This window comes from uncultured Brachyspira sp. (genome assembly GCF_949287625.1).
GTDB lineage: Bacteria > Spirochaetota > Brachyspiria > Brachyspirales > Brachyspiraceae > Brachyspira.
Map to the genome: position 1 here is coordinate 1 of NZ_CASEGO010000021.1, position 45,802 is coordinate 45,802.

The following is a 45,802-nucleotide window of genomic DNA, read 5'->3' on the forward strand; positions in this document are numbered from 1 at the left end:
CACTTCGTTCGGTCGCGTTGACATTTGATAAGAATAAACAATACCGTGCGTCCCGAACGAAGATGAGGGAGAGCTCGCGGTTGACAAACTTAAAAATTTCCAGTATATACTGGAACGATTTCATTTTGTCAACTGATGTACATTATATAGAATTATTAACTTTTTTGCCGCACAAAAAAGTTGTAAAAAACGCAATTACTAGAACTTTATATTTTAAAGATATATATTAAATGTATGGTAATATCCGAAATTTGGACTAAAAATGCAGTCTTTTCGCCACAGGCGTACAGCGTATGGTTCTTTGTGCCAACAAAAGAACTGGGGTGTGGGGCAAAGCCCCGCAAATATCAAAATTTAAAAAAATTATTTTTTGACAAACTGTATTTGTTTAGGTATATACTAAAAATTCTTAAGTTTGTCAATTTTTTTATTCAACTTTTTCCCGCCGCACGCTATACTTAACAGTACTTCCTTCGGTTGCAGGCGGACAGGCGTCACAAAAGAACTGGGGCTGCCGACGCAAAATGCGGACTTCGTCGGCACGCAGAGCGAGGGGACTTCGTCAAATGCAGTCTTTTTGGTCCTTTGTGCCAACAAAAGAACTGGGGTGCGGGGCAAAGCCCTGCAATATTTTAAATTAAAAAAAATTATTTTTTGACAAATTATAGTCGTTTAGGTATATATAAAAAGTTAAAAATTTTAGTTGTAATATTTGACATTACAACTAAAACATGTTATTATTATTGTAATAATAGCTATTACAACCATTTAATTAAAGAAAAATATTTCATACAAAAAGGAGAATTAAAATGAAAATTGCAATAATAGCAGCAAACGGAAAAGCTGGAAAATTAATTATCAATGAGGCATTAGAAAGGGGATTAAATGTTACAGCAATAGTAAGAGATAAAACAAAAATAAATAATTCAAAAATAAAAGTTATAGAAAAAGATTTATTTGATTTGACAAAAGATGACTTGAAAGAATTTGATACCGTTGTAAGTGCATTCGGAGTATGGGAAGAAAAAGAACTTGACAAGCATTCGTCTGCAATGGAGCATTTATGTAATATACTTGCAAATACAAACATAAGACTTATGGTAGTTGGAGGAGCTGGAAGTTTATATATAGATAGAGACAAAAAATTAATGGATAGTAAAACTTTTCCTGATATATTCAAACCTCTTGCAAAAAGTATGTCAAAATCATTTGATATATTAAAAAATAAAAAAGATGTTTTATGGACTTATGTATCTCCTTCTGCTGATTTTCAATCTGATGGAGTAAAAACAGGAGAATATAATATAGGTAATAATGAATTACTTTTCAATTCTAAAGGTGAAAGTTCTATCAGTTATGCTGATTATGCTATAGCTTTTGCTGATGAGATACAAAATAAAAAATATTTAAATCAGCAAATAACATTCTGTTCTAAATAATAATTATTAAAAATATAGAAGTTAATAGAATATTATTTTTATCTATTAACTTCTATTAATAATAGATATTTTTATATTATTTAATATTTTTTACTTCGGCATTATTAATAACTTTTTTATAAGGCATTAAAATATACTCATTCATTTTATTTTTCATTTTCTTTTGAATTGAAGGAATTGATATTAAAGCACCTACCAATTTTATTTGAAGCATTTTTATTTTTTGTTTTTGGGGGAAATCATAAATATGATGTTTTTTATAGTATTTATGATCTTCTTTCATAAGTCCCTGCATTATGTATATCAAGTCCCTAAATATCTTCATTCCTCCTACACCATAAAAGTTTTTAGGACGAGTACATTTATTATCCATAGCATATTTCATTATAGATGATAACTTTGAAAGTTCATTGAAGGCATCATCATTATAATCATATGCAATATGAGTGAGAAAGTTACCTCCCACTTCAGAGCGTGATTCTATAAGTGTATGCAAATTATATTCTCTTTCATAATCTCCGCTTATTATATATCCTATAGGCATGCCCTCTGTAACAGTTCTATGCCCATTACAGAATTGTCTGTCATCGTAAATTTTAAAACTTGAATGTGTATAATGATTTTCTATTGTAAAAGCATATATAATTGAATCAGCTTTTTGTATTTCATTTCTTAAAAAATCATCAAATCCGTCTTTATAAACACATTTTCCAGTAATAGCACAGCCGAAACAGCCGAGACAGCCTCCATGAAAATTATATTCTCTTATATTAATTTCTCTTGTTTTATAATGAAATACCGATTTAAAGTCTTCAATCATATTTCTTAAACTCTCATCATTGTTGGCACAGTTAGTGAGTATTAAAACATCTTTTGAAGTATCTTTTTCATTTGAATCGTTAGTGTATTTTCTTTTATATATAATATTTTCTTTTGTATATGTTTTGATTGATGTATTTATATAGTTTAGATTATTATTTATACAAAAAGTTAGATAATTAAAAAAGTTTACTGCATCTTCCTGACCTTCTTTTTTCATAAGGTCTTCCATATCGGCAGAGAGCCCTCTTATATATTTTAATCCTAAGTCTAAACAATTCTCTTCTATGAACTTATGTGCTGTAATATCATAAAAATGCTTTGAAGTAGAAAACTGCGTTGCAAATTTATCTTTTATATTAATATTATTTTCTTTTAATAATTCTATAAATCTATGCAGCTGATAGGGTACTAAAAAAGTATATACAGGATAAGAAAAAATAATTACATCCGTTTTTTCAAGTTCTTCTTTTATTTCATTAAAGTTTTTTTCATAATATTTTATTTTTTGTCCAACGTTTAAAAATGAAAATTTATGTTCTGTAAATACTTTTTCCAAAAATAATAAAGTTTGTAAAGTTATGCTGTTATTGCCTTTAGGGCTTCCGTTTATAACTAAAATATTCATTTGTGCAGTCCTTTAATTAATAATACTATTATATTTAATAATAATAAAAGCTCAATATAAATATTTGAAACATTAGATTATGTGATGAAGTTATTGAAAATATTTTTAGGTAATTTTTAATTCAAGCTGTATGGTTATATATAAAACTGTATTTAAATATATTATAATATTGTATATATATACATTATTATAAAAATATTCTATAAAAAACTATATTAATTTTAATAGATTACTTCCCGATAATAATTTGTATCTTAATAAGGTTATAGTTTATGTATTTTAATGTAAGAATAAGTTCTAAAATATTTTATTGTATCATATTAGCAGGAATTGCTTTTACGGTATATGTATTTGTTTTTAGTTCTAAAGGTTTTCTTACATTAGACAATCAAAAAACTCTTATAGAGAATAAGAAAGAGAAAGTGGAAGAACTCAATAGAAAAAAAAGTCAAATTTCTAATAATATAGTTAGATTAAAAACGGATAGAGAATATATTTTATCATATGCCAAAACTTTTGGTTATTTAGACGGCACAAAAAATGAAAAAATTATTAAAATAATAAAAGATGAAGAGGATACATCAGTTTCCGCTGTTTCAGACAATAAAAAATCATATGATAATGATAATTATATTAATATAAAAGGTGCTTTAATACTTGCATTAATGATCGTATTATGTTTTATATTTTATTTAATACTTCTAAATAAAAATATACTTCCAAAACTAAAAAGAAAAAAAACTGCTTTTTATAAAGGGTGACTTAAAGAAAATACAAATCCCGCATCTTTATAAAAAGGTTCATAATAAGGCATAAAATTAAAACTAAATCCCTCATTTTTCTTTTTACCGTAAACTCTTTGATAACTGTCATAAGCAACCGCAGCACCGCAAAATACCGCAGCTGTTATTTCAAATATTGTAGCTGATATCCATAGACTTTTGTATCTGTTTCTTCCAGTTGTAGAAGGGGCAACATTGGCAGTTTCTAAAGAATCTAATCCAAATACCAAATATGTTGCATATGTATACGAGAAAAATGCTGTAAGTAAAAATGTAACTTCTGTATATCTGAAAGGATTACTTTTATAAGGTTCTTCAAGCATAACAGGAGAACTGCTTACTCCTTTTTGATTTATAATTTTATCTCCTTCCATTGTGAATATAGAATTAACACTGTTAGTATCAATATTATATTCAGACTTTAATTGTTCATTAGTTTCTATTATTTCTTTTCTTGCTGTATTATCATTGGTATTATATTCCTTTGAAAGATCAGAAAAATAAAAAGCTCCGAAGAATGTGTTTGAAATGATAAGCAGTATAGTGATAATTTTTATTTTCATTATAGTAACAAATGTGCTCCTAGTGTAAATTCTAATCCAGTAAGATTAACTGTTTTTATTTTTTCAGGCAAAGTAACTTCTGTCTTATCGCTGAATACTCCTAAGTTTATAGGATTGGTATAAAATCTGTATCCAATGCCTAAATTAACACCTATAGTATCGGTAATATTATACTGAATTGAAGCTATAGCTCCTATACCAAACATAATATCTCTTGAATCTATTTTAGCACCATTTTTAAGATAAGTATAGTTGTCTATAAAATAATTTCCGCCGTATACTTCTCCTATAGTTGTAAAAGATATACCCATGCCAACATACGGTGTAATAACCAATCTTAAAACTTCCTGATATAAATTTATATTAATATCAAAATTAAATCTAGCATCTACGGCATAACTAGACTTAAAAAAATCACCGAATAATAATCCGATACTAATATTCGGAGAAAATCTAATACCATTATATCCTATTTTTAAATGAAGTCCCAAGGCATATTTATTTTCATTTAATGATATTTTTAATTTTCCGTCATTCGGTCTTATTGTACTTTGATATGCAGCATTAAAAGATTTAATATTATATGAAGCATAATTTAATGATATTCCAGCTATAAAGTCTCCTATAATAGTTTCTCTTGCAATATCGCCTGCCTGTATATTTCTTCCTCTCGATATTTTTAATACTGAATAATCACTTCCTAATTCTTTTACTCTTAAAGTTCCTTTATAATCATATCCGCCGTTTATAGTATTTCCAGAAGGCAAAGTTATATTCTCTTTTTTAGAATATACTTTAAATCTTGTTTTTGAATCAATACCCTGATTTTTTCCAGCAAGTATGATAACATCATTTCCAATAATATCTGATATTGTTAATGTTATCTTAAATATCTCTCTCATTTTATCTTCTACTTTAGCCGCCAAATCATTGCAGGCATCATTAATAGCTGTTTGTCTTAAAGAATATGAAGGATACGAAGTAGTAGAATAGTAGCTTACCCCCTGCAGTTTGGAAGAATACATAATCTTAGTAGTTTCTACATCCGCTATCTGAAGCACCATTTCTACTTGTCCGTAAATACTTCCGCTTCCAGTATCGCTGTCATAATTATAACTTACATCAGCAGATACTATACTTCCTTTTATAGCTTTTGAATATCCGTATATCTTTCCCACTTCAATAACCTGACTTTCTGTTATACCTGTTAATTGAAGCTCCATTTCTTTTAGGTATTTATCCAAATTTTTCCTGTCTACAATATTAAATCTGTTCATTTTGGTTAATGAATCTTCTATCAATGCTGTCAGCTGTTTGCCTAAGCCTTGAGAATATCCGCTTGAACTATCTTCTATTTCGAAGACAGCGATATTTTCTTTAGTATAAGTTTTACCTATTTCTCTATTCATTTGCTGGGAGAATAATGTAAATGAACATACAAGAAAAGTTATTGCAAATATAATCTTTTTCATTAATATGTACTACCTTTAATACAATTTTTTTTAAAACCTCTTTTAAGATAATATATTATAAACTAAAAAAGTCAAATTTATGTAATGAACTTGTTTTAAAAGTATTTGACAATATTAGCTGTAAAATTATTTAATTTTAATATTATAAAATATAATGTTTTATATATTAGACTTGTTTCAAAACTATTTTTATTTATAATTGCGGGGACTAGCCCTCTGAAGTACACAGTCGTGCCCGTACCACCCCGCTTCTTTTGAACGTTGTCCACTCGCTCTGCGTGCCACAAATAACCAAAAACTCTATATTTACGGCTAAATTTAACAATTTATCTTACATATAAAACATGTTTAGTACAATTTAGGATTATTTTTATACCTTGCACTTTTTGCAACTTTGACGAAGTCCACCCGTGGTGTGCGGCGGGAAAAAGTTGAATAAAAAAATGACAAACTCAAAAATTTTTAGTATAAAATCAAAATAGCAATAACTGTTTTAATATAAATACCAATTGATATGAAATGAATATTAAATTTGCTGCATTTTTCATTATGTATAAAAATACAATATATGTAATAATTGATTAATGATAATTCTTATATTTAATTTTTATTGATAAATTATTAAAAAGAATATATATTATAGTAATGATTTTATTTTTATGGAGTATAAATTATGAATGAAAATACTATAAAATACAGCTCAGCTGGAAATTTGGTTTCTTTTAATATGGACAAATCATACAAGATATCTAATTTTAATATAGATGAGAGCCTTCTTTCAAAAGATCAAAAAGAATTATTGGAAGAGATGATAGTTTCAAGTATTAATGAGGCTTCTCATAAAGTAAAAGAATTAAATAAAAAATTAGATGATGAAGAAGATAATAGTAATATAGAAGAAAAACCTAAACATGCTAATCCTTTTAATATGAATTGGGGAGATATGAGCCAAATGTTTAATGATATCAGTAAAATGACATCTGTAGAATATAAAGACGGTAAATTAAATATATCTTTGGATTCAATAACACCTGATATGATTTCAAAAATGAATGACATGATGAATAAGATGAATGATAAAGATGATGAGAATAATAATAAGGAATAATTAATTTGAATAATATACAGTCATTGGATAAACTTACTCAGATTATATCAAGGCTTCCTGGAATAGGAGGCAGAACTGCTATGCGTCTTGCTTTATATTTATTTGACTGTGATGAAGAGTATTTAAAAGAGTTTGCAGATACATTATATACTCTTCATGACAATATAAAATTATGCGGTAAATGCTATAGTTTGAGTGATAATGATATTTGTTATATATGTTCTAATGATAAAAGAGAGCATAATAAAATATGTGTTGTAGAAACTTATCCTGATATGCTTGCAATAGAAAAAACAGAAGAGTATAACGGAGTGTATCATGTATTAGGCGGTCTTATAGCACCTCTTAAAGGTATAGGTATATGCGATATAAGGATAAAAGAACTTATTGATAGGGTTAATACTGAAAATATTGATGAAATAATGATAGCTTTCAGTGCATCATTAGAAGCAGATACTACTGCTGGATATATATTCAAATTATTAAAAGATAATAATTATACAGGCAGAGTAACAAGAATTACTTATGGAATATCTTTATCAAGCGATATAGAAAATGCTGATTCTAGGTCTCTTGCAAGAAGTATTTTAGACAGAGTGGAAATGAGTTAATAATAATAAAATATATTAATATAAGGGCATTAAATGGAAGATTATATATTGTCTATAGGCGGGTCAAATATTGATATACAGGGCTTTTCCAAAGGAAGAATACTTTTAAAAGAATCGAATCCTGGTAAAATAAATGTATGTGCAGGCGGTGTTGAAAGAAATATTGTTAATAATTTATCAAATATTGGGCTTAAAAATATAAAATTTGTTACTTCTATTGGCGATGATATTTTCGGAGATATTCTTTTTGATAATATAAAGTCATTAGGAATAGATACTTCATATATTGTAAGAAAAGGAAGCTCCACTTCATATATAGCTATTATGAATAATGATAAGGATATGGAGATAGCTGTATCAGATATGGACTCTCTTGATAAAAATATTGATATTAAATATTTAGAAAGTATTTATGAAATAATAGATAATGCCAAACTAATCACTATAGATGCCGTTATGGGAAGAGATATATTTGAGTATTTAATAAATAATTTCCCTAATAAAAAATTGATAAGCGATGCAGTATCAATAAAAAAGGCCGAGCATATAAAGGGGCTTGAAAATCATATTTATGCCTTAAAAATTAATTCAAATGAAGCATCATTTCTGCTTGACAAAGATATAAATACAATAGATGATGGAAAAGAAGCTGTAAAAATATTCTTGTACAAGGGCGTTAATGAGATATATATAACATTCGGGGCTTTAGGAATATGCTATGGTGTTATTAATGATGGAAAAGCCTATCATTTGGAAGCACCTAAAGCAGATATTATCAATGCTTCTGGTGCTGGAGATGCTTTTATGGCTGGTATTGCTTATTCTATATTTTATAATTATAGTTTAGATTACAAGGTAAAATTTGCTGCTGTTATGTCAATGCTTGCATTAGAGAGTGAATACACTGTTAATGATAATATAAGTTTAGATATAGTAGAAAAAAGAATAAAAGATATATTTGGTACAAGTCTTAAAAATTAATTATTAAAATAAAGAGGTATTTAATGAATAATTTAAATGAATTTTTAGATATTAGCGAAGAGGTAAAAGAGGCATTATATGAAAAGAGGGCAGTTGTTGCACTAGAAAGCACTATAATATCACATGGTATGCCTTATCCGGAAAATGTTGAAAGTGCTTTAAACTCTGAAAAAAATATACGTGATAATAATGCAGTTCCTGCTACAATAGCAATCATAAAAGGTAAAATAAAAGTAGGATTAAATAAAGAAGAGCTTGAGTATATGGGTTCTAACAGCAATATAGCAAAATCAAGCAGAAGAGATTTAGCAGCCATGTTAGCATTAAAAAAAGATGGTGCTACTACTGTAACAACTACTATGATAGGAGCTTCTCTTGCAGGCATAAAGGTTTTTGCTACTGGCGGTATAGGCGGTGTTCATAGATATGCTCAGGAGACTTTTGATATATCAGCAGATTTACAGGAATTAAGCAAGACAAATGTTGCTGTTGTATGTGCTGGTGCAAAATCTATATTGGATTTGGCTCTTACTATAGAATATCTTGAAACTTTCGGTGTTCCAGTGCTTGGATATAAAACAGATAAATTTCCTGCATTTTATACTAGAGACAGCGGCTATAATGTTGATTATAAAGTAGATACTGCTAAAGATATAGCTAATATTCTTAATACAAAATGGTCTTTGGGTTTGGAAGGCGGAGTGTTGGTATGCAATCCTATACCTGAAGAATATGAAATGGATAAAGATTATATAAATAAAATAATAGATGATACTGTAAAAGAGGCTAAAGATAAAAAAATATCAGGAAAAGATGTAACTCCTTTTATACTTGCCAAACTTCATAGTGTAACTGAAAATAAAAGTTTGAAAGCTAATAAAGAGTTGGTTTATAATAACTGCAGAACAGCTGCTAATATTGCATATGAGTATTCTAATTTGATTAAATAATTTTGTTTCAAAATGCAGTTCTTTTGCATTATAGTTTTATAAGGCTTTTAAGTATAACAAAAGAGCTGCATATTAAATCTCAGTTATAAATTAGCATATTTCAAATTATTATAAATCATTACAAAAATAGTTTTTAAACAAGTATATTATAAATTTTCTATTTCTTCTATACTTAAACCTGTATTCTCGCTTATAATTTTTATATCTATGCCTGCATTTTTAAAACTTTTAGCTATAGATATTTGCTGCTGTTTTTTACCTTGTTCTATACCTTGTTCTATACCTTCTTTAAGAGCTTCTTCTTTAGCTTTTTTTATATCTAATTCTATACTCTTATTAAAAAAATAAGTATCTACTTCACGCTTTTTATACTTATCCATTACTGGGTTGTCATTAACAAATGTACGGCATTTTTTTTCTACTTCTTCAAATATTGTGTTTTCTTTCATTAATATAGACATATCTTCCCCCTTAAAGAATTTTATCCAAGAAATAAACTCTTTATGAAAGTCTTCTATTTCATCAACATCTTTTAAATTAAATTTAGGAAGTTCAAGAAAGTGAAGCTGACAATGATCTGTTAAAATTTTATTATTATTTAACTCTTTTAATATGTAACAGCTATGAACTTTATCTTCATCGGTTAATATGAAATTTGTAATATTTATACTTACAGTAGGTTTTAATTCATCATAAAAAGAACCTCTATTTAAGCTAGAACTATAATTATAAGCCCAATAGTATAAAGCCCTTTTTATAAAATCTTCATTTCCTCTGGACTGTATTTCTATTAAAACAGTTATACCTGTTTCTGTTGTTGCTTTTATATCTACAATACTTTCTTTTTCATCATAATTTTCTGCTATGTTAAATGGATTAAGTATTTCTATTTTCTTAAAAGTTTCAAAGTTTAAATCTTTAAATACAGCATTAATAAAATTTAAGGCTATATGTTCATTACCTGCATGCGAAAATAAGTAACGTATAAAATAATCGTTAATTCTATTTAAATTATTAACAGTTATGGGTTCATTTAATATCTGTTTTAATTTTTCTAAATCTTTCATAATATCTATTATACAAAAATAATTATAAAAGTAAAGTTTCATCAATTTATTACTATATAATTAATAAAATAAAAGGCTGTCATTATTTAATGGCAGCCTTAATTATCAATTAAAAATTATTAAAATCTTTTTTTTCTGTCATGTTTATCATGCTTTCTTTCTTTTCTTGCATGATCTTCTTCTACATAATCGGCAGGTTTTTCGAGTAATGCCTTTCTGCTTAAAGAATATTTTCCGCCTTTTATATCTATGATTTTTACTTTTACTTCATCGCCTATTTTTAATACTTCTTCAACATTCATAACATGTTTATATGCTAATTCAGATATATGACAAAGTCCTTCGATTCCCGGAAGTATTTCTATAAAGGCTCCGAAATCTTTGATATCTTTTACAACTCCGTCATATACTTCTCCAACTTCTGGATCTTTAACATAAGAATTAATAAGTTTTATAGTTTTATCAAGAGTAGGTGTATCAGGGGCAAATATATTAACTATTCCGCTGTCCTGTATATCTACATCGCTTCCAGTTTCTTCTATTATTGCCTTGATATTTTTTCCGCCAGGGCCTATTAATATTCTTATTTTATCAGGATTAACTTCCATAGTTTTATATTTAGGAGCAAAATCTGATACTTCGCCTGCATTTGATATTGTAGAATCAATTATATCAAGTATAAAATATCTAGCTTTTTTTGCCTGCTCTAATGCTTCTTTTAATATCTGAGTGGAGATTCCAGTAAGTTTAATATCTAATTGGAAAGCTGTGATACCTTTACGTGTTCCAGCTACTTTAAAGTCCATATCTCCCAAATGGTCTTCTACACCTTGTATATCGGTAAGTATTTTGTATCCGTCTTTGTATGTAGCAAGTCCCATAGCAATACCTGCAACGCTTGCATTAAGAGGTACTCCTGATGATAGTAAAGACATAGTAGAAGCACATATTGTAGCCATTGAAGAAGAACCGTTACTTTCTAAAATTTCAGCAACAACTCTTATTGTATAAGGAAATTTGTCTTTTGGAGGAAGTACGGCATTAAATGAACGTTCAGCTAAATTACCATGACCAATTTCTCTTCTTCCTGGAGCTCCATAGCGTCCTACTTCTCCTACAGAGAAAGGCGGGAAATTATAATGGAGCATAAAAGTCTTATTTTCTTTTCCGTATATATCGTCCATTAATTGAGCATCTTTTTCACTTCCCAATGTAACTATAGATAAACATTGAGTTTGACCGCGTGTGAAAAGAGCAGAACCATGTACTCTAGGAATTAAGTTTATCATAGTGCTTATAGGTCTTATTTCATCTAAAGCCCTTCCGTCTGGACGCATAGATTTTTCTACTATAGCCTCTCTAACTATTTCTTCTTCTATAGAATGACATATACCTTTAACCTGAGATATTAATTTTTCATCTTCAGTTGTAGTTTTTATATATTCTTCTATTTCATTAAAAGCATTATCCATGCTTTCATTTCTTTTAGTTTTATCAGGGTTATAGTTGGCAGCTTCTATTTTTGCTCTTCCATATTCAGTAACAGTTTTTACCAAATCAGCATCATATTCAAACAATTCCTGTTCTATTTTCTGAGTGCCGCAAAGAGAAGCCATTTCATTTTGCATATCTATATATTTCTGCATTTCTTTATGAGCTAGTTCTATGGCACCAATAAATACTTCTTCAGAAACTTCTTTTGCTTCTCCTTCTATCATCAAAATAGCATCTTTACTTCCAGCTACAATGATATCTAATTCACTTGAAGGAAGTTCGCTGTTTTTAGGATTTATTATATATTCTCCGTTTTTGTATCCTATTCTAACAGCAGCTACTGGTCCTCCGAAAGGTATCCAAGAAATAGTAAGTGCTGCAGATGAAGCTATTAAAGCCAAAGCATCAGTAGGCATATCAGTATCTACAGACAAAACAGTAGGTATTATTTGTACTTCATTTCTAAAACCTTCAGGGAAAAGAGGTCTTAAAGGTCTGTCTATAATACGTGATATAAGTATTTCTTTATCTCTAGGTTTAGCTTCTCTTTTGAAGAAACCGCCTGGTATTTTACCGCCTGCATAATATTTTTCATTATAATTAACTGTTAGAGGGAAGAAATCAGATTCCAAATTAGGCTCTTTAGCTGCTACAACAGTTGCTAGTATAGTAGTATTTCCTAATCGCAAAGTTACAGATCCATGAGCCTGTTTGGCCAGAAGCCCTGTTTCTAATATTAATTCCTCCCCGCAAAAAACACTCTTAACTGTGACCATATTCTACTCCTTTATAGCCGAAACACACACCGAGAGGGGGCATTTAAATTTTAACTTCAAATTATTTTCTTAATTTTAATCTTTGTATAAGACTTTTATAGGCTTCTATATCAGTTTTTTTTAGATAGTTAAGAAGTTTTCTTCTTTTAGCAACCATTTTCAAAAGCCCCATTCTGGAATGATTATCTTTTGTATGAGTCTGAAAATGACCTTTTAAATAAGTTATACGATTAGTTAAAAGTGCTACTTGTACTTCTGTAGAACCTGTATCATGTTCATTTTTACCAAACTCTTTAATTATTTTTGCTTTTTCGTCTGCAGTGATAGACATTGTTTTGTTCTCCTTTTGAAATATTTTCTTATCTTTTTTTCATCATTTTCTAATAATTTTTTTACTTCATCTATAGAATTAACTTTTATGTTATCTCTTATATATTTTAAAAGTACTACAGTAATCTTTTTGCCATATATCATTTTAGAAAAATCTAATAAATGGCTTTCTACTCTAAGTTCTTTATTAATATTACTAACACCTATAAATGTTAGGGCATGATATATAGTATCGCTGTTTCCTATTTTTACAGTAGAACTATATACACCCATTTTAGGTATAAAAATACTTTTTGGTATTTCCAAATTGGCAGTGGGATAACCTATTTTTCTTCCCAAAGCATTACCATGAACTACTAATCCGCTCATAGAATACTCTCTTCCAAGCATTCTATTAACACTTGTCATCTCTCCATTAGAAAGGGCTTCACGTATATTTGAGCTTGATATTTTATCGCCTTTATAATTAAGGAATTTTATAAAACTTACTCCTATACCGCATTCTTTGGAATATTTTTTTAAAAATTCACTGTCTCCCATTCTGTCTTTACCGAATGCAAAATCTGCTCCTACGGCAATATGTTTCATGCGGTAATATTCTATAAGTTTGTTAAAGAACTCTTTAGCCTCCATTGTATAAAATTCTGGTAAAAAGTCAATAACAATTATATAATTAATACCTAATGCCTTTATAAAACTATTATTTTCTTCTGTATTATATATAGATAAGTTTTTCTTTTTAATAACTATTGCTATAGATATGAGGTTATGTTTTTTAGCGTATTCTACAGTGTATTTAATAAGTTTCTGATGACCTTTATGTACGCTGTCAAATTTACCTATCGTTACAATACTATCTTTTTTTAGGGCTAATTTTGAGAAATCATAGATAATGCGATTCATTTTAGTATTCTTTTTTTATCCTTAGTTTGTATCGGTTTTTTTATCATTATTGAGTATTCTTTTTAAGATTAATGATATTAGTATAATAAGTACTGATATAACAAATAAATATATATTCATAGTCCAGTAATTCATATTACGTACTACAAATTCCAATAGATTATAATGTTCTATAGAGATAGCAAATATTATTTTTATTACAGCATATATTACAAAAGCATTTAGTATATTATGATATATATATTGTCTTGAATTTAATGATAATCCAAGCATATAGAAAGAAAAAAACATAACAGCAAAATTAATAAATAAAATAATAATGGCATAAGGCGGTATATCGCTTAAGGTTACTATTTTGAGCATTGCTGTTATAATAGGAAATACTTCAAAGCCAAATATTACATCTGCTGTAAAATTTGATACATAATTGTCTAAAGAATTTCTAGGAAATACTGTAGAAGTTTTTGTTGTTTTGGTTGTTCCTGATATCTCAGTAACTTCATGCAAGGATATTTCTTTTTCTGTAAAATAAATATAATCGCTTAAATATAGTTTGCCTTGCGATGTATTATCTATAAATATAGCATTTTTATATGTATTATCCAGTAATTTATATCCTACTCTTATTAAATAGTTATCAACTTTTGTTAAAAATCTGCCGTTTTCATCTACAAATAAAGAGCTTTTATCATTAAGTTCATTTCTTAAATAGTCTATATTTTTATTAAATATAACTGTATAAGCTGGGTATATAGAGGCTACAGCTGCTATAACTATCATCGTTATTACTACAGAAATATTTCCTACAAACTTATTTAAAGAACCTATTACTATCATAGCGGAAGTCGCTGCAACTATAGTGATGGCAAAGAAATAATGCTCCATCAAATTTTTTATTAAATCGGCATTTATATTTTGGTATATATTATTTGTATCTAAAACTTTAAAAAAGTATATTACAAAATACAGTACAAAAAATATTATGAAAAATACTGCTAATGTTATCAAATTTTTTACAATCTTCATGTTTAATATATTATACTACAATAAGAAAAATTCAAGTACAAAAATAAAATTAAGCTGATTTAATATCGGTTAATATACCAAAATTATAAAAAGCATCGTTTATATTATTAAAAGATTCTATATAATGCGATAATTCCATTAAATTATAATCATTTTTTACCATTCCGCATATTCCTGATATAACTAAATCGCCTTTTTGATGAATTAAATCTTTTTTTAAATTGATAAAATATTCCCATATATCTTTTTCTATAAAAAGACATTTTGAAAGGTCTAATATTATATTATTAATATTTTTTATTAAAAACTCTGAAAATAGTTCTTTTAATTGAGGCAAATGTTCATTATAGATATTATTATATAGTGAAATAATAATAACTGAATTATCTTTAAAAGAATAGCTAGTTTCTAATGAAATACTCATCATGGCTATACTTTAACAAATTTATCATTTTTAGTCAATGAATTTTTTTGAATTTTCTTTTATAAATATTTATATAGAAGAATTATTTTCCTTTTTTAGTTTATCTCTTGTGCTTCTATACATTATTATAGGTTTATCACCCTGTATTAATTTTTCTTCTTTCATACCCAAATATGATTCTTTTTTAGACTGAGTTTTTACTACATTTTTATCTTGTTTTAATACAATATCTGAATATTTTTTGCCTATAAAGTTTATTATATTTTTTATAAAAGGAATATTCACTATTTTTTGATAGAATCTCATATATACTACTGTATTTTCATCGTCTACAGGGGCAAATACTCCGAATATACGCATTTTTTCAAATATATAATTCTGCCAAGTATTTGGGAAATAAAAGTACAGAAAATATTTAAAATCCTCTTTTTTCATTTCTGATGCACTTAAAGCCTTCTGACCATTATCGATAACATTATTTACATAAAATTTTAATGTATTATTATTTTCATCTAGTTCAGCCAAAGGACCATTGACAACTGTTTTGTTTCCTCTTCCTATAGTGTTATGATGTACAAAAGATATATGCACTACATCAAGCTGATTTTCTATGCATCTTGTATAATGATTATTCCATTCATCTCTAATTGTAGAATATGAGAATTTCTTATCCTTCAAATCATCTGGAAACATTATTTTATCATTAATTTTATCTTTATCTCCATACCAAAACCAAATAAATCCGTACAATTCTTTAGCTTCATATCCCTCAACAAAAAAGTTTTTATTAACTTCAGTATTTTTTCCGTTAGCTGGAATCATTACTGTTTTTCCGCTTTTATCAAACTGAAATCCATGAAAAGGGCATGTTATATTATTGCCGCATACTTTCCCATGTGATAATGAAGCTCCTCTATGACAGCATTTATCATCTATACAGCATATATTATTATTAGAATCTCTCCAAAATACCAGATTTTTATTTAATCTCTTAGCAAAAAGAGGTTTACTTCTTTTGAATCTAATACTGCATACCACATATTATATATCATAGCTGTATCCTCAAACTTTTTAATATATTACTAATTATATATTGTTTTATTAATAAATAAACACTTTATAAGATGATTTGCAAAAATTATAACAAAAAAATTTAATTATTTATAAATATTAGAAGTGCTGCAATTTTGTACATGTATATAAGGCTTGTTTCAAAACTAATTTTATTTATTAATTTGGCTACTAGTCCTGCGAAGCACACAGTTATGCTGTAGGCAAGCGAAAGACCGCATATTTGCATACCAAAATATAAATTATATAACATATAAAATATTATCAAGTACTTTTGAAATAAGTCTAATAAATTATAAATTAATAAAAAATTTTTTATTATACTTTTTAATGTACTTGTTATTAATATTTTTTAATATATAATATTACTACAAAAAATAATTTTATAATATGTTATTATAGAAACAATTTTTTAAACTTAAGTATCTTTATAAGGAAATAATTATGGCTTTATCTATAGGAATAGTAGGACTTCCGAATGTAGGAAAATCAACACTTTTTAATGCTTTAACTAATGCTCATGCTGAAGCGGCTAATTACCCGTTTTGTACTATAGATAAAAATGAAGCTACAGCTATAATAAAAGATGAAAGAGTTGATAAATTAGCAGCACTTTTCAAATCAAAAAAGAAAGTTTATAACACAACAACATTTGTAGATATTGCTGGACTTGTAAAAGGTGCTTCAAAAGGAGAGGGATTGGGCAACAAATTTCTTTCTCATATTAGAGAAGTTAATGCTGTTCTTCATGTTGTTCGTGTATTTGAAGATGGGAATATTACACATATCGGAGATGTTGATCCTTTAAGAGATTTAGATATTATATTAACAGAGCTTATGCTTGCAGATATTGAAACTGTTAATGCCAGAATGGAGAAACAAAAAAAGATAGCAAAAGGTGCTAAAGTAAAAGCGGCTGAAGAGGAAGTTGCTTTACTTGAAAAGATACTTCCAGAATTAAATAATTTTAAGCCGGTATTTAGTCTCGATTTGACAGATACAGAAAAAGAAATATTAAAGCCATTATTCCTGCTTACAGCTAAAAGTATGATGATAGGGGCTAATTTATCAGAAAATGAACTTGCAAATCCAGAGAAAAATCCTAATTATGTAACATTACAAAAATATGCAGATGAAAGAAATATTGAGTTGATACCTTTCAGTGCCAAAATAGAAGCAGATTTACAAGATTTAGATGAAGAAGAAAGATTAAGCTATTTAGAAGATTTGGGAGTAAAAGAATCAGGTGTTGCAAGGCTTACAAAGGCAGGGCACAGATTATTAAAACTTTTAACATTCCTAACTTCCGGAGAAGATGAAACAAGGGCTTGGACTGTAAGAGAAGGTGCTTATGCTCCTGAGGCTGCTGGTGTTATACATAGTGACTTTGAAAGAGGTTTTATCAGTGCTGAAGTTATAAATTGTGATAAACTTTTAGAGCTTGGAAGTTTTGTTAAAGCCAAAGAGGCTGGTGCTATAAGACTTGAAGGAAAGCAGTATCTTATGCAGGAAGGCGATGTTGTAACATTTAGATTTAATGTTTAATTGTCAAAATTAATAATAAATAAAAAAACATATAAAAATAAAAACACCGATTAGAATAATGAAACTGAATTTTGAAATTAAATATATAAAACTTTTTGTATTGTCGGCATGTATAGGTGCCGTTGTGGGCTTTATAGTTTCTATTTATAGATTAATATTGTATAGACTAAGTGTTAATGTATTTTATGTTTCGAATTTTATATTAGACAAATGGTATTATCCTATACTTCTTTTTATATTTCTCATAGGTATGGGCTGTCTTATAGGTTATATATTAACGCAGTACCCTCAGATAAGAGGTGCGGGAGTTCCTCAGATAAAATATTATATATCTTTGCATGAACCCAAAAATATCTTTTTTGAAATTTTATTCAAACTTTTTGGAAGTATGATATCTTTTGCAAGCGGTATTTCATTAGGAAGAGCTGGTCCTTCTATGCATGTAGGTATGCTTGTAGGACTTTTCTTTCATAAATATTTTTCTAAATTATCAAAATATAGAAGGTATTTACTTGTTTCTGGAGCATGTGCGGGAATGACAGCTACTTTCAGTGCTCCTTTTACTGGAATTGCTTTTTCTTTTGAAGAGCTTGGAGAACAGAAAAACCATATAGTGTTTGTATGCATAGTTTTTTCTTCAATAGCTTCAATATTAGTTGTGGAGCATATAGTGGGTCAGGGATTTATACTTAATTTTGACTTGCCTAAAATACTTGAAGTAAGACATTATATATCTATTCTCCCTTTTGGTATAATATGCGGAATACTTGCATCACTTTTAAACTTTCTTATGAATTTCTTTTCTAAGATGTATCAGAAAATTCATAATGATATAATACGGCCAGTGCCTGCATTTCTGCTTGCTGGTTTTATGATAATGTTTTTTCCTTATGTTTTAGGAAGCGGTGATTTGCTTATAGGAAGTATTGTTAAGGATAAATTTTCTGTTTCTATGCTTTTTATACTTATATTTGTTAAACTTTTTTATACTTCTGTATGTGCCACATCTGGTGCTGTAGGAGGAGTATTTTTTCCTACATTTATACTAGGAGCTTCTATAGGCTCTGTATATGATACCTTTCTTATTAAATATTTTCCAGATTATGCTGTATATGGTGATTTATTTATACTTCTTGGCATAACTTCTCTTATGTCTGGAATTACTAGAACACCTATAATGGTATGTATATTAATACTAGAGATATCAAATTCTATTTCAAACTTTTCCGCTCTGGTAATGACTGCCATTATATCATACATGGTTGCTAAAGTTCTTGGTGTAACTTCAATATACGACCAAGATTAATCTATTATTTGGAAAGATTATGGAACTTTATCAGGAATTATTTAATGATTATTTAAAAGAATATTATAATGTTTTTGAAGAATTATTAAATTATTTAGAAAATGATGATAAAGAATAACTTGAAATTAATATTGCTCCATTTGTATATAAAGAAGATAATGGGGCGGAATATACAAAAGATAAAAATTATATTGAAAGATTAAAATTAGTTTTATCTATGCTTTATCATAAAAATAGAAATGATTTAATGAATAAAAAATCATTTGAAGATTTGCTTGTTTTTTTGTTTGAAGAAGAAATAAAAGATAGACAAACTAATTCTTATCAAGGTATAGGTACTTCTTTGGAAATTATAAGTTTTTTATTTGTCAAACTTTATAATGGTGATATAAATAAATTACTCTCTAAATATAAAGATTTATTTGATAAAGCAAAAAATGCAAACTTTGATTGTAATTGCGGTTATGGTATTGATGATTATAATTATTATAATGAAAGATTAGATGAATTAAGTATAGATGCCGTAATATCATATTCTATAGATATTTATGAATTAGAATTATTTTCAAAACTTCTTGATATATGGAAAGGTAGTGTAAAAGAATGGGACAAAAAGAATTTAGATAAATTAAAATATTATGTGTCATTTATAGAAAATAAAGAATCTTTACTGGAAACTGCTAAAAAACTTTTTGAAATGACTCTTAAAGAAAATGAAAGTAATTGGGAAATAGTTTCTGCTTTAAATAGTTATCTTAAATCTTTAATTGATAATAATAAATATGATTATGCTTGGCAATTAATATCAAAATATATGAACAATATAAAAAATATTCAAGATTATAATTTTTATGACATTAATTTAGGCAGATATATAATAGAAAGAGCAGCGGATATAATGCTTAATATAAAAGATAATGAAACAGAAAAAGAAATATGGGCTTTCATAAGTGAGCCTTTTACAAATAAACATTCTTCTTTTTATATAAAATTATACGAAAAAGTATTATTATGCTGTGATATTGTAAAAGATAAAAAATTACAAAATAAGATATCAAAAGAGTATCAGAAAGAATTAAAAAAAATCAAAGATATATTTAAATAATTATTAAAATATACCTAAACAGATATAGTTTGTCAAAAAATAAATTTTTAAATTTTAGTATTTGTGGTGACTAGCCCTGCGAAGCACACAGTCGTGCCGCTCCCCCCCAGTTCTTTTGTTGGCACATACGAAGTACGCCTGCGGCGAGAACCAAAAAGACTGCATTTTTAGCTACAATTTCGGGCATTACCATACATTTAATACATATCTTTAAAATATAAAGTTCTAGCAATTGCATTTTTCGTGAAACGTATCCTAAGGATAAAAACTTTGGCGAAGCCCACAGAGCGTGTGCTGCAAAAAAAAAAGTTGATAATTTTGTATAATGTGTATCAATTGACAAATCGTAATTGTTCCAGTATATAATATTATCAAGTACTTTTGAAACAAGTATTATATATTTATTTGTATTTTGAAGCTTTAATAAATCAAAAAAGTTGATAATAAATTTGAAAAATTATGAACTTTATTGTTTTATAAATTTATTTACTAATTTATAAACTTGTTTTATTTCTTTTATTTCTAAATTCCAGTTATTTAATTCTTCTTTAATTAATTTTGGATATTTTTTGCTTATATCTCTTAAAGCATTACCTACAGATTTTCTAACATATTCGCTATTATCATGTTTTAGATTTGATAATCTTTTAATTGCTTCACTAGGATTTTCTTTGAAGTATGGTTTGTTTGTCCATATTCTTAAACCTTCAGTTACAGCACGTCTTGTATTAGGATTAGTATCATTCAGCCATTCATCAATAATTGATGCAGATTTTTCATATCCTAATATTTTACAGTGTTCATCAAAAGACTTTGCCAATATTTCCTGAACTCTCCAATTATTGTCTTTAGAAACTACATCTTTCATAAAATTAAGAATTTCTTTGTTTTCAGATAAATAACCAAATAAAAACACTGAGTACATTCTTACTTGATAGGAATCTGATTTATAGGCTGAGTATGCTAATTCTTTAATATAAGAATTATTATTAGATTTGAAATCAGATAAGGCTTTTTTTTCTATTTCTTTAAATCCGTTGGTTATTTCTGAAAATTCTTTTTCTAAGTTCTTAATGTAGTCTTTCAACTATATTCTCCTGTAATATGCCAATTATGATTTGAAGTTTAGATTGAAAAATAGATATATTTAATTAAACATATTTATATTGTTTTATTTGTATAATTTTTGTATTATCCAGCTATATCTCCGTATTCTATCTTTCTTTCACCGTCAATATAAACTATTAATGAGTGATGTTTGAAATAATCCGGCTCAAATAGTATATGTAATGTGGTATCAGGTCTTGTTTCATCTTCATCAAAATCTATTAATATAGTATCTATATACATAGCATTAAAGAAATCTTCATCTTTAATAGGTATATTTATGATTTCTCCAGACTGATTTTTATATGTATTTTCATCTATTTGTTCACCAGTTATAACCCATTCTTCTGCTAATGCCAGACATTGCTTATCTATAAGAAAATCTGAAACATCTTTTTTATGCTCATCAATCCATTTTAATATTTCATTAATTTTATATAAATGTTTCATAAGCATTTTTGATTTATCAGCTCCTTCTCCAAAATCTATTAATAATGATATTTTTTCATCATTCCATAAATCACAATCCGATTCGTACGAGAAGTAGTCGTTTTCATAAAAATCTTTAATATCTTTATTCTTCATAAATAAATCCTTTTTTCCCTAAATATCATATTATATAATTTTATATGGCTATTAATTAAATATAGTAATATATTATTAATTTTCAAGTTTTTATATATTTTTTTTTATAGCATTTATTATTATAGAGCATATATCTTCATCATTAAAGTATCCGCTGTCTATGGTGAGGTTATAATTGGTCATATCGTCCCAATCGCCTCCTGTATAGTATTTATAATAATTTGCTCTATATTTATCAGTATTTTTAAGCTGAGTTTCTGCATTTTCCATTTTTACTCCGTATTCATTGGTTATTCTCTGTATTCTTCGGTCATTTGGGGCATGAACAAATATATTGAAACATTTATGACAGTCTTTTAATATAAAGCTTGCACATCTTCCGATAATAACACAGTTTCCCTTGTTTGCTATATTTATTATAACTTCTCTTTGTATCTCAAATATTTTGTCAAGGGTTGAATCTCTAGTTTTTGAAGCAAATGGACTTGAAAAAAACTCTTTATGAAATGCACTGAAAAATAGATTATCATTGGTAAATTTTTCTTCTTTTGATTCGAGATACTGCCTGTTAATACCTGTTCTTTTAGCTACTACCTCTATTAATTCTTTATCATAAAAATCAAAATTAAGTTTTTTTGAAAGCATTTCCCCTATATTCCTTCCTCCGCTTCCGTACTGCCTGCTTATAGTTATTATTATATTCTTCATATTCACCTTTTAGCGTATTTTATCCGAAATATTATATTATAAAATAAAATTTATTCATTATATATTATTGTAATTTTTAATATATTTTTTAAAAAAAAGTTTGATTTTTTTTTACTAATTGATATTATATAGTGAAGTTAATCTTAATAAATAAGAATTATTTTTTATAAATAAATATATACATACAAAATGGAGGAAAAATAAACATGGCTGCTAAAACATTAGAAGAAGTTTTATATTCAATATTTCAAGGTGAATCTAATGCTGCAAATAGATATAGTTCATTTGGAAAAGCATCAAGCAATAAAGCTGTTCAGAAAGTGTTTTCAACAACATCTTTGGCAGAAAAAATACATGCTGAAAAAATGAGAAAATTAGCTTTAAGAAGCGGATTAGATATGACTAAATTTGTTCCAGAACTTAACCCAGTAGCTCCTGCAAGCGATAGAGAAAATTTAGAAGCAGGCATAAAAGGGGAAGTATATGAATCTACTATACTTTATCCTCAGTTAGCTCAGGTAGCTGTAGAACAAAAAAATAAATTAGTAAGTGAAACAGTAAACTCTTTGGGAAAAGTAGAAACTGAACATGCTAAATTATTCCAAGATATTATAGATAATTTTCTAAATAAGGATGCAGATGTAACTTTTTATCTCTGTCCTAGCTGCGGCAATATATACAGAGATAAAGCCCCTGAAACCTGCGAAACTTGCGGCGGTTCCGGCAAAATGTTCCAAAAATATTAATGCATTAATTTATTTATAAAATCGTTTATATACTTTTACAATCAAATAATATTATTGACTTTATATAAAAATCATGTTAAATAATATTGTTGTAAAAAATGTATTAAATATCAAAAATAATAACGAGGTGAAATATGAACATACCTTTAATAATCACCTTCGTTGTAGTTGCGTTTGTTTTTGGATATATAACCCGTTTTGTCATAGCGAAAATAAAGCTTAACTCTACGGAAATAACAACACATAAACTGCTTCAAAGTGCAAGAGAACAAGCAGAAAATGAAAGAAAGACTATACTTTCTGAAGCTAATTCTGAAATACAAAAAGAGCGTAGCAGATTAGAAAATGAGAATAGAGATAGAAAAGCAGAGATTCAGAAATTAGAAAATAGAGTACTACAACGAGAGGTCAATCTTGATAAAAAATCTCAATATTTGGAAAATAAAGAACATAATATTGAGAATAAAATGAAAAAGATTAAAGAACAGGAAGAAAAGTTATCTTCTGTAATAGAAGAAGCAGAAAAAGAATTGGAGAGAATAGCTGGTCTTACAAGAGAAGAGGCCAAAACCAATTTGATAAAAGAAATAGAAGAAGATGCCAAAAAATCTGCTACTAAAATAGTGGATAATATAGAAAAAAATGCTATAGAAACAGGTGAAAGAAAGGCTAGAGAAATAATAGTTCAGACTATACAGCGTCTTTCAAGCGAAGTAGCACAAGAGTCTTCTGTAACTTCTGTATCTTTGCCTAGTGAGGAAATGAAAGGAAGAATTATAGGGAGAGAGGGCAGAAATATAAGAATGCTTGAAACGCTTACTGGTGTTGATATTATTATAGATGATACTCCAGAGGCTGTTGTTATATCATGTTTTGATCCTGTAAGAAAGCATATTGCCAAAGTTTCATTAGAAAAACTTATATTAGATGGAAGAATACACCCTGCAAGAATAGAAGAGGTTGTTGAAAGAACTAGAAGAGAAGTTGAAGATTCTATAATGGAAGCTGGAGAAAATGCCATTACAGATTTGAATCTTACAACTATGCATCATGAATTGATAAGGCATATGGGAAGGCTTCAGTACAGAACTAGTTACGGACAGAATATGCTTCTTCACAGTAAAGAGGTTGCAAATATTGCAGCTATGATAGCAGCTGAAATAGGGGCAAATGTTGACTTGGCTAAAAGAAGTGCATTTCTTCATGATATAGGTAAAGCCATAGAAACAGAAGGCGAAGGTTCTCATGCTATGAGCGGTGCTGATTTGGCTAAAAGATGCGGAGAGAAAGAGGAGGTTGTCAATGCTATAAGGGCACATCATAATGATGTTGATACTCAAACTGTCGAAGCGGTTATAGTAAAAGCAGCTGATGCTATCAGTGCGGCAAGACCTGGTGCTAGAAGAGAATCTTTTGAAAGCTATATAAAACGTTTGGATAATCTTGAAAAAATAGCTGACAGTATAGATGGTGTTGAAAAATCATTTGCTATACAGGCTGGCAGAGAGCTTAGAGTAATGGCTAAAAGCGATATGGTAGATGATGTTCAGGCTAAACAAATTGCCAGAGATATTGCTAAACGTATTGAAGATGAATTAAAATATCCTGGTATAATAAGGGTTACAGTTATTAGAGAGACTAGGGCTGTTGAGGTTGCCAGATAATTTTTAAATTTTTAATTAAAGGTAAATTAAAAATGTCTATAAAAAATATATTATGTCTTGGCGATGTAATTGGTGTTACAGGACGTTATGCTGTAAGAAGGCATTTAGAAGAGATAAAATTAGAAAATAATATAGATTTTGTAATAGCTAATGGTGAAAATGCTGCCAACGGTATAGGTATTACTAGAGATACAGCAGCTGAACTTTTTGACTCTGGTGTGGATGTGCTTACTTCGGGTAATCATATATGGAACAATAGAGATGTATTTGCTCTTATAGGCAATGAACATCGTCTGCTTCGTCCGTATAATTACCCAAATGATGCACCAGGTCTTGGCTATTATATATATGAGATGTTGGATTGTAAGATTGGCGTACTTAATCTTATGGGAAGAACATTTATGGATCCTTTAGATTGTCCTTTTAAAAAAGCTAATCTTGCAATTAAGCATATGAAAGAAAGAACTAATCTTATATTTATAGATTTCCATGCTGAAGCTACGGCAGAAAAAATAGCTTTTTCATACTATCTTGAAGGTCAGGTTTCATGTGTTTTCGGCACACATACTCATGTACAGACAGCAGATGAAAAGATATTATCTTCTCATACTGCTTATATATCCGATATTGGTATGTGCGGAAGCTACTATTCTGTTATAGGTATGAAAAAAGATGCAGCAATTGCAAGATTTGTTACAAAAATGCCTCATAGATTTGAAGTTGAAACTTCAAGCCCTATGATTAATGGTATTATAGTTCAGGCTGACACTGATACTGGTAAAGCAATATCTATTAAAAGAGTAAATTTTGTGTATCATAATGATATAGTAGAAAGGCAGGAAAAATAATAAAAATAATTTTTTAAAGACTGATATTATGGAAAATGATAATTCACCAAAAATATTTCTTAGACATTTTTTTATCTTTTATATAAAAGTTGCTGTTATACATACCCTTACATATATAGTTTTTGGTTTATTATTTTCTAATTTATTTAATTATGAATCTGTTTATAATGATCCTATAATAATAAATTTTATGAGAGGTTTTGAATCGCCTCTAACTGTTATAGGACCTTTTTTACAGCCTATAAGAGCCGTATTTATAGCTATAGCTTTATTTCCTATCAGAAGAATTATAGCCTCTAAATTGGGTTGGCTTATTGTATGGCTTATATTTATTTGTATAGGTGTTATATCTGCTCCCATCTCTGCTCCAAGCTCTATAGAGGGTATAATATACACTCAGATACCTATCAAATTTCATATAATTTCTTTTCCAGAGGTATTTATACAAACTTTAGCCTTTTCTCTTATATTATGGGTGGCTGAAATTATACCGCATAGTGAAAAAGAATTTTCTAATAGAGAATTTTTAGTTAAAATATTTCTTTCCGTTATCTATACTATGTTTGGTATATTTTTAACTTCTGTATGCGGAATAATTATTATGAATTTTTTAGAGTTAAATTATCAGGACGCCAAATTAGATAGAGGTACTATTTCATATCTAAGCACTATATCTATACTAACTATAATCATATCATATTCATTTGCTAATAAAGTATCTAAAAATAAATGGTGGCTTTTGCTTACTATACCTCTTATTTTAATAATTTATATAGCTTTCCCTTATGGTTATAATTATATATTTAATACAGTTTATAATAATAATATGGCTTTAATACCTTATATTTCATCTGCTGTCTTGATGGTTATTATTTACTGTCTTATATTTGTATTATTCTACGGCAAATTAAAAAATAGACATAAAAAAACTGAGGAAGTTTATAGAGAAGATAACAGTAATAAAGACTATAATGAAGTAAAAGTTATAGAAATTAATCCTGATGATGACAAAACAGAAGATGAAGATATTAAAGTTATAGAACTTACTCCTGAAAATGATGATTCTGATAAAAAGTAAAACTCCATTAATAAGACAAAAAGTTTAAAATGTCCATTAATTTATAAACAATAATAATGAAATGTAGTGCAAAATGTATTAAATGTATTATAAATATGTAAAAAATATAGTTTTTTGTTTATTTATGATAAATTTAGTTTACATTTCAAAACCTGTTATATTTACTTATATATTATTTAGTGTATTATTAACCATATAAAAATAATTTAATTTGAAGATACCATTATGAGAAGAATATTTTTTTATATAGCAATTATATTTATAAATAGTTTATTATTATTTTCAAAAGAAACAGTTGAAAGACCAGTTTCAGATAATCCTAATTTTAGCTCTTCGAAATTTAAAGATTGGCTTTTAGTAGCTACATTCGATAAAAATAATGTACCTAGTTTTCAATTCATCGATAAAACAGAGGATAAATATTGGGAGCTTAATAATGAAGATACTAAAGAGTATATGTACAGCGGTAAAAATTCAAAAGCAGGTATATTCTTTATATCGAGCATGAAATATTATCAATACCGAGGCTATAATCCTTTATATACAGCCAAAAGAAACAGAGATAATGCCGATGCTATGAAACGTTTTTATTTTTACAGGTTTACTGGAAAAGGCGGCGGAATAATATCATTAGATAATACATTAGTTGCTGTTGATATATACACAAAATATGTTTATATATATGGTATTCCAGTAGAAGAGGATACCGTATTTGGAGTGGAAGTTCCGTTAAGATGGGGACCTTCTGATAATGTTATTTACAAAGGCTCTCTTCTTCCTTTCTATGAGTATGATCCTGTAGGACATGTAAATGAAGATGGTACGGTTGTCTTATATCCTTCTTATCAGAACTCTTTTTTGGATAAAGTTAATCGTTATCAGCCTTTTTATAACAAAAAATATATCTATAGATAATTTTCTAATCTGATAAAGTTTTATTAACATAAAAAATGCTATTGCTTTATTAATAAGGTGATAGCTATTTTTTATATGTTTTTTATTTTTATCAGAGTTTTTTGAAAGTATTTGATAAAAATTATTTAATTAAAAAATTATAAATATAATGTTTACAGCTGTATTACTTATTATTTTAGTATATACCTAAACGACTATAATTTGTCAAAAATGAAGTTATATTTTGTTTTTAATATTGGGGATTTGCCCACCACACTGTGTGCTACGCAACACCCCAGTTCTTTTATTGGTATAAAAGAACCAAAAGAACTGTATTTTTAGCCTAAATTTATGGATATACACTACATTTAATACGTATATATAAAATAGTATATATAAAATATAAAGTTCTAGTAATTGCGTTTTTTGCAACTTTTTTGTGCGGCAAAAAAGTTGATAATTCTATATAATGTACATGAATTGGCAAAATGAAATCGTTCCAGTATATACATAAACAAATATAGTCATCAAAAATTAATTTTTTTAATTTTAAATTATTCTTCTATTGTTTCTGTTTCTTCTTCTGGTGGTATTTCAGGTATGGATTTTAAATAAATCGATGATATCTGCCAATTATCACTATTCATATATTTAAGTGTGGATTTTAATTTCATAGTAAACTCGGCTGTTTTATTTTTATTGCATATTTTAAATCCGTCTCCTGAAAAATATGTTCCAGTAATCCATTTTTGTTCTTTTTTTGTATAGAGGCAGTAAAATGAATCCTCGCCTAGAGGAGGTCGGCTTACTATTTTAAATATTGAGTTTTCGGGAGGCACTATATAATTTTTTCTTGCTTCTATTTTATTATGGTATTGATTATCTATGTAATTATTAAAATCATTAGGGTGCATTAGTATTACAGTTCCGTCATTTTGAAAGGCAAATATATATATATATCCTTCTGTATTGGATCTGAAATTTAATGAAAATGATTCTCCTTCTATTATTTCTCCAGAATTATATATTGAATTAGTTTTATTTTCTAATGATATTCTGTCTATTCTTAAAGTTAAATTAATACCGTTTATAGGCGATTCAAATAATTTAAATATTTGGTTTGAAAAGTAAAACTCCAAATACGTGCATATTTCCTGTATTACTGATATAGTTTCTGATGATGTTTTAAGCTCATATTCTTTTAATGTTTCTATAGTTTCTGTATCAATAACTTTAAAATTATATTTTATATCATAAAGTTCTTCATCACTTTTTTCATCAGCAGCTTTATCTGTACCTTCAGTTTTTTTTCCTATGCCGTATTCTATTAAATCTCCCAAATCTTTAATTTCATTTGTAAGAGTTACCCCATTTGTAATAACTATATCATTACTTATTATATTATTTGTAATATTATAATTACTAAGAACTGTATTTATATTATTAGAATCAATTACTATATTATTATTTGAAACTGCATTATTTGTATTTTTTAATACTTTTTCACTGTCCATTATAATAGCTACTTTTATATTAAGATTAGAAGCTATAGTTAATCCTTGTTCAAGTGTTAATTCATTGGTAGAAAATAATTTTTTTTTGGCTCTGTCTACTGATATAGAAGTTTTTTGTTTTAAATATGCAAATCTATTTATAGTTCTTACAATTTCTTTTCTTAAAGGCTCATTAGCCCTTAAACTATGATCCAAATCTATAGTTGCTATAGGCATTCTCTCTCTTGAATAAAGGCTTGATGCTATTAATAATGATGTAAGAAGTATGTATAATAAAAAAAACTTTGACTTCAAATTGTCTCCTAATATTCAAGAGTAGGTATCGTGCTGTTTTCTCTTTCATGTATTTTATCAAGCATATCCATAATTCTTGATAAATCATCGCTGCTGTAATATTCTATAACTATTTTTCCTTCTTTGCCGTTCTTATCTATAACATTAACTTTTGTAGAAAATATCTTTTCCAAATCATTTTCTAACTGTCTTATATTAGGGTCTTTTTTTATTTCTTTTTTAACATCTTTTGTATTATTTTCATTATTTTCCTGTAAGTTGTTATCATTTTTTCTTTCTTTTACTATTTTCTCGCATTCTCTAACTGAATATCCGTTTTCTATTATTTCTTTTGCAAATGCTTCTCTTTCATTTTCATCGGCTAATGATAATATAGCTCTAGCATGACCTTCTGTAATTTTTGATTCTAATATTAAGTTTTGTATATTTTCGCTTAAATCTAATATACGCATTGAATTTGATATAGTACTTCTGCTTTTTCCAACACGATTGGCCAATTCTTCTTGTTTGATATTTAAATCATATATTAATTTTTTGTAGCTTCTTGCTATTTCTATAGGGTTTAAATCGGCTCTTTGTATATTTTCTACAAGCGTAAGTTCAAGCATTTTTGAATCATCTATGTTTTCCAAAACTAATGCAGGTACTTTATCTCTATTTAAAAATTTAAATGCTCTAAATCTTCTCTCACCTGATATAATTTGATACTGACCGTCTTTTTCTCTTAAAGTGATAGGGTTTATAAGTCCGTTTTCTCTTATAGATTCTGCAAGTCCCTGTATTTCTTCTTCATTAAAAATTTTTCTAGGCTGGTCTGGGTTTACATCTATAAGAGAAATATCTACTTCTAATACTCCTCTTTTTTCTGCCTCTTCAGCTGCTTTTCTAATTTCACTGTCAGCAGATTTTATTAGTGCATTCATACCCTGACCGCCAAGTCCGCCTTTTCTGCTCATAAAACCCTCTTAATCTTTTTAATCTTTATTTAATTAACATATTATATTATTTATTGATAACTTTTTCAAATTTAAAAAACTCTTCAGGACCGCTGTCTATTCCTTCAAGTTTATTATATTGATTATAAAAAGCAACTATATGAAAACCGCATTTATTTAGATAAAAGTTTATATTACGCTTTTCAAAATACGGAGTATAACATGTCCAAATTTTTGTTTGAGGATATTTATTTTCTATAGCTTTCCAAGATAAATATCCTATTTTTTTATTTTGATGTTCTGGATATATAAAAAAGAAATGAAGTTCATTATGATTTGTTTTATCATTTATTTCTACTATAGTTCCGCCTACTTTTTCATTATCAAGTATTAAATGATAAGAATATGTACTATTTGTATTTAAAGATTCATCAATATCTTTTTCTTCTGGGATTTTATCAGTAATATCATCTCCAAAATAACTTTTGGCACCAAATATGAATGATTCTTGTAATTTATTTTTAAATATAGAAATATCTTCTTTTCTTACATCTTGTAAAATAATATTATTCATACTATCAATATCCTTATATTAAAAAATGATAATTATTTAGATTTTTCAATAAACTCTTTAGCAAATTCTTTGTAGCTTCTAGCCCCCACGCAGTCCTTGTCATAATCACTTATAGCCTTACCGTATGAAGGAGCTTCGCTTAAACGCACATTTCTAGGTATCATAGTTTTATATGTTTTTTCTTTAAAGAAATTTACAACCTCTTTTACTACATCAGAAGATAATTTTGTTCTGGCATCATACATAGTAAGAAGTACTCCCTCTATTTTCAATTCTTTATTAAGATTTTCTTTAACAAGTGCTATAGTGTTATTAAGTTCAGCTACTCCGTCTAAAGCATAGAACTCGCATTGTATAGGTATAAGAACAGAGTCGGCAGCAGTTAGAGCATTAAGTGTTAGTATACCCAAAGTAGGAGGGCAGTCTATAATAATATATTCATAGTCATTTTTTACAGTTTCTATAGCTTTTTTTAATTTGTATTCTCTGGCTATTTCATTAACAAGTTCTATCTGAGCACCCACCAAATCTGAGTCGGCTGGTATTAAAAATAGATTCTCCTGATATGTAGGCATTATTACTTCTTTAGTTTCAGCTTCTCCTATTAATAAATCGTATACGCTTTTTTCCATCTTATCTCTTGTAATGCCGATACCCAAACAAGCATTTGCCTGAGGGTCTATATCTATAAGAAGAGTTTTATGACCCATTTTTGCTATGCTGGCACTTAGATTAACTGCCGTAGTTGTTTTTCCAACTCCGCCTTTTTGATTGACTATAGCTATAACTTTAGACATAAATATATCCTTAAACTAAAAACTATCATGAAATTACATTATTATATCAAAATCAGGCATTTTATCAAGTTTTTTATTATCTAATTTTATACTTAAAAATATATAAAATACGCATAAAGTATTGACAAATCAATATTATTATATATACTATTTTAATGATATATTAGTTTAATTTTTGTTTAATTTAAGTATTTTTGCTTAAAAATCATAACAGGAGTTTTTTATGAGTGATTATAATAACGAGTATAATGATAATTCAAACAAACCAGCACAGTCTGGAATAGTTCCTTGGATACCATTGATATTGGCTGTTATATATACGGTTTCACCTGTAGATTTAGTTCCCGATGTTTTGCCTGTTGTAGGCTGGTTTGAGGATGCATTATTTCTTTTAGTAGGAGGGCTTAACGGAATACAGAATGGTGTTGTAGAAGCTAACAGTTCTATAAGAAAAATAATTAAGTTCATAAAATGGGGGCTTTTAATAGTTGGAGTTATAGGGATTTTAATAGTTGTTCTTTTGGTAGTTTTGGTATTCAAAGCAGCTGCGAACTAAAAAATAATATTATAATATTAACACATACTAATTATTATTGGTATGTGTTTTTTATTATTTATTATTGTATAAAATATTTGACAAACAAGTATTATCATATATACTAATATAATGAAACATTAATTTAAGGTTTATTTTATGTTAAAAATAAAATCAGAATTTTAATAAACTTTATTAATCATTCTTTTGATTCAAGATTAAAGTTTTAATATTTAAAAACACTTAAATATATTAGTGTCTTTCTTTTTATATTTTTAATCCATTATAATTAAAGGAGTGAAATTATGAATTTTACACAGAAGGAACAAAACTATTATGAACTTATATTAGATATGTTAGATGATGGGATTATAGATGACAGTGAAAGGAGTCTATTAAATAAGAAAAAAGATAGATACGGATTATCCGATACAAGAGCAAAGGAGATAGAAGATTTTGTATTGCAGGAAATACAAAGTAAAAATAAACCTAAATTTAATACGGAAGGTGAAGAAGAATATTATGAGCTTTTGGAAGATATGCTTGATGACGGTACTATAGATGAAAGTGAAAGAAGTCTATTAAACAAAAGAAAATCTAAATATGATATATCAGATGAAAGGGCAGAAGAATTTGAGGATTATATAAAAAGTATTAAAGGAATTTATAATTCTAATGATGATTTATTAGAACAAGGGAAATCATATATTAATGATGAAAATTATGAAGAAGCTATAATATGTTTTAAGAAATTAATAGAATTAGAACCTCATAATACATATAATTGGGGTTGGTTAGGTGCTTCTTATATACATAATTGGAATTGTAAAGAAGCTATAGAGTGTTTGGATAAGGCGGTAGAATTAAATCAAAATATTGCTGATCATTGGAATTGGTTAGGAAGATGTTATTATACTATTAACGAATATGAAAGAGCTATAAGATGCTTAAAAAAGGCTGTAAAATTGGCACCTCATTATGCAAATAATTGGTATTGGTTAGGTCGTTCTTATGAAGGTAATGATAATAGTGAAGATGCTATAAAATGTTTGAATAAGGCAGGAGCTTTAATAAAAATCTCTTGCCTTTTTATACTTTTTATAGTTCTTCTATTTCTTTTATACTCAAACCTGTTAATTCACTAATAAGATTAAAATCCATATTCCTATTTTTCATGTTTTTTGCCATAGATATTTTTGTTTCTTTAATACCTTCTTCTCTGCCTTCTTCTCTGCCTTCTTCTCTGCCTTCTTCTCTGCCCTCTTCTCTACCTTCTTCTTTAGATCTTTTTAAATCTAATTCTATACTTTTATTAAAAAAATAAGTATCTACTTCTCTTTTTTTATACTTATCCATTACAGGAGTTTCATTTACAAAAGTTAGACATTTTTTTTCTACTTCTTCAAATATTGTATTTTCTTTCATTAAGACAGACATATCTTCTCCTTTAAAGAATTTTATCCAAGAAATGAATTCATTATGTATATTATTTAAATCATCTGATTTTGGAATATTTTTTAAATTAAATTTAGGAAGCTCTATAAAATGTAATTGACAATGGTCTGTAAGTATTTTATTATTATTTAATTCTTTTAAAACATAACAGTTGTGTACTTTATCTTCATCTGTAAGAATAAAGTTTGTAATATTGATACTTACAGTAGGATTTAATTCATTGTAAATTCCGCCTCTGTTTATGCTGCTGCTATAATTATAAGCCCAATAATACAAAGCTCTTTTAATAAAATCTTCATTTCCTCTAGCTTGTATTTCTATTAATACCGTTATGCCTGTTTCAGTTGTTGCCTTTATATCTACTATTGATTCTTTTTCATCGTAGTTTTCAGCTATATTAAATGGGTTTAGTATTTCTATTTTTTCAAAAGTAGCAAAATTTAGATCTTTAAATACTGAATTAATAAAATGTAAAGCTATATTTTCATTTCCGCTATGAGAAAACAGATAACGTATAAAGTAATCATTAATTCTATTTAAATTATTAACAGTTATAGGTTCATTTAATATCTGCTTTAATTTTTCTAAATCTTTCATAATTTTTATTATACTAGATTAATTATAAATGTAAATATAATATTAATAAAAAAGTATTTAGGAGTTTGGATTTTTATGTATAAAATATTTACATTATATATATTTGCTTTTATGTTAAATAATATAATTCTGTTATATTATATATTTTTTTTACTGTATTGACAAAATTTTCATAATATATATTATATGGGGTATATTGTATTATAACAATATTTAGGAGGTTTATATGATTAATAAGAAAAGGATTCTAAAATTTATATTGTTGATGGGATTGCTTTCATTAACATCTTTATTTTTGACATCATGCTCATCACTATTTGACTCAGCATCAAAATTCAGACCTTATGATTTAAGAGGTACTTGGAGAAATAAGGATAATTACAGACAAAGATTTACGATTTCTTCTTATGGTATATTAACTTTTTATAATGATGATGGTTCATATAGCACTCATTATATTGAGAATTGGGATAATGAGAAGTATAATGAAAAAAGTTATTATGATTTAGTTATACCAAATCTTCCAATTTTAGGAAATATTACATTTTATTTTACAAGTGATAGAGAATGTGAAATAAGTTATGGAAGTGTATCTCTAGCATAACTTATTATTTTGAAAAAGTAAGCTAAATAAAATATTAAAAAATAAAAACAAGCTGATAATTTTGAAGTTATCAGCTTGTTTTTTTATATTCTGTCTTATTATTTTATTCTTTTATGTTTAAAACTAGCTCTATGGCTCACATAATCTTTTATTATTGCTAATAAAAATTGTTAGTTAAATATATCATGCCATTCTAACGAATAGCAGGTACTAACAATTTTTATATTGTTTATATTTTATTTTATTCTCTTATGCTTGAAGCTGGATTTATGAGTAACGTAATCATTAACTATCTGATAGTTTCCAAAAATTTTGTACTTGTATATTGTTAAGCCTTCCAAACCTACAGGACCTCTTGCATGCGTTTTGTTTGTAGATATTCCCACTTCCGCACCGAAACCATATCTGAACCCGTCAGAAAATCTTGTAGAAGCATTAGAGTATACATTGGCAGAATCAACAAATGTCATAAACTTTTCTATATTGTCTTTATTTTCTGATATGATTGAGTCTGTATGATGAGAGCCGTATCTGTTTATATGATTGTATGCTTCTTCTGTATCTTTTACTATTTTTAATGATACTTCCTTATCTCCATATTCGAAATGCCACTCTTTTACTTCGCCTATGTCTTGAGTATTTAATATTTTTTTTACTTCTTCATCACCGTTCATCTTTATTTCATTTTCTTTAAACAGCTTATAAAGTTTTGGCAAATATTCTGAGGCTATATTTTTGTTTATGAGTATAGTTTCAACAGCATTGCAGGCACTTGGATACTGAGCCTTTGAATCCAAACATATTTTTAATGCCTTATCCTGATTGGCACTTTCATCTATATATAAATGACATATACCGTCAGCATGTCCTAATACAGGTATGTTGGTATTTGATTTTATATACTGTACTAAGTTGTTTCCTCCTCTTGGTATTATAAGATCAATATATTTGTCCATTGATAATAATTCTTTTATATCTTCTCTTGTGAATACTAAATTAACAGAGTGCTTTGGAAATTCTTTTATATTGTTTAGAGTTTCTTCTATTATATTAAATATAGCTTTATTGGTATTTTCTCCCTCGCTTCCTCCTTTAAGTATAACAGCATTAGAAGACTTGATACATAAAGAAGATATTTGTGATATAACGTCTGGACGGGCTTCAAATATTACAGCAATTAAACCAATAGGGCAGGATATTTTTTTTAATATTAAATTGTCATCAAGCTCGGTTTCTAATAATACCTTATTAATAGGGTCTTCAAGTTTAACAACATCTCTTATACCAGATACAACATCTATTAATTTATTTTCATCTAGTTTTAATCTGTTAAACATTGATTTAGAAATTTTGTTTTCGTCAAGAAGTTTTTGAGCGTATTCTAAATCCTTTTTATTGGCTTCAAATATTTTATCTTTATTTTTTTCTATTTTTTTTGCTATTTCAAGTAAGGCTTTGTTTTTTATATCAGTATCAAGAGATTGTAATATATATGCGGCTTCTTTTGCATTTTTTACTAAATCTATTAATTCCATAATATTCTCCGTAATATTCTCCGTAAATTTTTATTGTTTAATGCTTATTGTTTAAGCATTAAAGATACCCAATCATTTTTTGATTTTCTTAAAATAATATTGAGTTTATTTTCTCTTACAGCATTTTTCATAAATGATTCTTTTTCTAATAATATACCTGATAATATTAAAACAGAATCCGTTTTTAATAAAGATTTTAAGTCTGGAAGTATTTCTATTAATATATCAGTTTCTATATTGGCAATAACCAAATCAAATTTAAAATTCATGTTAATTAAATCTTTAGCACTTCCAAGTATAACATTATCTATTTTTATATCGTTATATGAAGCATTATCAAGAGTACAATTAACGGCGTCATTGTCTATATCGATTGAAGTAATATTTCCAGCACCAAGTTTGTATGCAAATAATGATAATATACCGCTTCCGCATCCAATATCAGCAATACTCTTTGATGCTATATCGTTGTTATCAGCATATTCATTAATCATCTCAAGGGCAAGAGAAGTAGTTTCATGAGTACCTGTTCCGAATGCATACTGCTTTGCTATATAAAGAGGATTAGAACTTTCTTCATTATGAAAATCTTTTAAGTTTGGTACTATAGTTATATTTCCAATATCAAAAGGTTTTAAAAACTCTATGTAGGAAGTTAAATATTCCTCTGATTTTAACTGTTTTGTAGTTAAAGTATAATTGGCAATATCTTTTATATTTTCTTCTATTATAGAGAGATTATTTTTTAATATATCTTCTGTTTCATTATATATATTTACTATAGACGAATTGCTGTCATCTATTGGAAACTCTATATTAAAACCCAATATATTTAATTGACCGCTTTCTATAACAGCCTCTATTATATCCTCAAATCCTCTTTCTAATTTTATAGATAATGAATATATCAGCATAACAACTCCAAATATTTTTTATATATTATAATATATTAATTAAATTATTAATATCATTTATTTTATTTTCCATGTCTTTTTTATATTTTACAACGAAAGTATTATCATTAACAGTGCCTCTCACAGCCTCAAAATCTTTTTCCATCATAGTTTTATCATCTATTCCAGCACTAACCATTTTTGCTGTATCATACTCTTTTTCAACATCTTTATAAAATATATCATACGCTTTTTCTAATAATATTTTATGCTTGTCTAATAATTTTTTTATATTATCTTTATTAATACTTTCTATATTATATCTTAATTTAATACAGTTCATAACCCAAGATTTTTCATCTTCAGAGTATATATTGTATAATTTTTCAAACTCTTCAATTAATGCTTTTATATCATTTATTTTATCATTTTCTAAGTCTTTTATTATATTATCAACTCTATCTTTAGCACATATAAGCCCTCCAATATCAGACCAATTATCAAATACATTATTTTTATCATATTCTAAATTTGATATTATCTCATCTATGTTTTTAGAGCTTTTTATATATGAAAGTATTTTGTTATGTAAGTATAAATCTATTGCTGTAGAGTATCTTTTTGAGTATTTATCTAAAGAAGATTTTTTTATTATCATATTTTTGTATGTTAAAAAGTTTTTATCATCATTATATTTTTCTTCTTTAATATTTTTTAATATCTTTTCGGATTTAATCATTCTTGAAACAGTATATGGACTAAACACATCAAATATTATCAAATCTTTTTTATCGCCTTTTCTTCTGTCTCTGTCTTTCCATTTATTTTCATCTCTTGAAAGCCCGACACCGAATAAATTTAATGCAGGTATTAGTCTTGTTTGATGGTATCCATGTTCAGTTATATATGAGAAAGGAAAATCTGAAGCATCAACATTATCATAATGAGCACCTATAACTGTTGAAAAAGCCCCTATATAAGAAGGCCATAAAATATATGAGTTACTTCCAGTTTTGCATCCTCTCTCCATAAAACCATGATGATAAGGTCCTAATTTATACATATGATTGCTTTGATTAGTACCGCTTCCTGCATTAAAAAATGAAAAATGACTTGCTATTAAAAGTGTTGCTTTATGATGCGTAACAGTATAAGGACCTGCAAATATAGAAAACATCTCACCATGCTCGCCTTCGCAGTTTGCAAAAAGAAGAGAATCCTCACAGGAAAACTGCCTTGCAAGTCTTACGCCTTCTCCTATAAAAGCCTTTTTTATTACAGTACTGTCTGTTATGTCTGCACCTTTAAGTACAATAGAATCTTTTAATATAACAGAAGTTCCTATATATGAAGGGCATTCTTTTGTACTGATTATTGTAGTATTATTGATTTCATCGGTATTTTCTATAGTGGTGTATGGATCTATTAATGAGTTTTTTATAAGTCTTGCATTTATAATTTTTGCATATTTTTTAATTTTTCCGAATTTTCTTGTTTTTTGATTAGTATAATTATCTATAATTGAATTAATTTTTTCACGCATTAATTTTTTATGTCTGTATATTGCAACTAAGTATGCTATATGAGAATTAAGCCTATTAAATATTTTAACACTTCTTCCGTCTCCCTCCATAATAGGCGAAGTCTCTACACCGTTACCGAAACTGCTTTTTCCTTCCATATATATAGATCCTGCATTCTCTATTATCACGCCTTTTTCTATTTTGTAATTAGCTATAAATCTTCCTATATTATTTATATACACATTTCCGTTTATAAATACATCTATTAAAGTTGCTCTGTTAATAGAGGCTGGTACTTTAAGTTTTTTATGATATCTGACATTTCCGTTAAGAGAGTTAATTTTTACTCTGCCATGAAACTGAACATCTTTTATTCTGCTTAAATCTACGTTTTTGATTAGTATTTTATCCCAAGACTGAGAAGAACAGCCCTGAGATTTTAGAAAGTTAATCTCTTCGTTGGTAAGATTTCTAAAATCCTTATCCTGTTTTTTAAAAATGTACATAACTAAAAAATTTCCCTTAATATATTATTTATTAATCATTATGTTAACTACATAAAATTGTGTAAATTTTTTGTAAAATCAGAAAATCGTTAAAAAATGAAAAATATTAAAGATTATATATTAAAAGTAAATAATTTGCTATTCTTTATTTAAATAAATTTGATATTAGATATTGACTTTTTTTATTATAGCTTATATTATGAAAATAATTCAATTTTTTGTATGACAGTTATATCTTTGAATAACTAAGATTATATATTATTCAAAAGTAACAGCAGCACCTATACCGTCAGTAACATCTAATTCTATTATGATTTTTCCATCTTTAGCTGAAGAATCAAATTCATATTTTGAATTATCATCTAATAATAAAGTAGCTTCTATAACAGCTTTCTTATTATCATTATTTTCTTTAGCAGGTTCTACTTTATCTATTTTTAATCCAAGTGTTTTTAGTTCTTCAGTTTTAAAAGCAGCTTTTATAGCTGAAGCAGCAGTAGTTCTTTCAAATTTATCTGTTCCTGAAGGATCTTTTTTGTTAGAAGAACCTTTAACTGTTATTTTTAATTCACTACCTGAAAATTTGGCAGATGTAAAAGAAAATTTTCCTTCTTTTGCATTTTCTTTTGTTGTTAATATAACATCTCCTAATGTTTGAACAGCTTTTTCTAAACTATCTTTTGTAACAGATGTTTTTTTTGCTTCTTCTTTACCGTCTGTAGGTGTAGTAGCTGGTTCTTGACCTGAAGGTGTAGTAGTAGTTGTTGTACTTCCTCCTGTGTTTTTTACTGGGTCTGTTGTCTTGTTGTTACAGCTTACTGCTAGTATTGCTGATGCTGCAACTACCAAAAATAATGTTAAAATCTTTTTGTTCATATAGTGAACTCCTTTATAAAATTTTTTTATTATAAACATTATTGCTAATGTTTACTGCTTTAAAAATATTAGAAACTTTTGATATGTGTTAATGGATTATTATGATTTGATTGTTTTTATTTGTAAAGTTTTTTCTTTACTATTTCTGTAATTCAACTTTACAAAGTTTTTTACTAACTTTTTTATCAATGTTTCTAATTTAATCATACTTAAATGCTAGATGGCTTTATGTTTTATGTCAATAGCAGGCAATTATTTTTGTCTAAAAAAAATTATTTTTTTTATTTTTTTTCGATGTGTTTTTTTAGATATTAAAGAAAAAATTGATTTTTCTCTTATCTCTCATAAAAATATATTTTTATTTTTTTCTGATTTTTTAAAAATAATAATCAAAATATATTTTTTTAGCTTGTAAATAAAATATTAAAAAAAAATTCTTGTGTAATTTTTATTTGTTAAACCTGTGAATATACTTAATATTGTTAAATAATGTTTACTTTACTTTTTACACAATTTTTTTGAAAAATAATAAAAAATATAAAAAAAATTTATTTTCTGATATTGACTTAATAGTTATATAAGTATATTATTATATTATAATATACTTATATAAAGGTTAGTCTAATGAAAAAAGAAGATATTATTAATGATGATGACTGCGAAGTTACTTCAGAAGATGAGAATATATCATCACTTATTCCAAAACTTCCCAATGATGAAGAGTTTTCGCTTTTGGCTGGATTTTTCTCTGTGTTTTCAGATCCTACCAGACTTAAAATAATATCAGCATTAAGCGAAAAAGAATTATGTGTGCATGAATTATCATCTTTGCTTGATATGAAGCAGCCTTCTGTTTCTCAGCATTTAAAAATGCTTTGGCAGGCTAGGGTAGTAAAAAAAAGAAAGGTAGGGCTTCATGTATTTTACAGGCTTGATGATGAACATATAGAAAAAATTTATACTTGGGGGTATGAGCATGTTAAAGAATAAAGAAAGGCTTTTATTTTTAATTGAGATTTTTTTAGGACTTGTAGTTTTAGTATTATTATATGCCTTGCATGACAAAATACATGGTATAACAGAATATATTATTTTCTTTATACCATATCTTATTTTGGGAAGAGATGTTTTTAAGAATGCAGCTTTAGATTTTATAAAGGGAAAGTTCATGCGTGAGAGCTTTCTTATGAGTATTGCTACAGTAGGTGCTATTATACTTCATCAGCTTCCAGAGGCTTTGGCTGTACTTATGTTTTATAGGGTAGGTGAGTATTTTGAGGATATGGCTGTTGACAAATCAAAACGCACAATAGCGGCATTAATGGCAATAAGACCAGACTGTGCAAACATTATAAGAGAAAACGGAAATGTTGAAAAAGCTGATATATCAGAGGTTCATATTGGCGATAATATAATAATTAACCCTTTTGAAAAAGTTCCTCTTGACTCTGTTATATACGAGGGTGAAAGCTGGATTGATACTAAGGCATTAACAGGAGAGAGCATGCCTAGAAGTGTTAAGGTTAATGATGAAATTTTAGCGGGTACTATAAACGGAGATAATACTATCAAAGCAAAAGTTGTAAGAGCCTATGGTGAATCATCTATTGCTAAAATACTTAAATTGGTTCAAGATTCTCAAAACAGAAAGGCTAATATTGAGCAGTTTATAAGCAAGTTTGCAGGTATTTACACTCCTATAGTTGTATTTGGGGCAATTTTTCTTACAGTTATACCTGCATTAATATACGGTAAAGAAGTTTTTGCTAATTGGTTTCAGCGTTCTTTAACTTTGCTTGTAGTGTCTTGTCCTTGTGCTTTTATGGTAGGTATTCCTCTAACATATTTTGCTTCTATAGGCAGGGCTTCAAAATTTGGCATAATGGTTAAAGGAGGGGTGTTTTTAGATTTGCTTGCTAAAGCTGATAAAGTGATTTTTGATAAAACTGGTACTCTTACAAAAGGAGAGTTTAGTATAAAAGAAATATACAATACTGGTGTATACGATGATGAAGCTATGATTAAATATGCTGCTTATGCTGAGACAGGTTCTTCTCACCCTATTGCAGTATCTATAGTAGAGCATTATAAAAATCATCATAATGGTACTATAAATGATAGTCTGATTTCATATCATAAGGATATTAGCGGTAAAGGAGCTTCTGCTGTAATAGAAGATAAAGATATACTTATTGGAGGTATTAATTTATTAAAACAAAATAATATCGATACTTCTAATTATAAAGAAAATATTAATGTTCATATAGCTATAGATTCAAAATATGCAGGAGGTTTTTTGATTGATGACAGTGTCAAAGATGATACTAAAGAGGCTATATCATTGTTAAACTCTATGAATATAAAAACTGCATTAATAAGCGGGGATAATATTAATAGAGTTGAAGCATTTGCTAAAGAGATGAACATAAACTCATTTAAGGGCGGTTGTCTTCCCGAAGATAAAGTGAGTGTATTAGAAAGCATGATGAAAGATTCTAAAGCTTCAATATTTGTAGGCGATGGTATCAATGATGCTCCGTCTTTGGCACGTGCTGATATAGGTATAGCTATGGGAGGGCTTGGTTCCGATGCGGCTATTGAGAATGCTGATGTTGTTATTATGGACGATAAGCCTTCAAAAGTTGCTCTTGCTATAAAGCTTGCTAAGAAAAATCATATCGTAGTTTTGCAGAATATTCTTTTAGCATTGATAATAAAATTTGGGGCTATTATATTGGGTGCTTTGGGGCTTGCTAGTATGTGGCTTGCTATATTTGCAGATACTGGTGTTACTGTGATAGTGGTATTAAATGCTTTAAGGCTTCTTTATCCTTTGGGTGAAAAAACTGAAAATATTAATGTTGACACTAAAGTATGTAATATAAAAGTAACTGACTGTGATTGCGGTCATTAATTTATAAATTAAAAAAAATTGTTTAGAGATGTGTATTTTACATATGCATCTCTATTTTTTATTTGACATTAAGTAGAAATTATTATATTATATATTTAATTTCAAGTTAGGAGAATCAAATATGGTGGTAACCGCACCGCACCGCACCGCACCGCACACTATATATAGTATTATTAGTATTGTTTGCAATTTTTTCAATTATATTGAGATATCCAAAAGAAGATAAAAATTATACTAATTTAGATGCAACATACCATACGTTATTGACAGTTAACGCATATAATGAAATTCCTATTAGAGAACATAAATTTTTACCTATAGTAACATTGGATGGGTATAAAAATGTAAGATGGGGATCTACTATACCTGATAAAAATGGAAATTTTTATTATACTTCATTCTCATTTATTGGATATATATTCCCATATTTATTTTTTAAATTATTTAATCTACCAATAACAATATATAGTTTATATTTATTTAATTCTATATTAATGATTATAAGTTGTTTATTATTTTATTATATTATAAATTATTATTTTTCTAGATATATAGATAAAATATTATTATTTATTATGGTTTTTATGTTATATGTTGGTTCTACAGAAGTTATGCATACTCAGGGAGTTCGATCCTGGCATCATTCATTATTTCAAATATTTCTTTTATTGCATATAATATCTTTTATAAATATTAATAATAAATATTTTAAAATACTTTTTTTTATTTTGTTTTTTATTAACCCTTATATAGAGTGGACAGGATACATTTCTAATTTTTCATTTTTTATTTTATATATAGTCAAATTTATAACTTCAAAAGAAAAAAATAATCGTTTATTATATATCAAATATATATTGGTAATATCAATTTTAACAGGTATGTCATTTTTGGTATTTTCATTTCATTATTTACTTAATGTAAATTTTACAGATTATATAAATGCTTTAATATCAAGATTTAAAGCTAGAAACTTTTCTAATAAAACACAACTAAAATGGTTATTTATTGGATATTATAATTCTTATAAAACCATTTTTGGTATTATAATTTTATCATTTATTATCAGCATTATTTTTATTCCTAATACTTTCAAATACTACTTTATAAAATTCAAAAAATACTCTGTATTATTATTTTTATTATTTGCTACTATACTAGAGAATTTTATTATGAAACAACATGCTATATCATATACGTTTGATAGACTTAAAGTAAGTTTATTTTTAATAACTATATTATTGATTATAGTTATACATATTTATAATAATAGTAAAAAATTATTTTTTGTTGTTTTTAATTTTATCTTTATTATTCAATTTTTTAATCTTTTATTATATCAAAATGATAATAAATATAGTTATAATATTGATTATAACTATAATAATGTAATTATATCACAATATATAAAAAATAATTTTAAAGATTCTATTCTATATAATAATATAAATGTTAGAGGATATTTAAATATATTGTTCAATAAAAATATATACGAATTTGGTAATTTCTATGAAATATACTATAGTTTTTTTCAAAATAATAAACCTAATACTTTAATATATATTAAATCACAAAATGCTCCTTGGAATATTTATAAAATAGAAAAATGTGTTGTATTAAAAGATAAATTTGTAAGTATTTTATATATTGATAATTACAAATTAATAGAAAAAAAATATAATATTAATGATATCGTTTGGTTATATAATTTTTCTGATAAAAATTGGATAAAAGGAATTTCAAAATATGATAATAAAACATTATTATTTTTGAATAATTCTAATAATCAAATATTACTAAATAAAAATATTTATTTAGTAATAAATCAAAATAGATATTTAATAGATGATGCTAGTATACATGGTTTATATATACATGTTAAACTCAAAGAAAATATAGATGTAACTTCTATACAAGAATTTGATCCAATTGTTATTGGTAACTTTTAACAATTGGATCATAATTATTAAAAGTTTTTGTATAATATTATGCATATAAATAATAGTATGTATTATAAATGTTATAATCTGAAAATAATAAAGAAATAATATTTTTAATTTTAATATATATCATAAAAAATTATTTTTGAAATATATATTATAAATAACTAAATGAACAAATATTTTGCACGGGTTCCATACATATTGCATTTAAGTATTCCTTAATTTCTTAAAGTATAGCATAGGAGTATCATAATTTAAAGTAGAATGTATTCTTTTA

The 45,802-nt window shown here is 27.0% G+C and carries 41 protein-coding genes and 1 pseudogene; 20 read left to right on the top strand and 22 right to left on the bottom strand.

Annotated features, from left to right (window positions below):
* The first annotated feature begins 809 nt into the window (after positions 1-809).
* Positions 810-1,439 carry an NAD(P)-dependent oxidoreductase gene (locus tag Q1X91_RS05280; RefSeq protein ID WP_300754074.1) on the top strand — a complete coding sequence of 210 codons (630 nt, stop codon included), beginning with the start codon at positions 810-812 and terminating at the stop codon, positions 1,437-1,439.
* 76 nt (positions 1,440-1,515) lie between these two features.
* Here the strand turns inward: Q1X91_RS05280 and Q1X91_RS05285 are convergent, their stop codons facing one another.
* Positions 1,516-2,886, bottom strand: a complete 1,371-nt coding sequence (locus tag Q1X91_RS05285) for an NAD(P)H-dependent oxidoreductase (protein ID WP_300754077.1) — start codon at positions 2,884-2,886, stop codon at positions 1,516-1,518.
* A gap of 272 nt (positions 2,887-3,158) precedes the next feature.
* Here Q1X91_RS05285 and Q1X91_RS05290 point away from each other — a divergent pair, with 272 nt between their 5' ends.
* On the top strand, positions 3,159-3,647 hold the full coding sequence (locus Q1X91_RS05290; protein WP_300754081.1) for a septum formation initiator family protein: 489 nt from the start codon (positions 3,159-3,161) through the stop codon (positions 3,645-3,647).
* On the opposite strand, the gene Q1X91_RS05295 is transcribed toward Q1X91_RS05290, so the two are convergent.
* Together Q1X91_RS05295 and Q1X91_RS05300 are read right to left on the bottom strand one after the other, a co-directional pair.
* A complete protein-coding gene (locus Q1X91_RS05295; RefSeq protein WP_300754084.1) occupies positions 3,635-4,231 on the bottom strand; it encodes a hypothetical protein in 597 nt (198 codons plus the stop codon). The genes Q1X91_RS05290 and Q1X91_RS05295 overlap by 13 nt on opposite strands.
* A complete protein-coding gene (locus Q1X91_RS05300; RefSeq protein WP_300754087.1) occupies positions 4,231-5,703 on the bottom strand; it encodes a CsgG/HfaB family protein in 1,473 nt (490 codons plus the stop codon). Before Q1X91_RS05300 ends, Q1X91_RS05295 begins: the two co-directional genes overlap by 1 nt.
* Positions 5,704-6,376: 673 nt before the next feature.
* On the opposite strand from Q1X91_RS05300, the gene Q1X91_RS05305 reads away from it, so the two are divergent.
* Genes Q1X91_RS05305 through Q1X91_RS05320 form a run of 4 tightly spaced genes read left to right on the top strand, consistent with a single transcriptional unit; the run spans position 6,377 to position 9,353 of the window.
* Positions 6,377-6,811, top strand: coding sequence for a YbaB/EbfC family nucleoid-associated protein (locus Q1X91_RS05305; protein WP_300754089.1), 435 nt, complete (start codon positions 6,377-6,379; stop codon positions 6,809-6,811).
* A 5-nt stretch (positions 6,812-6,816) separates the two neighbouring features.
* Positions 6,817-7,422, top strand: a complete 606-nt coding sequence (recR, locus tag Q1X91_RS05310) for a recombination mediator RecR (protein ID WP_300754091.1) — start codon at positions 6,817-6,819, stop codon at positions 7,420-7,422.
* Between the two features lie 33 nt (positions 7,423-7,455).
* A complete protein-coding gene (locus Q1X91_RS05315; protein ID WP_300754094.1) occupies positions 7,456-8,403 on the top strand; it encodes a carbohydrate kinase family protein in 948 nt (315 codons plus the stop codon).
* Between the two features lie 23 nt (positions 8,404-8,426).
* Positions 8,427-9,353, top strand: a complete 927-nt coding sequence (locus Q1X91_RS05320) for a pseudouridine-5'-phosphate glycosidase (protein ID WP_300754097.1) — start codon at positions 8,427-8,429, stop codon at positions 9,351-9,353.
* A gap of 146 nt (positions 9,354-9,499) precedes the next feature.
* On the opposite strand, the gene Q1X91_RS05325 is transcribed toward Q1X91_RS05320, so the two are convergent.
* The 7 genes and pseudogenes from Q1X91_RS05325 to Q1X91_RS05355 all read right to left on the bottom strand — a co-directional run bounded on the left by Q1X91_RS05325 (position 9,500) and on the right by Q1X91_RS05355 (position 16,425).
* Positions 9,500-10,420: an Rpn family recombination-promoting nuclease/putative transposase gene (locus Q1X91_RS05325; protein ID WP_300754099.1), complete on the bottom strand. Its 921-nt coding sequence runs from the start codon at positions 10,418-10,420 to the stop codon at positions 9,500-9,502.
* Between the two features lie 119 nt (positions 10,421-10,539).
* Positions 10,540-12,690, bottom strand: a complete 2,151-nt coding sequence (pnp, locus tag Q1X91_RS05330; RefSeq protein WP_300754102.1) for a polyribonucleotide nucleotidyltransferase — start codon at positions 12,688-12,690, stop codon at positions 10,540-10,542.
* 61 nt (positions 12,691-12,751) lie between these two features.
* On the bottom strand, positions 12,752-13,021 hold the full coding sequence (rpsO, locus tag Q1X91_RS05335; protein WP_300754105.1) for a 30S ribosomal protein S15: 270 nt from the start codon (positions 13,019-13,021) through the stop codon (positions 12,752-12,754).
* The gene (locus Q1X91_RS05340; protein ID WP_300754108.1) at positions 12,988-13,923 is read right to left on the bottom strand and encodes a bifunctional riboflavin kinase/FAD synthetase; all 936 of its coding nucleotides are present in this window, start codon (positions 13,921-13,923) and stop codon (positions 12,988-12,990) included. Before Q1X91_RS05340 ends, rpsO begins: the two co-directional genes overlap by 34 nt.
* Before the next feature lie 21 nt (positions 13,924-13,944).
* Positions 13,945-14,949: a hypothetical protein gene (locus Q1X91_RS05345; RefSeq protein ID WP_300754111.1), complete on the bottom strand. Its 1,005-nt coding sequence runs from the start codon at positions 14,947-14,949 to the stop codon at positions 13,945-13,947.
* Positions 14,950-14,998: 49 nt separating this feature from the next.
* Entirely contained in the window at positions 14,999-15,376 is a 378-nt protein-coding gene (locus tag Q1X91_RS05350; RefSeq protein WP_300754113.1) for an STAS domain-containing protein, read from the bottom strand.
* Between the two features lie 66 nt (positions 15,377-15,442).
* Positions 15,443-16,425 (bottom strand): annotated as a pseudogene (locus Q1X91_RS05355) (aromatic ring-hydroxylating dioxygenase subunit alpha).
* A 463-nt stretch (positions 16,426-16,888) separates the two neighbouring features.
* Here Q1X91_RS05355 and ychF point away from each other — a divergent pair.
* The 3 genes from ychF to Q1X91_RS05370 all read left to right on the top strand — a co-directional run bounded on the left by ychF (position 16,889) and on the right by Q1X91_RS05370 (position 20,400).
* Complete coding sequence (ychF, locus tag Q1X91_RS05360) at positions 16,889-17,989, top strand: redox-regulated ATPase YchF (RefSeq protein WP_096736808.1); 1,101 nt, start codon at positions 16,889-16,891, stop codon at positions 17,987-17,989.
* A 58-nt stretch (positions 17,990-18,047) separates the two neighbouring features.
* Positions 18,048-19,295 (top strand): chloride channel protein, encoded by a 1,248-nt coding sequence (locus Q1X91_RS05365; RefSeq protein WP_300754118.1) that lies wholly within the window; start codon positions 18,048-18,050, stop codon positions 19,293-19,295.
* Positions 19,296-19,512: 217 nt separating this feature from the next.
* Entirely contained in the window at positions 19,513-20,400 is an 888-nt protein-coding gene (locus tag Q1X91_RS05370) for a hypothetical protein (RefSeq protein ID WP_300754121.1), read from the top strand.
* Between the two features lie 466 nt (positions 20,401-20,866).
* On the opposite strand, the gene Q1X91_RS05375 is transcribed toward Q1X91_RS05370, so the two are convergent.
* The 3 genes from Q1X91_RS05375 to Q1X91_RS05385 form a co-directional block, all read right to left on the bottom strand.
* Positions 20,867-21,487, bottom strand: a complete 621-nt coding sequence (locus Q1X91_RS05375; RefSeq protein ID WP_300754124.1) for a DNA alkylation repair protein — start codon at positions 21,485-21,487, stop codon at positions 20,867-20,869.
* A gap of 104 nt (positions 21,488-21,591) precedes the next feature.
* Complete coding sequence (locus Q1X91_RS05380) at positions 21,592-22,092, bottom strand: DUF2262 domain-containing protein (RefSeq protein ID WP_300754127.1); 501 nt, start codon at positions 22,090-22,092, stop codon at positions 21,592-21,594.
* Between the two features lie 90 nt (positions 22,093-22,182).
* Entirely contained in the window at positions 22,183-22,800 is a 618-nt protein-coding gene (locus tag Q1X91_RS05385; protein ID WP_300754130.1) for an AAA family ATPase, read from the bottom strand.
* A 206-nt stretch (positions 22,801-23,006) separates the two neighbouring features.
* On the opposite strand from Q1X91_RS05385, the gene Q1X91_RS05390 reads away from it, so the two are divergent.
* From Q1X91_RS05390 to Q1X91_RS05410, 5 genes are all read left to right on the top strand, one after another.
* Positions 23,007-23,546: a ferritin family protein gene (locus Q1X91_RS05390; protein ID WP_300754133.1), complete on the top strand. Its 540-nt coding sequence runs from the start codon at positions 23,007-23,009 to the stop codon at positions 23,544-23,546.
* 134 nt (positions 23,547-23,680) lie between these two features.
* The gene (gene rny / locus Q1X91_RS05395) at positions 23,681-25,210 is read left to right on the top strand and encodes a ribonuclease Y (protein WP_300754136.1); all 1,530 of its coding nucleotides are present in this window, start codon (positions 23,681-23,683) and stop codon (positions 25,208-25,210) included.
* Between the two features lie 32 nt (positions 25,211-25,242).
* Positions 25,243-26,058 (top strand): TIGR00282 family metallophosphoesterase, encoded by an 816-nt coding sequence (locus tag Q1X91_RS05400; protein ID WP_300754139.1) that lies wholly within the window; start codon positions 25,243-25,245, stop codon positions 26,056-26,058.
* A 28-nt stretch (positions 26,059-26,086) separates the two neighbouring features.
* The gene (locus tag Q1X91_RS05405) at positions 26,087-27,136 is read left to right on the top strand and encodes a hypothetical protein (RefSeq protein ID WP_300754142.1); all 1,050 of its coding nucleotides are present in this window, start codon (positions 26,087-26,089) and stop codon (positions 27,134-27,136) included.
* A gap of 225 nt (positions 27,137-27,361) precedes the next feature.
* Positions 27,362-28,051 (top strand): hypothetical protein, encoded by a 690-nt coding sequence (locus tag Q1X91_RS05410; RefSeq protein WP_300754144.1) that lies wholly within the window; start codon positions 27,362-27,364, stop codon positions 28,049-28,051.
* A gap of 533 nt (positions 28,052-28,584) precedes the next feature.
* Here the strand turns inward: Q1X91_RS05410 and Q1X91_RS05415 are convergent.
* From Q1X91_RS05415 to Q1X91_RS05430, 4 genes are all read right to left on the bottom strand, one after another.
* Positions 28,585-29,760: a DUF4384 domain-containing protein gene (locus tag Q1X91_RS05415; protein ID WP_300754180.1), complete on the bottom strand. Its 1,176-nt coding sequence runs from the start codon at positions 29,758-29,760 to the stop codon at positions 28,585-28,587.
* A gap of 86 nt (positions 29,761-29,846) precedes the next feature.
* The gene (locus Q1X91_RS05420) at positions 29,847-30,794 is read right to left on the bottom strand and encodes a ParB/RepB/Spo0J family partition protein (RefSeq protein ID WP_300754147.1); all 948 of its coding nucleotides are present in this window, start codon (positions 30,792-30,794) and stop codon (positions 29,847-29,849) included.
* Between the two features lie 46 nt (positions 30,795-30,840).
* Positions 30,841-31,347 (bottom strand): GNAT family N-acetyltransferase, encoded by a 507-nt coding sequence (locus Q1X91_RS05425; protein WP_300754150.1) that lies wholly within the window; start codon positions 31,345-31,347, stop codon positions 30,841-30,843.
* A 32-nt stretch (positions 31,348-31,379) separates the two neighbouring features.
* Positions 31,380-32,144: an AAA family ATPase gene (locus Q1X91_RS05430; RefSeq protein ID WP_300754152.1), complete on the bottom strand. Its 765-nt coding sequence runs from the start codon at positions 32,142-32,144 to the stop codon at positions 31,380-31,382.
* 223 nt (positions 32,145-32,367) lie between these two features.
* On the opposite strand from Q1X91_RS05430, the gene Q1X91_RS05435 reads away from it, so the two are divergent.
* On the top strand, positions 32,368-32,700 hold the full coding sequence (locus Q1X91_RS05435; protein ID WP_300754155.1) for a DUF1232 domain-containing protein: 333 nt from the start codon (positions 32,368-32,370) through the stop codon (positions 32,698-32,700).
* Positions 32,701-32,984: 284 nt separating this feature from the next.
* Positions 32,985-33,824 (top strand): tetratricopeptide repeat protein, encoded by an 840-nt coding sequence (locus Q1X91_RS05440; protein ID WP_300754157.1) that lies wholly within the window; start codon positions 32,985-32,987, stop codon positions 33,822-33,824.
* Here the strand turns inward: Q1X91_RS05440 and Q1X91_RS05445 are convergent.
* Entirely contained in the window at positions 33,778-34,731 is a 954-nt protein-coding gene (locus Q1X91_RS05445) for an Rpn family recombination-promoting nuclease/putative transposase (protein WP_300754160.1), read from the bottom strand. The genes Q1X91_RS05440 and Q1X91_RS05445 overlap by 47 nt on opposite strands.
* 226 nt (positions 34,732-34,957) lie before the next feature.
* On the opposite strand from Q1X91_RS05445, the gene Q1X91_RS05450 reads away from it, so the two are divergent.
* The gene (locus Q1X91_RS05450; protein ID WP_300754161.1) at positions 34,958-35,335 is read left to right on the top strand and encodes a hypothetical protein; all 378 of its coding nucleotides are present in this window, start codon (positions 34,958-34,960) and stop codon (positions 35,333-35,335) included.
* 236 nt (positions 35,336-35,571) lie between these two features.
* On the opposite strand, the gene Q1X91_RS05455 is transcribed toward Q1X91_RS05450, so the two are convergent.
* The 4 genes from Q1X91_RS05455 to Q1X91_RS05470 form a co-directional block, all read right to left on the bottom strand.
* Positions 35,572-36,870 carry a glutamate-5-semialdehyde dehydrogenase gene (locus Q1X91_RS05455; protein ID WP_300754162.1) on the bottom strand — a complete coding sequence of 433 codons (1,299 nt, stop codon included), beginning with the start codon at positions 36,868-36,870 and terminating at the stop codon, positions 35,572-35,574.
* A 44-nt stretch (positions 36,871-36,914) separates the two neighbouring features.
* Positions 36,915-37,784, bottom strand: coding sequence for a 50S ribosomal protein L11 methyltransferase (locus tag Q1X91_RS05460; RefSeq protein WP_300754165.1), 870 nt, complete (start codon positions 37,782-37,784; stop codon positions 36,915-36,917).
* A gap of 25 nt (positions 37,785-37,809) precedes the next feature.
* Positions 37,810-39,792, bottom strand: a complete 1,983-nt coding sequence (locus tag Q1X91_RS05465) for a DUF4954 family protein (RefSeq protein ID WP_300754168.1) — start codon at positions 39,790-39,792, stop codon at positions 37,810-37,812.
* 258 nt (positions 39,793-40,050) lie between these two features.
* Positions 40,051-40,668 (bottom strand): hypothetical protein, encoded by a 618-nt coding sequence (locus Q1X91_RS05470; RefSeq protein ID WP_300754170.1) that lies wholly within the window; start codon positions 40,666-40,668, stop codon positions 40,051-40,053.
* Positions 40,669-41,292: 624 nt separating this feature from the next.
* On the opposite strand from Q1X91_RS05470, the gene Q1X91_RS05475 reads away from it, so the two are divergent.
* From Q1X91_RS05475 to Q1X91_RS05485, 3 genes are all read left to right on the top strand, one after another.
* On the top strand, positions 41,293-41,658 hold the full coding sequence (locus Q1X91_RS05475; protein ID WP_300754173.1) for a metalloregulator ArsR/SmtB family transcription factor: 366 nt from the start codon (positions 41,293-41,295) through the stop codon (positions 41,656-41,658).
* Complete coding sequence (locus Q1X91_RS05480; protein ID WP_300754175.1) at positions 41,645-43,582, top strand: heavy metal translocating P-type ATPase; 1,938 nt, start codon at positions 41,645-41,647, stop codon at positions 43,580-43,582. Before Q1X91_RS05475 ends, Q1X91_RS05480 begins: the two co-directional genes overlap by 14 nt.
* Positions 43,583-44,754: 1,172 nt before the next feature.
* Complete coding sequence (locus tag Q1X91_RS05485; RefSeq protein WP_300754177.1) at positions 44,755-45,531, top strand: hypothetical protein; 777 nt, start codon at positions 44,755-44,757, stop codon at positions 45,529-45,531.
* The last annotated feature ends 271 nt before the right edge of the window (positions 45,532-45,802 follow it).

Bases quoted from the DNA above. Each gene is read 5' to 3' on its own strand.
- Q1X91_RS05280 (WP_300754074.1), top strand. From the start codon at position 810: ATGAAAATTGCAATAATAGCAGCAAACGGAAAAGCTGGAAAATTAATT.
- Q1X91_RS05285 (WP_300754077.1), bottom strand. From the start codon at position 2,886: ATGAATATTTTAGTTATAAACGGAAGCCCTAAAGGCAATAACAGCATA.
- Q1X91_RS05290 (WP_300754081.1), top strand. From the start codon at position 3,159: ATGTATTTTAATGTAAGAATAAGTTCTAAAATATTTTATTGTATCATA.
- Q1X91_RS05295 (WP_300754084.1), bottom strand. From the start codon at position 4,231: ATGAAAATAAAAATTATCACTATACTGCTTATCATTTCAAACACATTC.
- Q1X91_RS05300 (WP_300754087.1), bottom strand. From the start codon at position 5,703: ATGAAAAAGATTATATTTGCAATAACTTTTCTTGTATGTTCATTTACA.
- Q1X91_RS05305 (WP_300754089.1), top strand. From the start codon at position 6,377: ATGAATGAAAATACTATAAAATACAGCTCAGCTGGAAATTTGGTTTCT.
- Q1X91_RS05315 (WP_300754094.1), top strand. From the start codon at position 7,456: ATGGAAGATTATATATTGTCTATAGGCGGGTCAAATATTGATATACAG.
- Q1X91_RS05320 (WP_300754097.1), top strand. From the start codon at position 8,427: ATGAATAATTTAAATGAATTTTTAGATATTAGCGAAGAGGTAAAAGAG.
- Q1X91_RS05325 (WP_300754099.1), bottom strand. From the start codon at position 10,420: ATGAAAGATTTAGAAAAATTAAAACAGATATTAAATGAACCCATAACT.
- pnp (WP_300754102.1), bottom strand. From the start codon at position 12,690: ATGGTCACAGTTAAGAGTGTTTTTTGCGGGGAGGAATTAATATTAGAA.
- rpsO (WP_300754105.1), bottom strand. From the start codon at position 13,021: ATGTCTATCACTGCAGACGAAAAAGCAAAAATAATTAAAGAGTTTGGT.
- Q1X91_RS05340 (WP_300754108.1), bottom strand. From the start codon at position 13,923: ATGAATCGCATTATCTATGATTTCTCAAAATTAGCCCTAAAAAAAGAT.
- Q1X91_RS05345 (WP_300754111.1), bottom strand. From the start codon at position 14,949: ATGAAGATTGTAAAAAATTTGATAACATTAGCAGTATTTTTCATAATA.
- Q1X91_RS05350 (WP_300754113.1), bottom strand. From the start codon at position 15,376: ATGATGAGTATTTCATTAGAAACTAGCTATTCTTTTAAAGATAATTCA.
- ychF (WP_096736808.1), top strand. From the start codon at position 16,889: ATGGCTTTATCTATAGGAATAGTAGGACTTCCGAATGTAGGAAAATCA.
- Q1X91_RS05365 (WP_300754118.1), top strand. From the start codon at position 18,048: ATGAAACTGAATTTTGAAATTAAATATATAAAACTTTTTGTATTGTCG.
- Q1X91_RS05370 (WP_300754121.1), top strand. From the start codon at position 19,513: ATGCTTTATCATAAAAATAGAAATGATTTAATGAATAAAAAATCATTT.
- Q1X91_RS05380 (WP_300754127.1), bottom strand. From the start codon at position 22,092: ATGAAGAATAAAGATATTAAAGATTTTTATGAAAACGACTACTTCTCG.
- Q1X91_RS05385 (WP_300754130.1), bottom strand. From the start codon at position 22,800: ATGAAGAATATAATAATAACTATAAGCAGGCAGTACGGAAGCGGAGGA.
- Q1X91_RS05390 (WP_300754133.1), top strand. From the start codon at position 23,007: ATGGCTGCTAAAACATTAGAAGAAGTTTTATATTCAATATTTCAAGGT.
- rny (WP_300754136.1), top strand. From the start codon at position 23,681: ATGAACATACCTTTAATAATCACCTTCGTTGTAGTTGCGTTTGTTTTT.
- Q1X91_RS05400 (WP_300754139.1), top strand. From the start codon at position 25,243: ATGTCTATAAAAAATATATTATGTCTTGGCGATGTAATTGGTGTTACA.
- Q1X91_RS05405 (WP_300754142.1), top strand. From the start codon at position 26,087: ATGGAAAATGATAATTCACCAAAAATATTTCTTAGACATTTTTTTATC.
- Q1X91_RS05410 (WP_300754144.1), top strand. From the start codon at position 27,362: ATGAGAAGAATATTTTTTTATATAGCAATTATATTTATAAATAGTTTA.
- Q1X91_RS05415 (WP_300754180.1), bottom strand. From the start codon at position 29,760: ATGCCTATAGCAACTATAGATTTGGATCATAGTTTAAGGGCTAATGAG.
- Q1X91_RS05420 (WP_300754147.1), bottom strand. From the start codon at position 30,794: ATGAGCAGAAAAGGCGGACTTGGCGGTCAGGGTATGAATGCACTAATA.
- Q1X91_RS05425 (WP_300754150.1), bottom strand. From the start codon at position 31,347: ATGAATAATATTATTTTACAAGATGTAAGAAAAGAAGATATTTCTATA.
- Q1X91_RS05430 (WP_300754152.1), bottom strand. From the start codon at position 32,144: ATGTCTAAAGTTATAGCTATAGTCAATCAAAAAGGCGGAGTTGGAAAA.
- Q1X91_RS05435 (WP_300754155.1), top strand. From the start codon at position 32,368: ATGAGTGATTATAATAACGAGTATAATGATAATTCAAACAAACCAGCA.
- Q1X91_RS05440 (WP_300754157.1), top strand. From the start codon at position 32,985: ATGAATTTTACACAGAAGGAACAAAACTATTATGAACTTATATTAGAT.
- Q1X91_RS05445 (WP_300754160.1), bottom strand. From the start codon at position 34,731: ATGAAAGATTTAGAAAAATTAAAGCAGATATTAAATGAACCTATAACT.
- Q1X91_RS05450 (WP_300754161.1), top strand. From the start codon at position 34,958: ATGATTAATAAGAAAAGGATTCTAAAATTTATATTGTTGATGGGATTG.
- Q1X91_RS05455 (WP_300754162.1), bottom strand. From the start codon at position 36,870: ATGGAATTAATAGATTTAGTAAAAAATGCAAAAGAAGCCGCATATATA.
- Q1X91_RS05460 (WP_300754165.1), bottom strand. From the start codon at position 37,784: ATGCTGATATATTCATTATCTATAAAATTAGAAAGAGGATTTGAGGAT.
- Q1X91_RS05465 (WP_300754168.1), bottom strand. From the start codon at position 39,792: ATGTACATTTTTAAAAAACAGGATAAGGATTTTAGAAATCTTACCAAC.
- Q1X91_RS05470 (WP_300754170.1), bottom strand. From the start codon at position 40,668: ATGAACAAAAAGATTTTAACATTATTTTTGGTAGTTGCAGCATCAGCA.
- Q1X91_RS05475 (WP_300754173.1), top strand. From the start codon at position 41,293: ATGAAAAAAGAAGATATTATTAATGATGATGACTGCGAAGTTACTTCA.
- Q1X91_RS05480 (WP_300754175.1), top strand. From the start codon at position 41,645: ATGTTAAAGAATAAAGAAAGGCTTTTATTTTTAATTGAGATTTTTTTA.
- Q1X91_RS05485 (WP_300754177.1), top strand. From the start codon at position 44,755: ATGAAACAACATGCTATATCATATACGTTTGATAGACTTAAAGTAAGT.